We start from the raw sequence: 55,766 nt of genomic DNA, 5'->3' as shown, positions 1-55,766 counted from the left end.
CGATTAGTTCGAGATTATGAGTTATTGCCCGAAACATCGGAGACGTTTATTTACCTTGCCATGATCCGGATCATGGTGAGGCGATTGGCATAAAATTTCACCACTCAAAACTTTTCAAACACCCTCTAAAAAGAAATATTCAAATTGCCTCAAACTGCGAATAAGGGTAAGTAGGTCGGTGCTAAAATTGTCGTTATGACAAGGCAGGAGGCAGAGGGCAGAAGGCAGAAGGGAAGAGGTTTTCAAGCTACTTTACTTTCCGTTACATAGTTCGGTTTATTTGCACCTTTCTACTTAGGCTTCCTGCAAATCTTTGAGCTACGGTATACACACAAGTCCCTTAATTGGCAATAGTATTGCAATGTGATTGCATCGCCCTGCAATACTATTGCTTTGCCTCACATTGTGATTGCATCATTCTGCAATGTGATTGCTTTGCTTTGCAATGGCATTGCATTACCTCACAATGGCATTGCATCGCCCTGCAATGTGATTGCACTAACAAGAAGACTTTTAAAACATCTTCTCTTCTAATAATCAAATTACTGAATCGAGATGACTACTCAAACTTTGGGTTTAGAACCAAATTTATACGAATATTTGCTTTCTGTTTCTGTGCGCGAAGCGGAAATTTTGACGCAATTACGCCAAGAAACCGCTCAATATCCGATGGGAAGGATGCAGATTGCACCAGAACAAGGGCAGTTTATGGCTTTGCTAGTGCAGTTAATCGGTGCGAAAAAAACTTTAGAAATTGGGGTATTTACTGGCTACAGTGCTTTAGTAGTGGCGTTAGCGCTGCCAAAAATAGGCAAAGTCGTAGCTTGTGATATTAGTGAAGAGTTTACCGCGATCGCTCGGCGTTATTGGCAACAAGCAGGAGTAGCCGAGAAAATCGATTTACATATCGCCCCAGCAATGCAGACTTTAGACCGACTGTTAGCAGATGGTGAGGCAGAAACTTTTGATTTTGCGTTTATCGATGCTGATAAAAGCAGCTATGATGACTATTATGAGCGATCGCTACAACTAGTGCGATCGGGTGGATTGATTGCTATTGATAATGTTTTATGGTCGGGTAGAGTTGCAGATACTCAAATACAAGACAACCGCACCAAAAAAATCCGTGCGTTTAATCAAAAGCTGCATCAAGATTCACGAGTGACTCTCAGTTTAATCCCAATTGCAGATGGATTAACCTTGGCACGCAAGAATTGAAGAAGAATTCAGAATCAATTGGTGATTGCACTTTTGCTACGCTATCCATAATATATGCAATGTCTTGCTAACAAGGGTTTTCATGTCAGAAATTTTTGCCACCACTGGAACCATCGCTGCGATCGCTACTGCTGTTGTCCCCCAACAAGGTAGTGTAAGTATTGTGCGAGTGTCTGGTTCTCAAGCAATGGCGATCGCACAAACATTATTTCACGCACCAGGAAGGCAAGTTTGGGAAAGTCATCGAATTCTCTACGGTTACATTCGCCATCCCCAGACGCAACAACTGGTGGATGAAGCTATACTGCTGATTATGAAAGCACCTCGTTCCTACACTCGTGAAGATGTAGTGGAATTTCATTGTCATGGTGGAATTATTACTGTGCAGAAAGTTTTGCAATTATGTCTCGAAAATGGTGCAAGATTAGCACAGCCGGGAGAATTCACACTGCGGGCGTTTTTGAATGGCAGGCTAGATTTAACCCAAGCCGAAAGTATTGCTGATTTGGTTGGAGCTAAATCTCCCCAAGCTGCTCAAACTGCTTTAGCTGGTTTACAAGGAAAACTAGCTCATCCTATCCGCCAGTTACGTGCCAACTGTTTGGATATTTTGGCTGAAATTGAAGCGAGAATCGATTTTGAAGAAGACTTACCCCCGCTGGATGATAAAAGCATCATATCAGCAATTGAAAACATTACCGCAGAAATAACCCACTTATTAGCAACTAGAGACAAAGGTGAACTGTTGCGTACAGGGTTGAAAGTAGCTATAGTCGGTCGTCCGAATGTTGGCAAATCGAGCTTGTTAAATGCTTGGAGCCGGAGCGATCGCGCCATTGTCACCGACTTACCAGGTACAACCCGCGATGTTGTGGAATCGCAATTAGTTGTGGGTGGAATTCCCGTGCAAGTGCTAGACACCGCAGGTATTCGAGAAACCGCAGACCAAGTTGAAAAAATCGGCGTAGAGCGATCGCGTCGTGCTGCTAATGCAGCTGATTTAGTCTTGCTCACCATTGATGCTGCCGTAGGTTGGACTGAAGGCGACGAAGAAATTTATGAACAGGTACAACACCGTCCCTTGATTTTAGTAATTAACAAAATTGATTTAGTAGATGAAGCTGAAAGCAAAATTCTGCAATCTAAAATCCCAAATCTCCAATCTAAAATTCTCACAGCCGCATCTCAAAATCAAGGCATTGATGATTTAGAAACAGCAATTTTAGAAAAAATTCACCTCGGAAAAATCCAAGCTGCTGATATGGATTTAGCGATTAATCAAAGACAAGCAGCAGCTTTAACTCAAGCTAAAATATCCTTAGAACAAGTACAAGCTACAATATCCCAACAATTACCTCTTGACTTTTGGACAATTGATTTACGCGGTGTAATTCAAGCACTAGGAGAAATTACCGGAGAAGAAGTTACCGAATCAGTTTTGGATAGAATTTTTAGCCGATTCTGTATTGGTAAATAAACTTGGTACAATGTTCTATAAAGTTCCTGTTCAGGTTCTTGGTTGTCTCCGTCCAGGAATAATTACCGTCATCGGTTTTCCTGGTGTAGGCATGGTAGATGGCGGCAATTTTATGCACATACCAACAGAATTAATTCCAGTAGACTTAAGAATGCCAAATAGTGAGTTTATCGTAGTTTGTGATCAGCGTAGAGATTTTATCCAAGTCTTGTCAAAAGATTCTGATACTATTTAATTTACAATACAACTTACACAATAACTCTTTAAAACTCTTATTACTTTGCGTACTTTGTAGTTAGTTTTTATTACTTGCGTGTAAGCGCATTTCATAGAAAATTAGTATAAATATCTAATCAATTAAACAAAATGTCTTTTCTAAATCATCTTCAAAACACCAACACCATGATTATCGGAGCTAGTCAAGGCATTGGTTTAGGTTTTGTCAAAAACCTACTTCAAGATACCAGAATTAGCAAAATCTATGCAACATATCGTCAACAGCAAACTGCTGGAGAATTACTAGCTTTAACAGATGAATATTCTGATAAATTAACCTGCATAGAGATGGATATTACTAATGAGTTGCAAATTATTGAATCTGTGCAGAATATCAGCACACAAATCAACAAACTGCACCTAGTAATTAACTGTGTAGGATTTCTACATGAAGGTGATTTACAACCAGAAAAAAGCTTAAAACAAATTAACTCAGAGAATTTATTGTATTACTTTCAAGTTAATAGTATTGGTGCGGTGCTACTAGCTAAACATTTATTACCTTTATTTCGCCATAAAGAACCCAGCGTATTTGCCACCATATCAGCTAAAGTCGGCAGTATTGGTGATAACCAACTAGGGGGATGGTATGGTTATCGTGCTTCTAAAGCTGCGCTGAATATGTTTATGCGAACAGCCGCAATTGAGTATGCTAGAAGTTGTCCGCAAACTTTGGTAGTAACTTTACACCCTGGGACAACAGACACACGTCTTTCTCGTCCATTCCAGCGCAATGTGCCACCAGAGAAATTATTCTCAGTAGAACGTACTGTTACCCAATTATTAACTGTAATTGAACAACTTCAAGCAGGTGACAACGGACAATTTTTTTCCTGGGATGGAACGAGATTACCTTGGTAGCTGAACACACGTTCACAAATCTGGAAACTGTTCATCCCCAAATATACCAGAGTCGCGCAAAACACACGAAAAAGTAAATTTTCCAGTCAAATTATCAAAATATGTGCGACATTCTCCATTTTCATTCCTGATATTTTTATCAGGTAATCCTTCACCTAAGTCAACAAGAATTCTAGCACGACCTCTGCCAATACGACTTTTAGTACGGCTCTCATCGGCTGCATTTTTAGTAGTTTGAGTATCGACACCACCACAGATATTCGCCTGCACTTCTAGAGTTAGTTCAGTAAATAATTGCTCATAAGATGACATGATTGTTATCCTTACTTACACAAATATATGATTTAAATATAAGCATTACATCTCAGGAATTCATAAATCTCAAGATAGAACCTGGGTTCTATTTTTAAGACTTATGTGCTAGTGCGTTCACCCTTGGCGTTGGCGCAGCCATCGCTTCTGCGCCATTGCACTATATTTATACATCTTTTTACTAATTTATACTTGCTTATAAATATCAATAGATTCAGAATTAATTACTGCTAGGAAAAAGACAAAATTCCACATTATAAAATTACGTAATTCTACAATATTTTAAGAAAAAAAACAGCAGCAAAACTATATTTTAAAGACATTAATTTTGATTTTAATTTATATGTAATATTTCCTAAATTATTCAATATATCTTTTTCGTAAGACAGTTAGTTCAGCCTTTAGTTCAATAGAATTGACCCGGCTCATAGCTTAAAATTTTCAACAACATGTAGAAAATATTTGCAATTTGAACATTTACAAATGTAACTGTTGGATAAATGATAAATTACTCCATATGTTGCTGAGATACTAGACGTATTTGTACAAGTATTTTGTCTTAAATACAGACTTAACATACTCGTATTGTCTGTTTTAAAGATGTTCATCGACGAAATTGTAGCTATTTGACATTTTTGGTAACAATTTTTCTAGACAATTTATTGTAAGAAGCTGAAAGGGCATAATTAAAAGCAAAACATTATCTTTTCGATTAATGTCAATCTAGAACGGGTAATGTAATCCATATAATCACCAAAACGAACACGTGTATATAAATTTTGTAAGACTTTAATTAGTTATTTAAGTCCAATTTTGTGTTTTGCAATTGATAAAATCCTCAAGTTGAAAGTTTGGTGTTTTCGGTTAAAAGTTCGTGAGTAACTCTTCAGTATTTCCCAAAAAAGTTCACCCATAATACCAATTCAAACAAACTATATATTGGGTTTGCTCATGTTTGATCAATTAATTCGTAGTCGGCAATACTTTAAAATAGCGCTGTTCACATTGTTCTTTCTCAATCATCTAATACTTGATAGAGTAGAAGCGCAATCTCCTCAAATTAAAGAGTTAATAACTTCGAGCAAAATTGCTAATGAAACTCCAGAAGAAATATCTACTAACATTTTTGGGAATGATAACCCTGATAGTTTAAAAAAAATATTTCTTACCCAAAACTTAAATCCAGCGCCAGTAAGAATTTTACCTAATTCCAAAGATACAAATGTTCCAGAATCACTTAATCCCCTCCTGAAACCAGAGGCTGATTCTGACGAACTTGATACAATCAAACCAACTACTTCAAATGAGCAGGAAAAAAATCCCAGTGTAAATAGAAAAAAATTACAACTATTTATCTTAAATTCTCTAACTAACAGTGCTAGTAAATATCCTTGGATAATTGACCCCAGATATAATGGCAATTTTGATTCATCCTCATCATTCAATCCTTTTAAAAACACCAATTATATTGATTTTGCCATTAAATTCTCAGCCGAAGATCCAATAGTTGAGCGATTTAGCTTTGCTCAATTTCCCAAAGAAGACCAATTTTACTGGTTACTACCTGGCAATAGAATTGTAGTAGAAACAAAAGGATGGCAAACTGGTGTTTTATATCAAGGAGAATCCGCAGAGTTTGAACGTAGACAGATTGTGCGATTAACTCAAAGACTTTGGGGAATGCAAGCCGTTTCTGCTCTCCCTCAAGGTTTTCAAGAACTAGTAGGAGGAACTGGCTTAAACCAATTTTCTATTCAATCAATTGCAGGAGAGTTAATAAATCCAGAGGGTCTTCCTGCACCTCCTGTACAGATTAATAATCAGGCCGCTAATAGTTCAAACACAACATTTCTAACGTCACTTATTCCTAATATTTCTAGGCTGAATACAGAAACTCCTCCCTTAATTTTACAATCCTTTCCTACTAACAATTTACAACCGCTGTTAGGGAATGTGAGTCTACGTAGAGGGAGTTTAGTTCCCAGAGATAATTTAGAACAAGCCGGATTTAATTGGGGAAATCCTTTAACTGGTGAAACAACACAATTTCAAGCTCCAACTACATCCATACCAGGAATCAAAGTTGGAAATCGAGAGCAATTTGGTAATAGCGATTTGTTTAATGTTTTGCTAAATCCTGCTATTAGTGAAGCCCAACGTAATTCATCTTACCTGAATTCACTATTTTGGGTTACTTTAGGTCAAAGACAAACCACCCTCAGAACTACAGATAAAATAGAAAGTCAAAACTGGCAGAAATTTTATTTCAGTCGTCCTCATAATCGGACTTTATTACAGTACGATTCTTTAGTGAGCAAAGCAACCTACACTAATGTTTATAGCAATCCCGGTGTTTCTCTATCTTTTTCTCTTGATAAAATAGATGTAGATGAAATACAAAGTGCTAATGCTTCTCTGGGAATGCTTGTAGGAGGAATTTTTGAGTTAATACGTCCTCCAGAATTAGAACAAAGTTTGCAAGAAGCTCAAGAGCGATTCTCTCGACAAGAAAATTTTGCACCTCTCAACTCAAAAGCTACACCAGAGCAGAGAAGAAACATTAATCAAACACTCAACAGAACATTGTTTTTAGGAAATCGTACAAGTAGTTTAGAGCAAGTTTCTGGAACTTTTACCTTTCCGAGTACGATTACACCCAATAGCTCCAGTGTTTTACAAATCCGCACTGGTAATCATCGGAGAGCGGTCGAATTCATCGATGGACAGCGTACTTGGCGAGAAGGCGAGACTTTTATTTCCAGAGCAAATACTTCTAATAACAGCTTTGGCCGTTTGACATCTGTTAATGTACCAATTCCTTCACAACAAACATCCATTCTTCCTAATAATCGTTCATCAGCTTTACAAGTGAGTCTAATTAGTCCTGATGGTCAGCAATATGTGCAGAACTCAAATTCTTCTGATACTACATCAGTCCCAGTTAATATAAATTCATTTGATTTAGCCTTTGACAATATCGAATTAAGTCAAAATGGTCGCCTCACGAATTATTTGCAAACTTTTAATGGATATTTATCTTTACCTACTGTAGAAGCTTTATGGACAGGTTCTTCTGGTAATTGGAATTACAGTGTAAATTCTGGTATTTGGTTTAATTTAAATGCAGATGCTGCATTTAATATCACTAATAATTTTGGTGCTTTAGAACCAACAATAGGTGTTTATACTAATGGGTTATTGAATTATATCAATACCCATGTAGAGGTTAATAAGGCAGGGCAAACTCAAGCTATTAACACTCATATTCCAGCTTTACGATTTCACTGGAATAGTGGAGCTAATTACCAAAATCCTGCTTATGTAAATTTGAGTTACTCCTTTTTTCGTCAAGATAAAAATAGGAATAACTATTCCCTTTCTACGGGAATCTTATTTTTTGATGAAACCAGTAGTGTGAGACAAGCAGGATTTTTCCAAGGTGGTTTGCAACTGAGTAATGGATTAGAATTTAAAACTAGTTTAGAAATAAGTGATGATTTTTTTTATACACTAGAAGGTACTCAACAGGTAAACTCTAATTGGTATTTTGGAGGTTATCTGCAAAATTTTAGAAATATTAACCGCGGTATTAGGAATCGAGTTAATGATTTTTCTTATGGATTATTGATTAAGCGTGAAATTCCTGGCGATGGTATATTTTGGGAGTCTCGCTTGGGTATGAGTGGTAACACTTTTGAAGCTCGTTTTGAAGGTGGTTTTCAGTTCTAAACTATAGATACCCAACTTCTTGAAGAAGTCAGGTATTTGGTTGATCACGAATGATTTAGGATAGCTGTAGTTAACTAGATTAATGTGAGTTTGATAGATTCAGAATAACCTCTCCCCGACGCGAGGAGAGGTTTAAAATCGTTATTTTTTCACTAAGTTGTATATTTTGAGCAGCCTTACCTATAAGGTAAGGGGTTGGGGTTAGATTCCGTCAAACTCACGTTAGATTAAATGAGTTTTGAACTAAAACTCATACATTTCTTCTGCCTGTTAATATCTATAATCTTCAAACTAGATTGTATGAGTCTTGGAGCAAGATTAACTAATCTAAACCATCATTGCCAACAGCAGCCCTGACAAGTGCTGAAAATTCATCTAGTGTAAGATTGCCAAACCTGAGTCTTTCAACTATGGCCCCTCTGATAGAACCTTCTGGTGTTGTATAAGGCAGTGCAAATAGTCCACCAGTATGGAGTGTAATACTTGGTGTTGAAATATGAGTAATTGGATCTATATAAGAAGCTCCTGTAACTGTATAACTCCCATTGAATCCTCTAAAAAAAGTGCCTATAGGAGGATTTATTTGAGCAGCAGCGGTGGATAAATAAGCACCAGGAGTAATATATACTATTGCACCCGCAAAAGAACCTGGATCTCCTGATGAAAAGTCAGCGATAGGGCTGTCTATTTGGGCTTGTGCTAATGCTGGGGTGGATGCGAAAGTTAGGTAGCCAAGTAAACCTGTCAGAGATAAACCTGCTTTCCAAAAAATGCCAGCAGAACGAGAATTTAAAGTCATGTTCAGAAATCCTTGGTTTGCAGAAATTAAGAGGATGTTTGCTGGATGTTGTTTATGCAGGTTACAAAGACTAGATTAGTTCTCTAGTTAAGTAATACCAATTCGTAATTTGTAATTAAGAAAGTCAGAGATAATTTAGGTTTCCGGGTTTGATTTTATTGCTTGATTTTAGAGAATTGGTATAACTATTAAGATAGAATATTTTCTGTAGTTATGGTATTCTCTGCAAGGAAAAATATGATGATTTAAAAGACATAAGCCCAGGGCATTCAAAGACATAAAAGCGAATAGAAAATCTTAATTCATAAGGCATTTCACGATTATATATAAAGCTAAAAATATAACAAAATTACATATTTTTCAATTACCTTAGAACTTAATAGAGTCAATTAAAAAGACATAAAATTAAAGTAAAAAAGACTTAAGATTATGGCTATATGTATTGCCAGTGTGAATAAAATGAAGAGATGATTAGTGGTTTTGTTAGCTATATTTAAGATTGTATTAATTGGTGTCACAGATAGGCGATCGCTTTTTTGGTCATGTCTCAAGTTTGCTCTGTGTTTCCTAAAAATGGGTGCGGTGGCGAGGAGGCCTCTGCCATCGGCGATCGCAGTATAATATAGTATTATTGTACTATGAAGAACTCTTTACTAACAAAACCTGCCATAGAGCGTATTTATAATCAAACTATGTCAGCTAAAGATATCTTTCACAATGCCGTGCGTTCAGCTTTAGAGAAGGACGGCTGGTTAATTACTGATGACCCATTATCAGTTAAAGTTGATGAAATTGATTTCTATATAGACTTAGGCGCAGAGAGACTTTTAGCTGCTCAAAAAGCTGGTCAAAAAATTGCAGTTGAAATCAAGTCTTTCTTAGGTACATCTGAGATTAGTGATTTTTATGTAGCACTGGGCCAAACACTTACCTACCGTTCAGCATTAAATAAAAAGCAACCTGAACGAATTTTATATTTAGCCATTTCAGAAGATATTTATCAAGAGTTATTCATTCGGCCATTTATTCAGGACATAATTTCAGAATATAGATTGAAACTCTTGATCTTTGAACCAATTACAGCAGAGGTTCTATTATGGAAAGAATAAACTACCGTGAGTTAATTCAAAAAATCCTCAAAAGTCATGCAATCTACCATTCAGATGATGATACAGAAGTACAACTAATTTTTGATACAGAGCGAGACCATTATCAAGTGCTTCATTTAGGGTGGGAAAATTTGCGACGAGTTTATGGTTGCATTATCCATATTGATATTAAAGATGGCAAGATTTGGATTCAACGAGATGGAACTGAAGTAGGAGTGGCAAATGAATTAGTTGCAGATGGAGTGCCAAAACAGGATATTGTTTTAGGTTTTCACGCTCCTTACAAGCGCAAGTTTACTGAATTTGCTACAGGCTAGATAAGCGCCGGTATCAAAAAACTCTGTTGTTAAATGAGTAGTTACTAAACTCGACTTTATCCAAAATTAAGAACTCGGCTTTCCTTATCCAGCAAAAATTCTGGTTTTTTGGCAAATACTTTTTCCATGTCACTGATTCACAATCAAGTCGAAAAACTAAAACTGAACTCTCGCAATGGTTTCGGTGTTAGGTTTTGGGTTTTGTAAAAATGGATAAAGTCGAGCTAAGGTGTGGCGCAAAGAATCTTGAGCATACATAGCTAAAACCTTCTCATCTCGCGTACCAGTAATTTTGATATTTTTCCCAGTAAACTACTATAACTAAAGCTCAAAAAGATGGAAAATGTGGAACTAGATGTAAATAAGTATGTTGAGCAAACATCTTTATTACTAGATTTGCAGATCAAAGATGAGTATTTTGATGGAGTGGTAGCAAATTTTGAGAAAATTAAAGCGATCGCTCAACTCGTCAATTCTTTTCCTTTACCTGAAGAAGTTGAACCTGCGCCAGTATTTGAACCATGAATGATGCCATATCAATAGCAACTGCTGTACGCAGAGGCAAAGTTAGTGCAGTAGAAGTGACTCAAGCTGTGTTAGCCAAAATTGCAACGCGGGATCATGAACTCAACTGTTTTACAACTGTCACGACAGAAACAGCTTTAGCAGACGCAGCACGAATTGATAGAGAAATAGCTCAAGGTAATCATCCTGGCTTATTGGCTGGCGTACCTTTTGCTGTCAAAAATCTGTTTGATATTGCTGGTGTCACAACTCTAGCTGGCTCAAAAATTAATGCCGAAAATCCTCCAGCTACCCAAGATGCAACAGCAGTAGCAAAGTTAAAACAAGCGGGTGCGGTGTTGGTTGGCGCTTTAAATATGGATGAGTACGCCTATGGATTTGTCACAGAAAACTATCATTATGGTGCTACCCATAACCCCCATGATTTACAGCGGGTAGCAGGTGGTTCTTCTGGTGGTTCAGCGGCGGCGGTAGCAGCTGGGTTGGTTCCATTGACGCTGGGTTCTGATACTAACGGTTCCATTCGTGTACCTGCGGCTTTATGTGGTGTGTTTGGTTTCAAACCAACTTATGGGCGATTATCTCGTGCGGGTGTAGCTTTATTTTCGAGTAGCTTTGACCACATTGGCAGTTTTGCTCGTTCCGTACGGGATATTGCAACGGTTTTTGATGTGCTACAAGGAGAAGATCATCTCGATCCCATTTGTACACAATGTCCGCCACAATTGTGTTTACCACAACTCAATCAAGATATCTCTAATATTAGAATTGCACTAGCCGATGATTATTTTATCCAAGGTGCAACACCAGAAGCATTAGCAGCAGTCCAAACAGTAGCAGATGCTTTAGGTGTTACTGAATATATAACAATACCAGAAGCAAAACGCGCTCGTGCAGCCGCTTTTGTGATTACAGCCAGCGAAGGCGCAAATCTGCATTTAGATAAATTGCGATCGCGTCCTCAAGATTTTGATCCCGCAACACGCGATCGCTTTTTAGCTGGGGCGTTAATTCCAAGTTCCTGGTACTTGCAAGCACAACGATTTCGTAGATGGTACCGCGATCAAATTCGAGCAATATTTCAAAATGTAGATGTAATTCTCGCCCCAACCACGCCAATTTCTGCACCATTAATTGGTCAGCAAACAATGATTTTAGATGGTGAGGAAATCCTAGTGCGTCCTCATTTAGGATTATTTACTCAACCCTTATCTTTCATCGGCTTACCTGTTTTATCAGTACCAATTCAGCGTCCTAATGCTTTACCTCTAGGTGTGCAATTGATAGCAGCACCTTACAATGAAGCTTTAATCTTGCGGGTAGCAGCAGTATTAGAGTCTCAAGGTGTAATTGCAGCACCAGTAATTGGTGACTAAGTTATCAAAATTTTATTTTCTGGTAAGTCTTGAGCTTGAGAAGTCTGGCGATTTTCTACTAATAAATACTCGTTAATAATACAAGCACTCAGCCACACTAAACCCACCGCATAACCAGCAATCACATCAGTAGGCCAGTGTACCCCCAAATAAAGCCGACTAAAACCAATTGCCAAAATTAGAATAACAGTCAAGGTTAAAATCTGCGATCGCCATTGCGGAAATTCTTCGGATAGAGTGTAGCCCATACAACCGTAAATCACGATTGACACCATTGCATGACCACTGGGAAAACTGTAATGATTCACATTAATAATGTGATCCCACAATGCAGGACGCGCTCTAACAAATAGTTCTTTTAGCAAGTAATTTAAGCTCATTGCACCAACCGCAGCGATACTAAAGGTAGTAGCTTGTGCCTGACGATGACGATACAGCAGCATCGCTTCCCACGCTAAACAATTCAACAGCAACAGTGGTGGCTCACCCAAGGAAGTTATACCCACCATGAGCCGATCTAGTAAAGGCGTGTGCAGCTTTTGAATCGCTAATAAAAGACTTGTGTCTAAACCATATCTGTGTAATAGTGCAGTACCAAAGGCCAGAGAAGAAGAAGCAGCTGCTACTGGAATCAGTTGACTACGCCATTGATTTATGGGAATTTCTACAGTCTCATAAATGCTCTTGCTCACATTGAACGCAGTGGTAGGTGGTAATTGTTTCCGCGCTCTTTTGTAATCTAGGACTATATTTTGCAGCAGCCAGGCGATCGCATTTGGGCTAAAATCTGGCTGGAAAAGCACTAAAACATTACCTGTTACATGATTAGCACTAGCTTGAACGATAATTTCTTCTTTGGACAATCTCAATTCTAGGTATTTTTTGAATGCTTGGGAATAATGCAGTCCACTTACCTTATATCTAGCTCTACCTTTGATAGAAGTATGTATGGCTCGAATTAAAGGATTTTCCCCAGAAAGATTGCCAAAATCAGTGTTCATTTTTCTGCTTCACAAATTTTTGTAATAGTCCGAAAAAGTTAGCGGCACTAAAGTCCCTTTTTCAAATAGTATCAAGGCTACTAAAGCTTCTAGTGTTCAGTCTTTAGGAAGATTACTCTCAATAGTTATCAAAAAATAAATTTTATGGGCAAAAGTTGACAAGTGCGCTGATAATTGCGTCAAAGCATAAGGAGAAGGAAATATGAATTTCTATCGTGGGCGTAAAGTTTTAGTTATTTTGTTACTCTCAGTGTTAATGCTGACAACGGCTTGTACACCCCAAGCACCAGGACGTTTTGATCAAGTACAACAAGAAAGCAGCAGACAAAGAAATAGTCAAGCCGTTGCTAAGAATGCGACTCAGGGAAGTGAATTTAACAAATTTTTCCCAAAATCGGGTGATGGCTACGATCGCGTCTATACCCAAGAGAAAAAAGGTTTTACGGAAGCTAAGTTGAAAAAAAGCGGCAAAGAAGTAGCGATGCTCTCTATTTCTGATACAACCAGCATATCGGGAACATCCGACAAATTTTCCGAGAGTACCAAAAAAATTGCTGGATATCCAGCAGTAGAACAAGGAAAAACCCAAACTGCGGTTTTGGTGGGTAAATATCAAGTCAAAGTTTTGTCAAAGGCTACATCATTTACAGCCAGCGATCGCGCCGATTGGATTCAGAAATTTAATCTTGATGCTCTGGCAAAACTCAAATAATTTGCCCTCAAGACGTTAAAATAACCAACTCTCAATCAGGAGATTTTTGTGAGCAAAGCAATTTTTGAATTGGTGGATGAACTACCAACCGGTGGCTTAACGATATCTGTGTTGAAGGCTCTCGATTTTGTCGCTCCTGGTGAATGGCAAAATACTGTTGGCTTTGTCAACACCATTAAAACTGTGACTGGCGAAACTGACGAGGAGTTAATTCAACAAATTGGCGAACGAGCGATTTATCTTTATAACGATCGCTCTCAAGGGTATCAACGCGCGATGTGGCTATATCAAACTGTTGATGGCACAGATAAAGCTCTCGGTGCAGCAGCTTTAGCTAACAAAGTTGGTGAAAAAATTCCGCTTTTGGGTTTTCTCAACTCTGTTACTCCCAAGCCAGACAAGGCGCAAACCATTGATTTGTGCCTCAAGCTAGTGGCTGAATTGGCGGCTTTTTGTCAAATTAATGGCATTCCCGGTGACAGCATCGGGGATTTTGTCGCTTCTTTGGGTGAGTATAGTGGTGAGTCACTCATCCGCATGGTTGCATTAGTTTGCATTGATGGCTTGATACCTTTAGGCCCAGATTTCATCAGTAAAGCACTATCTACCGTTAGCCAAACCAATCCCCAAGAATTAGAACAAAACTCAACTTTTAAAGGCATTCAAGATGCAATTCCTGGTAACAATGCTGCCAGTAAACTGAATTTTATTGGTGAAAGTGTTGATTCAGTTAAAGGTTGGATGAATGGGTTAGTTAGTGCTAATAATTTAACGCCTCAAAATGTCGTCGGTCAATTGCAAAGTTTTGTGGAAATCAGCGATGATAAGTTAGATTATTTGGCAGCTTTCTTGGATGTTGCCACTAATTATTACGAACATACAGGCACACAAACTTTAGCACGTCGTTTAATTGAACGCGCGGTTGCGGAGATTTAATTACAAAAAGCAATAGTCATTAGTCATGGGTATTTACAAATGACTAATGACTATTTATTAATGACAAATTATAAATTTAAATTTTCTGCGATCGCATCCAAGTAAGGCTGAAAAATTACTAAATTTTCTAGTTTTTCAAACTTACCTGTAACAGCGCCTGGGTCAAAAGCTGTACTAATTATATAAAGTGCATTCCCATCAAAGGCTGCATAATTAATGTATTGCTCTTTTAATCCACCTTCTTGTTTAATACCTGTAAAACCGTAGCGTACTCCTGGTAATTTACCAATTGATATCTCTTCTAACGGATGAGTAGAGAAAACAATTTTATTGCCATACTCTTTCTGGCGGTCTTTACTCAAAGAAGCATAGTAGTCTGCAACCAAACCTTTCAGTGCTATGAGTACTTTGGTTTGGTTAGCAGAATTTTTATAATCTAGCTTAGAACCGAATGGAATCCCAACATCTGCAAGATGCTTTTGAAAATTTGGATGGTTAATGACTTGATCAACACCAATTTCAACTGTACCTAAAACTTTGCCGTTGGAGGATACACATAAAAAAGGTGCATTTCCTTGACAAGGAGCCACTTGCCATCCGTTAGGCACTATAAGATTTTTACCTGAAACTCTTTGCCAAATATTTCCCGCTATTGGGGTAAAAGTGGCTCTAGGGGTAATTTGTGGGGAAGTCGTTGATACTACTGAGTTCTTTTGTTCTACTTTATTTGCAGAAAAGTATGGAAGGACAAATTTTACTCCCAGTGGCATTAACAACAGTAATATCGTAGCTAAGAAAAGATGATAAACACGCAGCATTTTTTCGGAAAATCCAAAGCCAGAAATTGTAGAATCAGGCTATAGACTACAATTTTATGAGTATACAGGAAAATAAATCTAGATAGTTGTAATGCCTAGGCAATTTCAGTTAATTTTATCTATATATAAATACACGTAGCAGCGCTGCTTTGATATTGTAAGCGCTACTACAAGTAATTTTTTGATTAATATCCGTCTAATTATTTGGTGGTTAGCCAGATAAATTTGAGGTTTTATTTGAAGCGACGAGCGCCATTGCTACGATTTTGCTTGTGTCTAGCAACTGCTTTACGCTTTTGTTTTTCTAATGGCGTCTCGAAATGACGCTTCTTTCTCATGTCTTGGAAAATTCCAGCTTTAGAAACTTCCCGTTTAAATCTTCGCAAAGCTGAATCAATACCCTCATTCTCCCCCAAGACTACTTGCGTCATTCTCATTTCTCCCTATATGGATAAATAGCCGAACCTAGAGAAAAAATAAAATACTCCAGCAGAATCGAGCCTTTGGCTTTATCTGCTGGAGACTCTAGATGCTAAAGTTTCATTTCAAAAGTTTAGTACCGACGACCACCGCCGCCGCCACCGCCGCCGCGGTTATTGTTACCCCAGCCACCGCCGCCGCCACCACGAGGAGAACTTCTCTCTTCACGAGGTTTAGCTTTGTTCACTTTCAAGTCACGTCCCATCCATTCGGCACCATCAAGTGCTTCAATAGCGGCAGTTTCTTGTGATTCTGTTTCCATCTCTACAAAGGCAAAACCACGAGGACGGCCTGTTTCTCGGTCAGTGGGTAACTGAACGCGATTTACTTTTCCGTATTCGCTAAATGCCATTTTCAAGTCTTCCTCAGTGACTTGGTAAGACAAGTTTCCAACGTAAATTGACATATAATGTCTCCGAATTCAGGGAGTGTAGAGAGTTAAATTCGGAGAGACGCTTTTTCAAAATCAAAACGAGTTACTCAACCGAAAATAATCCTTATATGCCAAAGTATAGCACAACCTTCAAAGAATCAAAATTATCGATTAGTTAAAAAACTTTGTAGTTTGTAACTACTACTAGAAGATTATTTGAGTATTTGTACCTAAAAGGGGTTTTAAAAGTTGTTAATAGAGATTGATTAAGTTAACTATTACATATAATTATAAATTATATCGATAACACAAACAAGATAATTTTAACTATAGTTTTAAACTTCTTTGATATTGTCTAACTCTGATAATATTTTTTGGGCTTCTTGGCACAAAACTTGGTGATATTTACTACTACTGGCCAGCAAGCTTCCCCATTGATTGATATCGTTAGTATTATATTGCAAAAGACTACCATCAAAGTGTGTAAATTTACCGCCTGCTTCGGTTAAAATTAATTCTGGCGCTGCTATATCCCAATCTTTAGGGGCAGATTTTCCAGAAATAGAAATATAGATGTCTGCTTGTTGTTCGAGAATAGTAGCAATTTTGCAACCTACACTACCCACCGATTTTTGATTTTGACAAGGCAAGTGTTGTAGTAAATGGTTTAACCTTTCATTGCGGTGAGAACGACTCACAACTAAAGTTAAATCTTCAATTTTTTTGTCTGCTAAAAGTTTGACGGGAACTGATGCTTTTGGGGTTTCCATAAATGTTCCCCCATCTTTGGTAGCGTAGTATATTTTTTCGGCTTCAGGCACAGCCACCACTGCTAAAATGGGGCGATGATTTTTAACTAAAGCAATGTGAATCGCATAGTCACCAGTTTTATCGATAAAATCTCGCGTTCCATCTAAAGGATCAATTACCCATACTAACTGGGAATTTTCCTGATGGAATTGTGATTTATAAGTTTCTTCACTAATGTAAGCAAAATTTTCATTACCTAAAGCGGCTTGTAATCTCTGCAAAATATATTGACTGACGGTAACATCTGCAATAGTCACAGGTTCATTCTGTTTGTATTGCACCTGTAAATCAGGGTCTTTCACAGTGCCGTGGTAATAAGAGTGTAGTATATCTGCTGCCTTCCAGCCTACATCACGAGCGATCGCTAATATTTCTTCTAAATCTTTCATGATTTCGCATTCATCCAGTGACGTGTGCCAAAAAATTGACAGGAACTAGCGGCAATATTAGCTGCTTGTGCTAGGGCATCACTAAAATTATCCCACAATATATAGTGGCAGAACGCGCCGTGGAAAATATCTCCAGCCCCTAGTGTATCGACTGCTGCAATCTCTGGTGTATCTACAGTACCCCTTTGATTACTACTTAAATATGAAATTGGTTGTTCACCGTGGGTAATAGCAATGTAGGGAATGCCAAAATTACTCAGGTAATCAAAAACCTCCACCTCTGTGGTGCAGTTGGGGGGATAAAAATTTGCTGAACAAACGGCATAATCTACAAAAGGTAAGATTTCTTCAAAGCCAGCTTTCCAACTACCGCCATCGATGACTACTGGGATATTCTTGGCTTTTGCCATTTGGGCGATCGCTTGACCAACTTCCATCTGATGTCCATCAATTAATATAATATCGATATCGGCTGATAAAATATTTGCGGGGATAGATGTAATACTGGCTTGGGTTTTTGCCGCATTAATCGAAACTATCGCCCGCTCACCGGTTGCTTGGGTGACAATGATTGAAGATACAGGCGGTGATGTATCCTTGTTGGGGTTAAGATCAGCGATCGCTACTTGATAATTTTCTAAATCACTATAAATTAGTTGCGTCATTGGGTGACAACCAACCACACCCAAGACTGTAGCTTGATTACCTAAATGAGCGAAAGTTACAGATGCATTGGTGGCGGGGCCGCCTGCTGCTACAGTATAGTCAGCAGCAACTAGCTTCTGATTATTTTTAGGGGCAGAATCAGCAAGATAAATCAAATCTAAGGTGACTAAACCCACAAATAATCCCCGATGCAATTTTGGATTTTGGATTTGAGATTTTGGATTTGTCACCAGATAGTACCAATAACACTTAATCAGGACTTAAGAGAAGGGAAAAATCGAACCACAGAGTACGCAGAGAACGCGGAGGAATAAGAGTTTTAGAGAGCTATTGCATAAGTCCTATTAATTACGAATTATTCTCATGCAAACCGATCCTCAACCAGGAATACTTTACGTTGTTGGCACACCCATTGGCAACTTAGAGGATATCACTTTTCGGGCGGTGCGAATTTTACAGACAGTAGATTTGATTGCGGCGGAAGATACCCGCCATACAGGTAAACTGTTACAACATTTTCAAGTTAAAACACCCCAGGTAAGTTACCACGAGCATAATCGTAATAGTCGCATTCCAGAAATATTAGAGCATTTAAATAACGGCAAAGCGATCGCTTTAGTTAGTGATGCGGGTATGCCAGGAATTTCTGATCCTGGGTATGAACTGATTAAAGCGTGTATTGATGCAGGAATCACAGTAGTACCGATTCCTGGCGCGAGTGCGGCAATTACAGCTTTAAGTGCGGCTGGTTTACCCACGGATAGGTTTGTGTTTGAAGGCTTCTTACCACCAAAAGCCCAACAACGGCAGGAATATTTAGAAACTTTGCAAACAGAGTCTCGTACTTTAATTTTCTATGAATCGCCGCACCGTTTACCTGAAACTTTGCAAGACTTAGCACAAGCTTTTGGGAGCGATCGCCAAATCGTGCTGGCGCGGGAATTAACGAAACTGTACGAAGAATTTTGGCGAGGCACAATAGCTGATGCGATCGCCCTTTACAATCAACGAGAACCCCAAGGTGAATATACTTTAGTGGTTGCGGGAACGCCAGTTACTCAACCCTTGTTAACAGAGACAGAACTGAAAGCTGAATTGCAACAGTTAATTAATCAAGGGATATCGCGATCGCAAGCCAGTCGTCAACTAGCCAAATTTACCTCCCTTTCCCGTCGCCAAATCTATCAACTAGCGTTGTCTATAGTTCTGAGTTCTGAGTAACTTAAGTAGAAAGGTGCAAATAAACCGAACTATGTAACGGAAAGTAAAGTAGCTTGAAAACCTCTTCCCTTCTGCCCTCTGCCTCCTGCCTTGTCATAACGACAATTTTTAACACCGACCTACCTAGTTTCACTCCATAACTGACTTTGAGTATTGGATTTTTTACGTATATTTACTAAAACGTGATATATTTTTTACCATATATACTTTTTCATGAAAAGGTCAAATATAATTAGTCAACACTAATTTCAAATTCAGATAATATAAATAAAAAAATATGGCTAGGCTATTCATTAAACTTGTAGGCTTAATTTTATTATTTCTGGGTTTATATTTTTTCGGTCAAAACATTATATTTGTTAGCGGATATTATTCGTTTTTTTATCGTAGTTTACCTGCTACTGGTTCGGTATTAGCAATTATGGCAGGTATCTTTGCATTGATTTTCTTCCCAAGAGAAACTGGGAATTTTGGATGGATTTTACTGGGTATTGGTATAGTGCTAGTTTTCTTAAGTGGTGGAGTTATTTTAAAACCAACTAGTTTGTGGAGTTTCTGTGTTGCGTTCACCACATTAGCCGTTGGTTATAAATTATTGAATCAGGGCAGAATTAACTTTTAAGATAATAATTTTTAGTAATTATTCCACTTATTTAAAGCAGTAGTAAATATTACCTTTATTCTGAAACATAGTGTAGTCAAGAAATGTTGACAGACTGATTATTTAAAGATTTGTGACTAAGTATAGATTTCATTAAACCTTTCCGTGAAAAAGCTAAACTCTCGCCCATTTAGAATTGCGGGCGAGGGGGTTTGGCTAAGTTAGAGGCTACTATTACAATGGAAATTATTTATAACGAGGAAACAGAATGACCCAAGTGGTTCTAGGCGAAAATGAAGGAATAGATTCAGCACTACGTCGGTTTAAACGCCAAGTATCCAAAGCTGGTATCCTAGCCGATGTAAAGTATCATCGGCATTTTGAAACACCTATAGAAAAGCGCAAACGTAAGGCTGTAGCAGCTAGACGCAAGCGCCGTTTTAATTAAACCTATGTGGTTTGGTACTGGCGTTGCTTAAAGAAATAACTTTAAATCAGCAACAGCACTTTGCCATAATACTCACATGAAATTTAGCAAAATTTACCCAACCCTCACAGGGGTTTGGGTATATTGCTGTATTAACAATAGATGTGTTTTTCTGAGCGATAGAGCAAGCTATGATTTCTCAATAAATACACTAACAAAAAAGTAAATACAGGAACAAGTTTTGACTCTTGACTATCAATCATTCACTTCAACAGTGCGGCTATTACAACGATTCATGGCTTTTTCTACTCCTTGTTTCAGACTCATTTCTACACATTCAACTACGAACTGAAGTACAGCAGACATCAGTTTATTTTCACTAGCAGAAAACTTCCCTAACACATGAGAAACAGTTTCTGAGTTATCACCATTCGCTGCATCTTTTGGTTTACCAATGCCAATACGCAAACGTGGAAAATTTTGAGTACTAAGATGAGCGATCGTACTCTTCATACCATTATGCCCTCCAGCAGAACCAGATAGGCGCAAGCGAGTTTTTCCTAGAGGCAAATCCATATCGTCATAGATTACCAACACAGATTCAGGCGGTAATTTATACCAACTTGTTACAGATTGTATTGCCTGTCCGGAACGATTCATGTAAGTCAACGGCTTCAGCAAACGAATTTTACTTCCGCCAAATGCCATACCTTCCCCATACTCCCCTTGAAACTTGCGATTTTCCGCTAAGGAAATTTGCCAAGCACGAGCCAGAGCATCAACAGCGGTAAAGCCAATATTATGGCGTGTTTGTTCGTACTTCGGCTCTGGATTCCCCAACCCAACAATCAGTTGGGGAATTACCAAAGCTGGTTGTGTTATGGCTTCTGTCATTTCGCCTAAAATCAATCAAGTCGCAGCACTATTTTAAGGAGATAGAAGCTAGACTCAGCACGGGTTAAACACCCAGCTACCGCTAACAGCACTTAGAACTTTGTTAACTAGTTTGGGAAGAACCCGCAGCATCTTGTTGTGGTTGAGATGGTTCGATTTTTTTAGGTTCCAGTTCAGCAGTAGTTTTCACAACTTGTTCTATTTGTTCGGCTTCTCGTTTAAATTCATTTTGAAATTCATTAGAAGCTTCTTGAAAACCGCGAATCGCTTTCCCTACACTCCGGCCAATCTCTGGTAGCTTCTTAGGCCCGAAGATTAAAAGTGCCACCATCATAATTAGAGCCATTTCTGGCAGACCAATACCAAATATGTTCATGCGATCGCTCCTATAAGTATACAGGCAGATAAAGTTAGGAGAGTGGGAAACTCAGATGAAAATTTTCCCCATCATTACTATGGTTACTTGTTTCAGACTACCTTTCAAGTCAAAAACTTACAAAAAAACCCGGACGAGCCGGGTGTAAGTTTGCTGAATACACAAGCTTAATTGCTATGTTTCAATTAGCCGCCTAAGCTGCGCCAATCAACCAACACATCCTGAATTGTGATTGATCTATTGTAAAGTTGCAGAATAATTAGCAAAAACACGAAAAATAGCCCCATAAACACGGCCATTACAGGGGTAGTTCCCCAGCCTGGAGCCACTTTACCATACTCAGAATTCAAAGGTCTCAGGATATCTCCCAACCTAGTCCGTTGTGCCATAGTTCACCTAAGATTAGTTGCCAAAGCTTTTTTTAATCTTCTGTAATATTCTATAAGAATAGCACTCATAATCTACCTATAATTTATGGAACCCGCAATAGTTCTTAGCATTTCTGTCGGCGCGATCTTAGTAGCCATTACAGGGTATGGAATTTATACTTCCTTTGGCCCGCCTAGCAAGGAATTATCAGATCCTTTTGAAGACCACGAAGATTAGATTTAGTCAATGGTCAATAGTCCTTAGTCCTTAGTAAGTAGTCGGACACAATAAAATTCATGGGTGGAGATAGGTGACAGGTTAAAGGCTTCCGCCGTGAGCGTCAGCCGAACGGTTACAGGTTACAGTCAAAGATTTGTGTAATTAATTCTGTCTGATTACTTAAAACACTGGGACTGAGGACTACTGACTTACTCCCGTTGAAGATTCAGCGTTGGGATGACTTCGACAGTGGTAATTTTCCAAGGCTGTATTGTAAGTGATTGTTGCTTAACTGAAAATTCAGTGATATCTAGGGAACGTTCTAATAAATCGACTTTCTCTCCCAGGAGCAAGTCTAAGTCGCTGTGTAAGCGTAACTCGGCTGTTTCTCCCTGTGACTCATAACATCGAAGGATAAACTTTTGCATATTATCTTCTGTTGGCTTCAAGGCCATTAAGATTAAATTTTGAGAAGTTAAATTTAAGAAACTCATTTTATCTTTAGTGCTGAGTGCTGAGTGCTGAGTTTTGAGTGCTGAGTGCTGAGGAGAAAAGACTTGTAGGGAAATGTTTAATTCATAGCCACGTTGTACTGTCTGGGCTGATTCCCAACTACCTGCGTGGGGATACAAAGCATAGGTGAATTCGTGAAAGCCTCTGTCTGTTTCTGGGTCAGGCCAGTTGGGACTGCGTAGCAGCGATAGGCGTAGTTGATTGGATTGGCTGTCGTAACCATATTTACAATCGTTGAGGAGACTGACACCGTAAATACCGAGTTCTGTTTCTTCAGTCAAATCAGCCCAATGCAAAGCTGGTACTTCCCATTTAGCTTGTTCTGCGGGGGTTTGTGGCTTTGTTGGGCGACGAATAGCACCACAGGGAATTTCGTAGGTAGCAAAGTCCGCTTCTACATTCAGAGGAAATGCTGCTTTGACAAACACCTGATTTTCTTGCCAATTAACTTTAGAGGTGATTTTTAGCAGAGGTGAATTTGCTTGTAGAATATAATCTTGGCAAAATTCCGATTCGCCTAACTGACGCACCACACGCAAGCGATGTTGCACTGACCCTTGTTCTAGTATCTGAATAGATTTGAGGCTGGTTGAAGGTAAAGGATGTTGGGCATAGTTGGGGTCAATATTCCAAGCATCCCAATATTGACCGCTATCTTGAAAGGCTTGTAATTGATTTCCTGCACCACTCAAAACTTCTCGTTGATGAGTTTTATCAAAAACGCTAGATAAATCACCCGTATCAGGATCAATAACTACCCGCAGGAATTGATTTTCGAGGACAAAATCAGGAGTACTGGATGACGGGATACTGGGATGATGGGGCGCTGGGACAAGCCAGAATAGACGATAGCCGACAGATGGGATATCAGTTGCTAAAAATAGTAGTGTTGATTGTTCAGTTAATTGAGATATGAGTTGGTTTCCAGCAACATCGTATATTTGCCATGCTTGGTTAGCTGTGGGTAGGGTGAGAGCAACTACCTCAGAACGCTGCCAGTTGAGAGAATTAAAAACAAAAACTGGTAGACTATTTGGTTCGGGTGGTTCTGGTAGAGTAAAGTGAGATGCGATCGCACACAATGAATCTTGTAATATCTTCGTTCCCACTTCTTCGACTTGCTGCCACTCAGGCAACGCATCAGTATAAACTTGGGTAATTGAAGAACCAGGCAAAATATCGTGAAATTGGTTAAATAACACTCGCTTCCAAGCTGCTTCGATGTCTGCTTTCTGATATGTTACGCCACAGATAATGGTTGCTAAAGTCGCAAAGAGTTCAGCTTGATATAGTAAATCTTCACAACGTCGATTCCACCACTTTTGATCAGCGTGGGTAGTATAACAGCCGCGATGGAATTCTAGATAGAGTTCATCGTCCCAGATGGGGAAGTCTGCTGGGCTAATTTGTTGGAGATACTTTTCAGCAGTCGTAAATTCCAATTCCGGGAAAACGGGAGAATGTTGCCAACGTTGGGCAATTTCCAACATATCACGGGTAGGGCCGCCGCCGTGGTCGCCAACACCAGGAAGCCAGAGAGACTCATTTAAACCTGTTTGAGCTTGCCATTCCAGAGTATAAGAGGCCATTTTAATTGGGTCAATGCCTTCCCCCACTGGTGCAGACATCAAACTAAATACTTGACTACCGTCAGGCGATCGCCACCAAAAAGCCCCATAATCAAACTTAGTAGTATCATTCCAGCGCAACTTTTGAGTCACAAAATACTCAACACCTGCATTAACAAAGAACTGCGGTAAAGTTGCACAAAAACCAAAGGTATCAGGAACCCAAACTATAGGTGAAATTTTGCCGAACTTTTCCTGAAAATAGCGCTGACCATATAATAACTGACGGACTATCGATTCACCGCTAATCAAATTTAGTTCTGGTTCTACCCACGTAGCCCCAATAATTTCCCAAATTCCAGCCGCTACCGCCTCTTGAATAGCTGCAAATAAATCTGGGCGATGTTCTTCCACCCAAGTATAAAGGGCGGGAGTTGAATGACAAAAAATTAATTCGGGAAAATCTTTTTGGAGTTTCAGAACTGACTCAAAAGTATTTTGGGCTGCATTCCAAGTTTCACTCACAGGCCATAGCCATGCTAAATCTAAGTGGGCGTGACCGAGTAAATTGATTTTGAATTTTGAACCGCTGATGAACGCGCATAGACGCAGATGATTAACAAGGTTTTGACGTAAAAACTGCAAATATTTTTCCCACTCCTCCCCCTCTTTCTCTGCGTCCTCTGCGCCTCTGCGGTTCGTTATCTTCTCTATCTCCGCCGCCAAACCATCCAACTTTTCCGGCGCAAACCTTTCCAAATAAAGCTGCACCACCGCCAACTCATCAGCCACAAAACCGGGATCAGGATGATTATAATCTGTAGACTCATAGACTAAAAGCGATCGCATCAAAGCCCCATCACAATGCCCCGGACTTGTCAAGCGCAAAGCTACAATAAACTCTTCTCCCGTTGATACCCCTGACTTCAGCAGTACTCTTGGTGAACAATCAAACAAATCTCCCGCTTGTACTAATTCGCCATTTACATAAATTTCAGCCGAATCTGCCCACCAAACCAAAGACAACCGCAAAGATAAACCAGCTAAAGGGTAACCCTGTAAATCTTGGGGAACTACTAACTTCTGCACTAGCCACAAAACTTTTTTTCCCTTTGTCCAAGCAATATGTCCTTGAGCATTTAGCTGTACAGGTTGCCAATCAGACCAATTAGATGCGACAACATCAGTAATACTTCGGTCATATTCCCGGTATTGCCAAGTAAACTGAAGATTAACTTGACAACAAGAACGCAGTTGTTCAATAGTTTCCGAGATTAATTTTGTCTGAGATTGAGATACAGGGAGGGTCATATTTTCGCTAAGATGATGGCACTTACGATGATAAACAGTTTGTCATTACTGATTTTTTGGCGGGAGTCTCACAACTAAACAAAACTCGAAATCATAAATCACTACCATGTCATCTGGTTCTTCTGGGCGTTATCAAAGCAGACTCTTTAACTTTGTCCACCAGCACTCTCGGCGGTTGACAGAACAATGGGAACACACCTTTCGGCACTTACAAGTTGCCACAAAATGGGGTGTGGAAGCGCTTTTGTACCCGATGTATTTGCTTTTTCAGTCAGCCGAGTCAACGGTGAAAACACTGTATACTAAAGAACCACATCATAGGCTAAAGTTACAACCAAATTATAGCGATCGCCCACTCGAAACTACCCCAACTGTTGATACGCCTATTCAGCGTGTCTTAGAAGCACTTCAAAAGCTTCCATCTGAAGAAATAACCACTCCAGCAAAATCAGCACCTTTGAATTTTTTGGGCAGTTGGTGGCAGAAATTGTTTCAACATAGTCCCACAAATAACTCCACTTTGACTCCATCCTTAACGATTTCAGACAACTTCTCCAGCCGTCTCACCTCACCTCAACTAAAAGAAGTCCAAGGAATTGCCTCAAATTTGGCCAATCGTAACTTGGTATTAGTTACAGCCAATAATGAAATTCTTGATATTTTGACATCTCAACAACAGACAAAACTAGTAGACAGAATTATTAGTGAAGTTGCTGGTTACTGGCATTATCAACAATTAAGATTATCTGAAAACAAGACAGATTTATTACCAGAAATTCATCGTGTATTAGCCAAACTAACTGGTGAGGATATAAGCAACATTCCAGCATTGCCATCAGAAAGGCCAACAGAATCACTAAATACTGGCAGAATATTAGAATTTTTGGATGCAGTTATTTCCAAATTGGAAGAAAAAACTTTAGTGCCAGTGCAACAACATAGTCAAGAAATTATTCAAATTACACACACAAAATTAAATGTCTTTCTTTATGGTAAAGACCAGTTAACTGCTCAAGGAGATATTACCGTTACATCTAATAGCTTGGAAACGGAAACGCTGAATTTTCAAGCTTTAATTGAGGCAGCAATAAATTATTTTTTTGGTGTTGGTAAAGGTAAAAAGCTTCAATCAAGTAATACTAACAGTCGCACAATAAGTCAGAAAAATTACCAAGCTTTACCTAAAAATAGACAGTCACAACATCAAGAGGCAGACCCTTGGTTGACTTGGCGTGATTTGTTTGGCAATTCTGAGCCAGTTACTCACAAAAAAGTTAAACCAAAACCAAAAATAAATTCTGCTTTATCTCCCAGTACATCAGTCAGGCTATCTCCAAAAACGAAATTGACTGTACCACAACCAAAAGCTGGCTCTGGTTTAGTACAACGGAAAAAACCAAACCGCAACCTTACGCCAAGTCAAAAAGTATCTGGAAAAGTTATTCCAACCAGTAGTTCAAACAGCGAAAATCAAACAAGAGAAATTACTCAACATCAAAGCCATAATCATCAAGTCGAAGCCAAGCCAGACTGGATAGAAATTAAAGCTACTTCTATGGAGTATGAGAAGCATTTCTTAGAAATAATTCTAGAATTGCTCGATCGCACTATGCTTTGGTTGGAAGAAATCTTAGTAAAAGCTCTTCATTTATTGCGAAGTCTGTGGCAAGGTAAATAATAGCATTTGACTATTAACTATTGGTGGGTTTCTGCGTGAAAGTTCTTGTTTACTGTAAATACTTCAATTTCAAAAATCCACTAGATAAACCAAAGATTGAAACATTTTTGGTCAATTTACCACAAATACCCCAGGTAGGTGAAACAATTGTTGTCGAGAGAATTTCGGCTCAAAAACAGTTTGTAATTATTTTTGAGTATATTGTGACAGCCGTACAGTTGAATGCCTCCAAAGAATCTACTGATGTAGCAGATGCTCAGGTAAACGCCTGTTTAAATCACTGCTGGGAAGGTACATCAAATTTTAAAATCGTCAATTTTTTAGAAAAATAGTTGTTTACCACAACATATGATTGAGGAAATAACGTAACAGCTTTGTCCCTGTGGGTTCTTGATAGTCAGTTGGCAACAAAGCTATCATTGCCTTCTGTAAAGAGTCTAAAGCAGTTTCTACTTCTTGTCGTGTGGTTTTCGTATTTTGAGAAAAATGTAACGGTTCACCAAAGCGAACAGTTAACTCTTTTCGGAGATAAAGGTCATGAGTGCCAATGAGAGCAACTGGTATTATTGGCACACCAGCACGTAAGGCATATATTATCGTTCCTCGCTTGAGAGGAAGATGCAGTTTACCCTCAGTATTTCCCAGTCGTCCTTCGGGAAAGAGAATCATCCCATCCCCGTGAGCCAAAATCCCTAGTACAATCCGGTCTATTTGTCGCAGTGTCTGTATATCGCTACCGGACGGGACATTTTGTGCAATGGCGGCGGCTAGTTCTGCTAAGTCTTGTCTTTCTGCTTTAGCTGCTGTCATCACAGCGACTTCTTCTTTCCACAATCGCGCCAAAGGAATGACACCTCCGGCAAAACTTAAAATGAAGCGCTTCCACCATTTGTTATAAAGGGTACGAGCATCGCCGAGAATGTAGTAGTAGGGTTGGGTAGGGAGTTCTGCCAACAACAGCAAGGGGTCAATGTGATGAAGATGGTTAACTGCGAGAATTGCTGGTGTCTGTGGTAAGCCTTCGAGGTTTTCTACCCGGACGCGGAACAAAAGATGAATGAGCGATCGCAAGACAAACCTTCGTACACTACCATTAATTTGGTGTTCTGTCTGTCCTGCGTTAATTGCTTCTAAGCGATTTAGAGCTTGTTCGATAGTATGAAGCACGGCGCGATCGCTTGCCGCCGCTACACCTTCTTCTACCCGCTTAATAGTGGTAGCATTCAAAGACGGCAAACTATCTGACTGATGGTTAGAGGAATTGTTAATCACACCCTCGTTGAATTCATGCACTCATCATAAATTATCCCGCAATTATGCAACGCCAAATTTCTTAATTCTATTAGCAACGTTAAAAACAAAGCCCTTTCACTGGCACGTGAAAGGGTCAAAGAGAAGGAATTCGGATAAGTCAAGTTCAATTTTCAATTATTTTCAAAATTATGCAAAGGCTGGAACAGACGTAATTTTTTGCGCTTATTCTTCTTATGAGTAATTAGATAATTATCAGCGTAACGAAAAGCCGCTTCACAATCGTAAGCCGCTATAGCCACAGCTTGCAAAAAAACCTGTATGGGAATTTCAAATTGGGAAATTCTTTCTGTTAGCAATATTAATTCCCTATCTGTTGCTGGTAAAGCAGTCTCTTCTGCCCATTCTGACTCATTAAAAACTTCTTCAATTAGCGCCTTGGACATTTTGTACCTCCCCAAAAGCATATGAAGCAAAGCCTGCGATGAAATTTAACTGTTCTTCACGAGTTTGTAAGTTAACAGGAAGTTCAGCACTAGGAAACCCTAGTTCTTTTAAAATATCCAAACAGTAAGCACTGGTTTGACTGTATGAAGCTTGCTCCCATTTGTGAGCTACCTCTTTTGCCATTTCCAGATTGACTCTAATAAATCTCATCGCAGGGCTAGTCATAATTGCACCCTAATAAACTGGATGTTTGCAGTTTTGATCAGAACCCCAATTCAGCGTAACCGTGATTTTGCTGAATTTATGAAGATGGGCAATTTGAGGATCAGCGCATTTGCGTAATCAACAGATGAGAGAATACGGAGATGGTGAAGGGTAAACAGAGACGCGGGGATGCAGAGACACGGATATACGGAGATTATCTACTTAACCTAATTTGCTTGGGATAAAATATTGGGTACTGGAAGAAAATGACAAATGACTATTGACTAATTTGAACTTCTTCAGCGACGCGTTTTAGGCGACGCAGTTGAGCTTGCATGTCTTCTTTTGTCCAAGATGCCGCAAAATTGTTGAATCCCCAATTAATCAAGGGATTGGGAACATTAAATTCAAAACGATTTAATAAGCACGTTCCCTTTTCCACAGGTTGGCATTCCCAGCGATCGCGTCCTTGAAAAAATCCCTGAAATTCCCAGACAACTAAACCGGGTCGTCTTTCTACTACAACGCTGTTCAGAGTCGGTTTAACGAGTGGAATTTGAATTATAAAGCGACTTTGACTGCCTAAATCAGTACTCCAAATTTCACCCGCAGGTTCGCAACGTAGCACAGGATTTAGCCAGCGAGACATCAGAGCTAAATCGGTAATACAACGCTCTACAATCGCCGCTGTGGCGTTAATTTGAATTGATTGCTCAAAAACTTGTGTCATGCCCTTAGATTAACCCAAAATTTGCTGTTGTCTGCAAGCTACATTTATGTGACAGACAATCGTATTTTTACCCAAGAAAAATCCATAGTCAAAATTCAAAAAATTTTTTCATTTGTAACAAATTAGCCTACATATCAGTTGCATATATATATTTACTGGTAAATTGATACGCAAAACAGACGTGAACTCACTAGAGTGTAATTTTGTCTCATCAAATTTACTCTACTGAGTTGACAAGTGTTTTTGGCGAATATGTAGTTTTAATTTCAGAAAACCATGAACACAACTTGGCCAGGAATAAACCAGTTGATAGACATTGGTTTGTCGATGAGGGGGCAGCAATTTTTATCACAATCGCCCAGCCTGCCACTGGAGCAACCAGAAGTCAATCAAGGAATTGCAGAACTACAAGGAATTGGGCAACAAGTTATTCTGTATACACCCCGATTGCTAGGAGCAGCAGCAATTTTGTTGGTTGGTATACTAATTGCTGCCAGCGTTGCCGCAGTTACAAGAGGAGTTTTGAATCGCACGAATATAGATAACCGAATTGCCTCAGGGGTGACGGGACGCAAAGATGTTCCCCAAGTAGAGAAGTTAATCTCTAGTTTGGTCTTTTGGAGCATTATCTTACTGACGGTAGTTGCTGTCTTGCAAGCATTAGGGCTAGAGGTAGCCTCTCGACCACTAAATAGTTTCCTTGACCAAATCATTGGCTTTTTGCCAAAAGTGGTAGGTGCGGGAGTAATTTTAGGAGCGGCTTGGGTATTAGCCAGTATTGTCAAAATTGTGACTTTGCGCGGATTGCAAGCACTCAAGCTAGATGAGCGTTTAAATCAAGAATCACCCGAAGATAGTATTAGTCTTGATCGCATCTCGTTGAGTGACACGATCTCCAATGCCCTATATTGGTTTATCTTTTTACTGTTTCTCATCCCAGTTCTCGATACTCTCGGACTCAGGCAGGCTCTATTACCAGTGCAAGCACTGATTACCGAGATTCTGTCGATTTTACCCAATATTTTGGCGGCAATTTTAATTGCGGTCTTGGGCTGGTTTCTCGCTAATATTGTCCGACGGATTGTTACTAACCTGTTAGCAACAACTGGCGTAGACCATTTAGGCAGTCGGTTTGGACTTTCGTCTTCAATGGGCGTACAGTCTTTATCAACAATTAGCGGCACAATTGTCTATGTTTTAATTTTGATCCCGGTTGCGATCGCGGCTCTCAATGCTTTAAAAATTGAAGCAATATCTGTGCCGGCAATTACCATGCTGCAACAGATTCTTAATACTTTGCCTGCTATCTTTACAGCCGTGGCAATTTTAATGATTGCCTTTTTTGTCGGGCGCTTTGTTGGAGATTTAGTCACTAGCATTCTCACTAGTTTGGGCTTTAACAATATTTTTACAGCATTGGGTTTACCATTACCTGCTAGGCAAACAATCTACACAGAAACTGAACCATTAGCACCAATCCGCACACCCTCAGAAATTGCTGGGATTGTTACTTTAGTCGTGATCATGCTATTTGCCACAGTGGCAGCTGTCAATATCTTAAATATTCCGGCGCTGACAACACTGGTCACTGGCATTTTAATTATCATGGGGCGAATTTTAGCAGGATTAATTGTATTTGCTGTGGGCTTGTTTTTGGCAAATCTCGCTTTTAGTTTGATTAGTAGTTCCGGCGATCGCCAGGGCCGGATTTTAGCTCAAGTAGCCAGAATTGCGATTATTACCTTAATTTCGGCAATGGCCCTACAACAAATTGGGGTTGCCAGCGATATTGTGAATTTAGCATTTGGATTATTACTCGGTGGGATCGCAGTAGCTATTGCTTTAGCTTTTGGTCTCGGTGGCCGCGATATTGCCCGCGAGCAAGTAAAAGAGTGGCTAGATTCGTTTAAAGGTAAGAGCTAAATAAACCATTAGTGCTTAACTATAGGCACATTTTAATTGAAAATAGAACACTCGTTCCCAGGCTACTGTCTGGGAATGTTGATTTTAATTTTTACCTTTTTTAAGGATAAATTTCTGATTTTCTCAATAAATTGATTTTTTTGGTTGTTACAACAGTCAGGCTACTCCAGACAAAACTTTTACCTGCATGATCAAATACAGATCCCGCATTAACATAACATCGCAGAAGAGTATAATTAGAACTGAAAATAATTAAGTAATAAAAATGATTAGGCCGCGGAGATCGGCAGTAAACAAAGTTACCTTCAGCCACATGCACTCCGAAGGTACTAATAACTATTTTCACTATGATAGTTGCTACAGTATATGCTAAGATACAGCGCAAATTCTGTTTAATATATCTGCTCTTGTGCGTAAAAGCGCAATTATACAAGTTAGCAAATTTGAAGAAGGATTCAGAAGTCAAGATTGAATATAAGTAGGTCGGTGTTAAAAATTGTCGTTATGACAAGGCAGGAGGCAGAAAGCAGAAGGGAAGAGATTTTCAAGCTACTTTACTTTCTGTTACATAGTTCGGTCTATTTGCACCTTTCTACTTATAAAATCAATCAGTAGGAGATTCAGACCTAAGTCGGGCTAACTCCCCCGCAGTACCAGACTCACCGACTTATCTCATCAGACGTAGTTAATTCCGAATGAATTCTAACTCCTGAATTATATTTTGATAAATTCAGAGTAATTTTGTGTAATGTCAAGCTAAGGACGTTTTATTAAAAATAATGAAACCAGCTTGAGAGCAGGATTTTGAACCATAAATTTTTGAGAATTCAGAATTAGTACATTATTTAGTTAGAAAGCCAAGAATATCAGAGTGAAGTTACAGTTGAGACATTTTTAATACATGGTATTACAGAATTGGAGACGCAAGCGAGGAGTTGTACTTACTACTAGGGGTTTGCAAAAACTTCAAGACGCAAAGCGGAAATCAGAAGCACAAGAAAATTTTGGCAATAGTTACACACTTGAAGATATAAGCACACTTTCAGGTTTACATCCAAGTACAATCTCAAAAGTACTAAATCGAGAAGGAGGCGTTGATAAAAAAACCCTAGAAAAGCTATTTTCAGTTTTTAACTTAAAAATAGAAGAAAGTGACTATTTAAGCTCAAATACTCGTCTGGATTGGGGAGATGCTAACTTTATATCGTTTTTTTATGGACGTAAAGAGGAGCTTACCATATTAGACCAATGGATTCTCGATGAGCGCTGCCAATTGGTAGCATTATTAGGAATGGGTGGCATTGGAAAAACGGCTCTGTCTGTAAAGCTGGCTCAACAGATTCAGGAAGACTTTGAATATGTTGTTTGGCGATCGCTCCGAGAAGCTCCACCGGTGAAAGCTATACTAACTCAGATACTCCAATTTTTATCTGACGAGCAAGAAACAGAAGGCAACTTACCAGAAAGTTTCAGCGATAGAGTTTCCCGTCTAATTGATTATCTACGAAATCATCGCTGTCTGTTGATACTTGATAATGCAGAGTCAATTCTACGTTATGGGAGTCGAGCGGGAAAATATCGAGAAGGATATGAGGGATATGGTGAGCTTTTCAGACGTTTAGGAGAAGCCACTCACCAAAGTTGCTTAGTACTAACTAGTCGGGAAAAACCTCAAGAGGTGGCACTATTAGAAGGAGAAACACTACCAGTTCACTCCTTACAATTAAGTGGTTTGAAGGTAGTGGAAGGGAAGGAAATTTTAAAAGTTAAGGGGTTATCAGCCGCAGAAGATGAATGGAAAGCAATGATTGAGTCCTATGGAGGTAATCCATTGGCTTTAAAGATAGTTGCTACAACCATTGAAGATGTGTTTGGCGGAAATGTAACTGAGTTTTTGCAACAAAATACAGTTATTTTTGGAGATATTCGTGATATTTTAGACCAGCAGTTTGAGCGCTTGTCAGATTTAGAACAAGAAATAATGTATTGGTTAGCAATTAATTGTGAACCAGTGGCGCTATCAGACTTACGAGATGATATTTTGTCCCCAGTGCCATCACAAAAATTACTAGAGGCTCTAGAATCTTTGGTTAGGCGATCGCTAGTTGAAAAAAGTACAGCTACTTTCACCTTACAACCTGTAGTCATGGAATATGTGACTCAGATATTAATAGAGCGAGTCTGTGAAGAGATTGCAACTGAGAATATTCAGCTTTTGAGATGTCACGCTCTGATTAAAGCAAGTACCAAAGACTACATCAGAGAAACTCAAATTCGCCTTATCCTCAAACCAGTTATTGATGGGTTGCTCACAATATTGAGAAGCAAAAAAGGTATTGAAAAGCAATTAACTAAAATTTTATTCAAGCTAAGACAAGAATCACCGCAAGAACCAGGATACACAGGTGGAAATATTCTCAATTTGCTTTGTCAACTGCAAACAGATTTAACAGGCTATGATTTTTCCGAATTGACGGTTTGGCAAGCAGACTTACGGAATGTAAAATTGCACAATGTCAATTTTCAAAATGCTGATTTAGCTAAGTCTGTTTTTACTGAAACCTTCGCTGGTATTGGCTCAGTCGCCTTTAGCCCTGATGGCAAATTTTTAGCTACAGGGGATACCAATGGTGAGATTCGCTTATACCAAGTTTCAAATTGGAGACAAGTTTTAATTTGTAAGGGACATACAAACTGGGTTCCATCGCTTGCCTTTAGTCCTGATAGTAGTATTCTTGCCAGTAGTAGTAGTGACCACACCGTGAAGTTGTGGGATGTGAATACAGGTCAATGCCTTCAAACTTTACAAGGACACGAACATGAAGTATGGACAGTAGCCTTTAGCCCAGATGGTAAAACACTAACAAGTGGTAGTAATGATCATCTGATCAAGCTATGGAGTGTTAGCACTGGTGAATGCCTAAAAACCTTTCAGGGACATACAAGTTGGATAGTCTGTAATATTTTTACTCTAGATGGCAAGACGCTGGTCAGCAGTAGTGATGATGACACAATCCGATTATGGGATGTCAGCACTGGTAAATGTCTGAAAATTTTACATGGGCATCTTGATGGAATACGCTCAATCAGTATCAGCCCTGATGGTCAAACAATGGTGAGTAGCAGTGATGACCAGACGATAAAGTTATGGGATTTCAATACTGGTGAATGTGTCAAAACTTTACAAGGGCATCATGCTGCGGTCTGGTCACTTGCCATTAATCCTCAAGGCAATCTCATCGCTAGTGGTAGTCTGGATCAAACAGTAAAATTATGGGATTTCAATACTGGTCAATGCCTGAAAACCCTTCAGGGACATTCGAGTTGGGTATTTTCCGTCGCTTTTAGTCTGCGAGGAGATATTCTTGCTAGTGGCGGTGACGATCAAACAGTAAAGCTATGGAACGTTACTACTGGTCAATGTCTCAAAACTTTCAGTGGATATACTAGTCAGGTCTGGTCAGTTGCTTACAGTCCGGATGGTCAGTTTTTGGTAAGTGGGAGCCATGACCGCATAGTAAGGTTATGGGATGTCAATACAGGTAAAGTATTGCAAACTTTTCCAGGACATTGTGCTGCGGTTAGATCGGTAACCTGTAGCCCAAACGGGCAAACATTGGCAAGCGGCAGTGATGATCAAACAATCAGATTGTGGGATGTTAATACGGGTCAAGCTTTGCAAACTTTTCAGGAACATCGTGCCGCCGTCCAGTCAATTGCTTTCAGTTCTGATGGTCAGATGTTGGCGAGTGGCAGTGACGATCAAACAATTAGGTTGTGGGATGTTAATACGGGTCAAGCCTTACAAATTCTTCAGGGACATCATGCTGCTGTTCAGTCAGTTGCCTTTAGTCCTCAAGGGAAGACACTGGCAAGTGGTGCTTGGGATCAAACAGTCAAGTTATGGGATGTAAACACTGGTGAGTGCAAACAAACATTAGAGGGACATACGAATTGGGTTTGGTCAATCGCTTTTAGCCCTAATGGCGAACTGCTGGCAAGTGCCAGTTATGACGGAACAATCCGGTTGTGGAATGTTAAAAGTGGCATCTGTATACAAACTTTTGAGGTTTGTGCAAATAGTATTGTTAAAGCAGTCGTTTTTAGTCGAGACGGTCAGATTCTAGCTAGTAGCAGCTCCGATTACACCATTAAGTTATGGGATGTGGATACAGGTGAATGTCAAAGAACATTACGTGGGCATTCAGCTTGGGTCTGGTCAATTGCTTTTAGCCCAGATAATCTAACTTTAGCCAGCAGTGGTGCTGATGAAACGATTCGACTTTGGGATATCAGCTTGGACGAATGCTTAAAAACGTTGAAAGCTAAGAAATTTTACGAGGGAATGAATATTCGGGGGATTACAGGCTTAACTTCCGCAACTATCGCTACTCTCAAAGGTTTAGGGGCAATTGCTTAAGAAAAATAACCTCGGTTAGCAGTTATTCCAAACCAGTGAAAATTTTACCAATCTGGCGAAGTCCACTACACAGTTGTTTAAAATATCCTGTCAGTAGACAAAAGATGTTTCTGCTTCATCAGTGTCAATCCCTAATTGTCTAACTTTTATAGTCTTTGAGTTTAAATAGCTTTAAGTGTTTTTAAACACTTACGTATCACAGACTAGACAATTGAGGGATACCCACTAGTGAACTCAAGGTCTGTTCATAAAATTGTGTAGATAGACAAAAACTAAAAATCAGCCATAGGAATGTCGCTGGGCAATCCATGTGCAAATTCCTCAAACATAATTCTTTCTAACTCAAACTCTGTGTCATCCAAAGTATCTAAGCTACTTTCGCTGAAGTTACTAGCAGAGTCATGAGAATTCAAAGATTGTTGCTTGATAACAGAATCATGAGAACTCAAAGATTGCTGCTCGATAGCTGTAGTTGTTGATGTTGCTGTTTTCATTGTCTTTTCTCTGGCTAATTGCACTGAATTATATGTTGTTAAAACTTTTCTACACAGCTTCAGCTTGGTTGTTTGGTGAGTACGTCAGTAGTTGATAACCCAATACAGTTCAGTTAAGCCTAAAAATAGTACTGTTGTAGATTGGGTTTCGCTACGCCTAACCCAACCTACTTTTTTCTTAACTGAACCGTATTGGTTGATAACCAAGCCTCAGTTATAGTTTTCTGTAAGCTCTAGTGGTTTTAAGACATTTTCAATCTCTTCATCTGATATATAAGCTTCTTGGGGTGGGCTGAAACGCAATAATGCGGCTTGGTAACAGGCTCTAGCCAAGCGATCGCGCTCTTGGGAAGTCAGCCCTGCAATCATCGCAACTGTTTCCTTTACGTGTTCTACCTCGGTAGCGCTAATAGCGCTGTGTACACGTAGGCAACGAGTAGCATTGATACCAGATGGTAGCAATGACTCCACTTTTTGGATGTAACCTTCTCCTATACATATCCCTAGACGTTCCGCCGTATAGGAATAGCCCACACAATCAATTGGATCTGAGTCCTGTGCGCTTTGGGCGAAGTAATCCATCAAAGCCTTGGCGGCTGGAGGATAAAACGCTTGTACAACAGCTTCAGCTCTATACCCCATCGATTGAATATCCCGTAGAGCGAGTTGGTCATGACCTGCTTCTTCTACAGCTTTTTGTGCAGCCCACTGTGCCAAACTCTGACGATTGGCTGAAGCGAAACGCTCTCTGGCTTCCTCCATCAGTTGCGGAGTGGAGTGACATAAATGATAAAAACCTGCAAGCCGCCATACCCAACGTGTAGGGGTTAAAGCTGGTGGTCTGCGCTCCGACTTGACTGCGTACCAAGCTGATACTATCGCATGATCTAAAAGCTTTCGGGTTTTAGCTAAGGTGTTTGCATCAATCATTTTTTGAGTTAAGGAATCACCGCTTCCCGTAGGTTCGGGTTTATGTACCCCAGTATTCTTTGCAGTCTGCATCATTACTTTATCAGGCTCAGTACATGCCGATTCAGTATTAGTTAAAAATTCATTAGGCATAGCTTGTTTTATAATCCCACATCTTCCAGAATGTTGACTACTACTTCTGCTACCAAAAGAGATAGCGGATGGCTTACTATGAGATGACTCTCATGCTTCGACTAAGCGACTCTGCTTTGAAGATTTTGTTCTCACTTACCGATACGAGTGGATTACCAAAGTAAATTTTTTGAAAAAAAGATAAGTAAAAAGCTTAACTTTAAGCTTAAAATCTTGATTTTCACTGGTCAATGTGTTTCAGAATTGGCAATATTTAGTAGACTCCATACAAATGAAAAAATGATGGATAATACGGCTGCGCTTGAATTTTCTAGTTTTGCAACCCCCAAGAAAAAATCGATAGTCAAGCAAATTACCCTAGACTTGACTCCAGATGAAGCTCAAAACCTAGAAAAATATTGTGAGCAAACAGGCCAAGCAGTAACGAATGTGATCGAAGAACTCATTCGAGGATTACCTGTAACCTAAATTTTTACAGGCAAAAAGTTAAGCTTGAGGAAATCTTAAACGCAATAGAGAAGAAGTAACTTATTGGGTTCAAACAGAGACTGAGTTTGTATACTAATCAGACATCTTATTAGTCAATCCTCGAATAAGTTCTCTGATTACATCTGTTGCTGGTCTCCCTGTCTGGTCACAATAGTTTTCCAGGTTCTTGGCTTCGTTTAATGCGAGATTTATGGTTATTCGCTTGACCGCCCATTTTTTGTTCATGCGATGAATATGGTTGTATTGGATAGGATTACAGCTATTTTCATTTATTTAGGCTATTCTTTTAGTTTTTTCTCTGTGCCTCTGGGCGATTAAAAAGATGTAGTTAATTTAATTGAAAATAGCTATGAAAAAATAAGTCTTTGCTTTAATGAGATGCTCTCAAAAGTAGTAAAGACGTTGATTTGCTATGCGCCGGATCATGATGAAGTTATTGTCGTAAATATTGTTTCCTCGTAACTTTTGAACTATTCTCTAAAATTCCCAAGTTTTTTGTTTTCTCTGGTATTTAGGTCAGGTTATAAATTTCTCATTGAGAATATTAGCACCCAAGTCAACCATCAGCCAAATATGAGGTCATAATACAATGTACGTAAAATCAGCAAATTGATGCAGATAATTGTTGTGATGATCCTGATTTTGATGGACAAAATCATTCATAAAGTAGATATATAAGTGTAAAATAAGGACTGAAATGCTTAAATCGAGCATATAATGAGTTTTACAAGCTCATGCCATCTTTAGCGACTGTTTTTGTTTCTATATGAGGTCATCTACTACAAATCTTAGTTAAATTAGTTTTATAAATAAACAAACAATGTATTAAATAATTTAATGTTTTGTCCCTGGTATTTATACCAGGGATATTTTTAGTCATTGATAAATGCAAACAGAACAAGCATCGTGTAAAGATTAAGCTTCTAGATAAGCAAAGAATAGGAAATTTGGCATATTGAACTTTGAAAAAGTTCCAGAAAGATGCCAAGACAACAAGAAACAAAAGCTTGGGAATGTTTGATTGTATGTGAGTAGTATTTAATTTTTGCTTTTTAAAACTCCTATTTCTTGTTGTATGGGCAGAACATCTAAAATATCAGTCTGGGAACAATATTTCAGGTCTTCATGACATTCAAGGCGTAACAAGCGTTTGCCGTGACTAGCATGATGGAATAATCCTAATAAATTATCTTGCCACTGGGAGTAAAGAGCGATCGCACTAATCAATTCATCGTTACCAGCTAATTCATCTGGTGACATCTGGGATTTTTTAGCAATACTATGAGCGATCGCTCCAGCACAAACTGTATCCTCCAAGGAAAAACTACCTTCCCAACCAGAGCCAACAACCCAGACTGTCTCTGGTTGTTTTTCTAGAACATAATCCACGATCGCGGCTCGGTTAATCAAAGCTGCTGCTAGTACGCTTGGAGAGTTTTGTATCCGTTGTAACGCACGAGTGCCATTGGTGGTACTAATAAATAAGCGACGACCTTGTACTAGCTCTGGTGTGCAGTCTAGAGGAGAGTTGCCAAGTTCAAAGTCAGCTACTTTAGCGCCGCCCCGTTCTCCGGCTCGTAAACGTTTTTCTGCTGGCCATTGTTCGCTAACTTCTATGAGTTTGTCTAAATCGCTAAAAACTTGCACCGCTTCGCCTCCAGCCGCTAGAACTGTGGCAATTGTGCTAGTAGCACGTAAGACATCAACTGCGATCGCGCAGTCTGGAACTTCATCCGTAGGAGTCAATTCCGGAGTGTGGTATACAAATAACTTCACGCGCTGGATACACCTGCTCTAAATATTACTGTCGAAATACATTCTAATTTGTGTTAATGGCCATAATGACAATTCCAGCAATAGGATTTTCTAGAGGTAGTACCAAGATTTAAGCCAATGAGGACAAACGTCCTGGGTTTTTGTTGTCAGTGAAAGCAACTTTGTCGAGGAGTTAGGGCATTGTTGATTATTCAAAGCCAGACACAAAGCGGCTATTTTTCGAGAACGCCTAAAGGTAAACATGTAGGGTAACAGCACTTGTTTAAGATGGCGGATGGCTGCGCTGGTGTTGCTTTCATAGGTAATTTGGACACATTGGGCGATAGCGCTTTGCAAATCAAACTCTGGAAAATAGCAACTATGAGTTTGCAGTTGGTAATCAGTTCCCGGCAATTGGTAAATTAATAACTGCTGCTTTTTGAATAACCAAACTTCGGGAACACGATAGGGCAGATAATCTTGGACATCAGAATAACTAGTTACGTCAATTTCAATCACAAGATCCGGAGGTGGATCTTGTCTCCAGTCAATCCGCTTTTTACCCGAAACTGCTTGCCAATTGTCGATGTAAAAACAATAATCAGGCTCAATACCGCTTTCTTCCGGTAGGCTCATGGTGACAGGGGTAAACGCATCGTATTCCCGTCCATCGTGATCCAAAAGAGTCTTCACAATATCCGCAAGCAAATTGGCATCTCGTCCATGCACAGGTAAAGGCGACATCAGTAGTACTTCTCCATCGTGGTATTTGATGCGGGGAATTGAACCATCTCCCCGTTGTCCACATAGGCGCTGGTATTCCTCCCAACTAGCAGGTAAGCGTACTACGGAACCAGGAGGTAATTGAATTTTTTCTGGGGATATCAGAGCAAACATAGCTTAAGCTCCTTTGGGCTGTTGTACAGGAGGTTTTTTAAGAGGCGCGATCGCCTTGGATAGTGTGGCGGTGACATATAATAACTCTATCTTGATCAACTAAGAGGGGAATTTTGCATCAAATCCGCTAATCCAACCTCTAGTATCTAAATTATCGATATGGCACCTTTACCCGACTACCGCCCAAAACAACTATCTGTAGGGCCTTTGGAAGCAGAAATTTTAAATATTATCTGGGAACTTGGTTCAGCCACAGTCAAAGATGTACACGATCGCATTTTGGCTGACCCAAACCGCGAATTAGCTTATACTTCTGTCACTACAGTTCTACGGCGGCTCACAGAAAAAGGTTGGCTGGCCTGCGATAAACAAGGGCGAGCTTTTTATTGGCGACCATTGCTAAGTCAGCAACAAGCTCAAGTAATTAAAGCTCACGATCAGTTACAACGATTTCTAGCGGTGGGTAATCCTGATGTAGTCGCGGCTTTTGCTGATAGTCTTGATGAAACTGCAAGTCAGCAAATAGAAGCGATCGCCAAACGCATTCAAGCTGCACGCCAAGCCAGGGAGGAACAATAATGCATCTAATCATGATTATGACTGCTTTAACAGTTTCTTGGATATTGAGATGCTCTTGGACAGATCCTCAAAGTAATTGGAACAACCGCTGGCGGCGATCGCTATTTTTATTTCTCTTTCCACCTTTGCTAATTTTTATGACAGCGATCGCCCTACTATTTATGGGGCCGCAAGGCAAAATGGGTGGAGCCTACACAGGCTGGTTCAGTTACGACCTAGCATTTTGTGGTCTAGGTTATTTTGCCTTTTTGTGCATTAAACTAGCTTTACAAGGTTGGCAGTCTGTAGAATCTGCCCGCCATTCTCCCTTAGTCAATCTTGATGGTAGACCAGTTAGACTGCTCAATACACCAGCGTTGTTTGCTGGTCAAATTGGTTTTTGGCAACCCGAATTAGTAGTCAGCCAAGGGCTGCTGCAAACTCTCTCACCGGCTCATGTTGAAAGTGTCTTGGCGCACGAGCAAGGACATCATTATTACCGAGATACATTTTGGTTTTTTTGGCTGGGTTGGGTGCGTTCTTGCACCGCTTGGTTGCCCAATACAAATGCTTTGTGGCAAGAATTGCTGGTGTTGCGCGAACTCCGTGCCGACAGTTACGCCGTGTCCCAGGTAGATCCATTGCTGTTAGCGGAATCACTAGTATTGGTTGTCAGCCAAACTTTTGTCTTAGCAGAATCCGAGATTTGCTGTGCCGCTTTGGGTACTAGCGTAGGCGATCGCCTCGAACAAAGAATAGATGCTTTACTAACACCACCAGAACCCACGCCAACCATGAAATGGCCATCTTGGCATGGATTTCTTTTGGCGTTCATACCATTATTAACTGTTTTATTCCACACCTAAGAATTGTGTTTCAAAGCAAATCCTTGTAGAGACGTGACATGTCACGCCTCTACATTTTCGGAGATATCTCACACCAATTCTCTAAAATTAGGCAACACATTCAAACCCCACAACCCAGACCAAATAAGAGTTTCTTAATTACGAATTACGTAAGCGTTAGCGACGCAGGAGCGTCATTACGAATTACGAATTACGAATTGCCATAAGCTTTCTCCTCCTCTGTGTCTAGTGAAAGACCAACTATTTCAAACTTGAGGTGGATGTAAGTGATACTCTAGTTTTATAGGGTCTTAAGTAGTGTTGCGTAAAATTAGGAGCATATACTCATGAATATATTAATGCAGGCAGCAGATTCAGTCGCAACAGGCGGAGGTCATTTTCCTTTGGCCTTTACGTTGGTGTATGTAGTTGGCTTTATTGCTGCTGTTACCATTGGTTCTATTGCTTGGTACAACTCTAAACGCCCTGTTGGTTGGGAAAGTAAAGACCGTCCAGACTTTGTACCCAAGGTTGAAAAAGAAGAAACTCCGGGTCTGAGTGAACCGAAGTCTTAAGTAATCCTGTTAGCGTAGCGGGGCGCAAGCCCGTGCTGAGTTGAACAAGCAACTCAAAACTTGTATGCAGACGCGCTCAGTCGCGTCTCTACTCATAACTCACAATTGTTAGTTTTGGACTTCAACCCAACGACGATAAAGCTTTTGAATTTTTTTGAGTAACGCATTATGAACTGGTTGAACAGAATCATCTAGCTCTGCTAACTCCTGAAGTTTTGTCAAGAGTCTTGCTTCTTCAATTGCTACTTCACCATCGCTATAAATTAAGCCACTAATGGCTTCAATAAGATTTTCACAATCTTCCAAACTAGGGCGATCGCCTAGATATTCTTTCACCCAGGCATAGCACTCTTTTGGTTGCACAGGTACCAATTCATAAAGCCAAGGCTTAATCTCTGGATCGGTAGCCAAACCTTTGGCTTGGGCAATTTCGCGGAGATATTGCCGTTCTTCTGGCTGAATTATGCCATCAATCCAAGCGGCTCCAATCAGGATTTTAACTAAGTTCTTTACATTAGAATCAGTAACCATTGCTGCCTCCTATGGTAGATTGGGGCTTCCATCAAATCGTACAATCCCCGGTAGTAATCACTCGGAATCATTAGTTTTTCTTAAGCGCACCATAAAAAAACCATCCATATCCCAACGGTGAGGCCAGACTTTGAGCCAGCCTTGAGGTGTGGAATAAACAGAGTAGGGCGAACCAACTTTCAGAGGCGCAATTTGCCACTCAGGATTCTCTGCTAAAAATCCCAAAATTACCTCTTCATTTTCTGCTGGATGCAGTGTACAGGTAGCATAAACTAATAAACCACCATTTTTGACAAAATTTGATGTATGTGATAGTAGTTGCTTTTGCAGCAGTGAGAGTTCCTGTACAGAATCGGGTGTCTGTCGCCAACGTGCATCAGCGTGGCGATGTAAGGTTCCCAAACCAGAACATGGTGCATCTAGCAAAACGCGATCAGCAGTATGATCAAACTGCGGCAAGTTGCGACTGTCGCCAGTACAAATTTCAATTGATTTTAAATTTAGCCGTCGAGCATTCTCTTGGAGTTTACGTAGTCGCGAAGGAGTGCGATCGCAAGCCCAAACTTTGCCTTGATCCTGGATCAATTCCGCGATATGAGTTGTTTTTCCCCCCGGTGCTGCACAAGTATCAATCACCACCTCACCTGGTTGGGGGTCGAGTACATGACTCACCAGTTGGGCTGTAGCATCTTGGACAACCCACCAGCCTTCAGTAAACCCTGGTAAATGTTGAATCGGCCCACTACTACTAATTAATCTTAAAGCTTGAGGTAAATTGGAAATCTCTCTAGCTAAAACTCCCGCAGACTGTAGCGTTGTCTCTACTTGCTCTCGATTAGTGCGTAGTGGATTGATCCGGAGATCGATTGTCGGTGTTTGGTTCATCCATTCACAGAGTTTTTCTGTCTCCGCCATCCCAATTTGGTCTAACCAAACCTGAATAATCCAGTCAGGAAAACTATATAAAATCCCCAAGCGTTCTACTAAATTTTCTGGTAATTTCAGGATTTCTGAGGAGTTCTCTGCAAGACGGATATACTGGCGTAACAAACCATTGACAAAACCCGTGAGTCCAGGGAAACCATTTTCTTTAGCAAGTTCAACAGTAGTATTCACCGCCGCCGAAGGGGGAATTCGCTCTTGGTAGCGCAGTTGGTACAAACCTAGATGTAAGATTGTACGCAGGTCTTTTGGTTGTTGGTGAGATTTTTTAGTGCCAAGCTGGTTAATTAAGGCATCGAGGGTGCGCTGTCTTCTGACGCTACCATAAACTAATTCTGTAGCTAGACGGCGATCGCTATCTGGCAATTTAAATTTTTGCAACACTCTGTCTAGAGCAACATCAGCATAAGCCCCTTGATGAACATCTCGCAGGGCGATAAAAGCTATTTGACGGGGGTTAGTCATGAAATTTAAAGTAAAAGTTTGGCGCTACCCTTTTGGAAATTTTAAAAGAATTTATACTAGATGGAAAAAGAATACGATAAATATAACAGTAGAGCGATCCACAAATAATCTATGAGTGCTGAGTATAAACTCAAAAGTTAGTTTCATAACGACAGAACTTAATTTCATAACAACAGAACTTAATGTCGTAATGACAAAAGTTAGTTTCATAACGACACTAACTTTGCAGACAGTTGTAACAGAAGATGGCGATCGCACCATGATACTGAACTCGACTTTTGGCGAATGGTATTCGTTTTGCCAATGAGCATAAAGTAGCGTAGACTGCTCATCACTATTTACTTACCATGCCAGAGCTCAATCAAAATCAACACCTGGGTAAGGGCTGGTCTTTTCCGTTACGGGTAAATGTCCAAGGAGGTGTGCAATTTAGTACAGCAGAACGCAACATTGAAGAGTCGATGATGCTGATTCTACGTACCGATTTGGGTGAACGTGTATATCGCCCTAACTTTGGTTCGCGGTTGTCAGAGTTGACTTTTGCACCGATGAATACTCAAACTTTATTACTTTTGCGTCTACACGTCCAAGAAGCTTTGGAAATGTGGGAACCACGAATCGTTTTAGATGCGGTGCGTGCTGACCCCGATCCGCTGCGAGGTCGGGTAGATATTGTGATTGATTATCATCCTAAAGATACGCACGATTCGCGGAGTTTAGTATTTCCGTTTTATTTGAATGGTCAATAAATGGTCATTGGTCATTGGTCATTTGTTAAGAGATAGGAAGTTGCGGGAGTATTTAATACTCAGCACTCAGCACTTTTAACTCAGCACTTTTAACTCAGCACTTTTAAGATTGTGGAATTTGATTTTTTACCAAAGTTACCAAAGTCTAATCTGGACGATCGCACTTTTAAAGATTTAGTTGATGAGTGTATTCTCAGGATTCCGCGCTATTGTCCAGAATGGACGAATTACAACCCCAGTGACCCAGGAATCACGCTGATTGAGCTATTTGCTTGGTTAACTGACCAAATGCTGCTGCGGTTTAACGAAGTACCAAAGCGCAATTACATTACATTTTTAGAATTATTAGGTGTCAGGTTACAAGCACCTGCGCCTGCTGTGGCGGATATTACTTTTTATTTGAGTGCTGCTTTACCAAATATTTACACAATTCCGGCTGGGGTGGAGGTGGCGACGATTCGCACAGAAACAGAAGAGGCGATCGCATTCACCACAGATCGGCCTTTAATAATTGATAAACCCCAAATTCGTCACTTTCTCACCTGTCAAACCGCCGATAAAACACCAGAAATTTTGCGCGATCGCTTTACTAATTTATGGACGATGCGCTCTGATGGTGAGTGGTACGGTAGGGAATTGCCATTTTTTGAAGAACAACCCCAACCAGGAAACAGCTTTTATTTAGTTATTGATGGTGAATCTCAGTGTGAAGGTAATGTTCTCGCACTGCAATTTAAAGGAGAAGCCGCCACAGCTACAGGGATTAATCCCGATATTCCGCCCCGGCGCTGGGAAGCGTGGAATGGTGTGGAATGGGAAACAGTACTATTACAAGAATCTGACGACAGCACCAAGGGTTTTAGTTTTAGCGAATTGCTTACCCAAGGCGTGAATCCCTTGCAAGGTGCAGATATAGTGCTGCATTTACCGCAATCTTGGCCTGTAACAACCTTTACCGCCTATCAAGGACGCTGGTTGCGTTGTGTTTACACTGCACCCCAACCTAATCAACCAGGATATAGCAGTTCACCGCGCATGATTGGTTTGGCAGCTAGATCCATTGGTGGGACTGTTGGTGCTAGTCAAAGTGAACTGATTCGCAACGAAATTGTCGGGGAAAGCAACGGTATACCCGGACAGACTTTTCAATTACAAGGAGTTCCTGTATTGAACCGTCGGGAAGATGAATATTTGCTAGTTTCACCGCCGGGGGGAATTCCCCAAAGGTGGTATGAAGTCAGCGATTTTGCCAATTCTCTCCCCCAAGATTTGCACTACACCATAGATTCGCGTACAGGGACAGTACAGTTCGGCCCGGTGATTCGAGAACCAGCACAACTCCAGCAACAAACTGAGTTAAGGAGAGGCGTAGGAAATCTTCCTAATATTCAAGAACTAGAACGACAATATGGCGCTGTACCACCGCGCGGTTCGGTAATTCGGATGGTTGCGTACCGCACGGGTGGAGGAAGAAAAGGTAATGTGCAACGAGGGACAATTACAGTAGCGAAAAATGCGGTTCCTTACGTTGCGAAGTTGATTAATCATACACCAGCGCGTAACGGTTCGGATGCGGAATCATTGGAAGATGCAGTAATTCGAGTTCCGGCGATGCTGCGAACCCGCGATCGCGCTGTGACTCCCGAAGATTTTGAAGTGCTGACATTACAAGCGGGTGATGGTGCGGTGGCGCGAGTGCGATGCTTACCACCTACAACTACACAAGAAGCCGGAACAATCAAATTGTTGGTTGTCCCGGCGGCGAATACAGATGCAATTAATCGTAGTGAAGGTATCGAACCGGAATTATTCAGCCTTAGCCCACAATTACGCGACCAAATTATCACTTATTTAGATGAACGGAGGTTATTAGGAATACAAGTTAAATTACAAGCGCCTGAATATGTGGGTGTGGCGGTGCAAACAGAAGTCGCACTGGAATCAGAATACAACCATCCCGCCGCTCAACAAGAAATTCTAGGGAAATTGCGAGTTGCTTTGTATCGTTTTCTCAACCCGATTACTGGAGGACAAGATGGGAAAGGCTGGTCTTTTGGGAGGCCTGTGTATCCTTCGGATATTGTGAATTTGTTTCAGCAATTTTCGGCGGTGCGGTATTTGGGAGTGGTGCAGTTATTTGAATTGCGGTATGTGGGTTCGAGTTGGGTGCGATCGCTTCCCCAAAATCCAGTTATTGATCCTGGGGCTTTGGGGTTGATTTGTTCTTGGCAAAATACGCGTTTAAGGTCTGGACATGTTGTTAATCTCATCCAATAAATTCTCTTACCTCTGTGAACTCTGCGCCTCTGCGGTTAGAAAAATTACGAACCACAGAGACACAGAGAGCGCGGAGAGATAAATCTTAAATGAGTAATACTATTTATGAGTAGTCAAATTCTGCACTTGCAATTAACTCCAATGCAATTACCTAACGCGATCCAAACATCGGCGATGGGTAAGGGTGCAGATGATTTTTCTCAGACAGCATTCAGTACTCAAAATGTGGTTCGGGCGGGTTGTGATTTGGTGGTTCATCCACCGGAACCAAGTGAGATAGTTTTGCAACTGGAAAACTTGGGTAGTCGGATGTTGCGGTTGAATGTGCGGGTGGAGGGTAATTTTCCGGCTGAGTGGTGTCGCATTGGGATGGAAGGTTACGAACTTGCGCCGCGATCGCGGATGGATGCGGTTTTATATTTCCAAGTTCCCGCAAGTTTTTTTGAAAATCCAGCGTTAGGAAATGGTCAGTCTTTGGTGTTGGATTATCACAGTCGGATTCACGTTCATTATACGGAGGAGGGTACTGGTAGACAATTAGTTGAAACGGCTGGTTTGAATTTATATATCCGTCCTCGGAGTCTCTACCAGCAATTTTTACCAGCACTTTATCGAGAAGTTGACTTTATTGGTCGTTTCTTGAAAATTTTTGAACAGGCTTTTGAACCCTCAGTCCAAACGCTGGATGTTTTGTGGGCTTATCTAGATCCGATGACTGCGCCGCAGACATTGTTACCTTTTCTCGCCCACTGGGTAGCTTGGCCGATTGATCGCCGTTGGACTTTAGAACGACAACGCTATTTAATTCGTTCGGCTGTTGAACTTTATCGCTGGCGCGGAACTCGTAGAGGTTTACGTTTATATATACATCTTTATACAGATTTACCTTTAGATGAACACATTACAAGAGAAGCTGATAAACATATTTGTATTGAAGAAATTAGAGGTGAAGGTTTTATTTTAGGCAATACACGTCTGGGCGAAGATGCGATGATTGGTGGCGGTCGTCCGTATCATTTTATAGTTCGCCTACGTCCCCAGCGTTCAGATCAGGTAGATGAACAATTAGTCCGTCACATCATTGAACAAGAAAAACCCGCTTTTTGTACCTACGAACTTTACGTGGAATAGTCAATAGCCAATAGTTAAAAGTGCTGAGTGTTGAGTGTTAAGTAAAATATTCTCCCTCCTACCTCCTGTCTCTTGTTTACTTCCCCTCCCTAATTATGGAAATTCAACCCCTAGAACGACTACAAATTCAAGATGGTTTATTGATTAACGCTGAACGGTGGAAGCGATCGCATGATTATCACCGTCAGCGCCAAAATATTTATTATCAATCCCTCAATGAACCGGGAATAGTTCACGGTTTGGGTGTAAGTTTGATTCCTGCACCCAAGGATGTACCATCGCAATATAACGATGGGCGATGGTTACAAATTCAGCCAGGAATTGCAATTGATGTGATTGGTAATCCGATTGTGGTTCCCCAACCAATAGATTTTCACATATCAGCCGATATTACAGAAGAAAAACCCCGACTGATTTATTTAGTTGTACGTTATGTAGATCCAGAAAGTTTACAACGTAAACAAGTGAGTGAGTTTGAACCAGAAACTTTTCGGATTGATGAAAAAACTACTCCACCGGATACTTTTGAGGTGGAATTATGCCGGATTTTGCTGCAACCAGGATTAGTTACGCTACAAAATCCCCAAGATGTATTTTATCCGAGTTTGAATAGTTTAGATTTTCGCTTTCGGAAGGTGGCGCGATCGCGTCCTAGTGCGGTTGTGCGTGTGGCGCATCTTGACACCCAAGAAACTAAAGAAGGTAATAGTTTCGCCAATCTCTCTTATCTATTAAACTCCGCAGAAAATCTCACTTACACTGTGCGGGGAGATGAGCAAATTGACAGATTACTTTTTCCACTTCCAGATCCGACTTCAGCCGTTAATTATGACTTGCTATTTCTTCCAGGTAGTAGATCATTAACTCTCAATCCCCAAGAATTAGCTAACCTCAAAAGTTATTTAGATACTGGTGGAGTTTTGTTAGTTGAATCACCTACCGATGCGGTTGATAGATTAGAAAGCGTTTTGGAAATTACTGAAAATTTAGGCACATCTTTAGAAGATTTACGCCTACTTGATCGCAATCACCCGATGCGGATAAAACCATTTTTATTTGCTGCTATGCCAGTTTTTAATCAAAAGCCTATGCAAATTTTAGTTGCAGGTGGCATAGTTTTAGTGATTGGTGATTTATCACTTTGTTGGGGATTAGACGAAAAATTAACTTTACCACGGGAAACAATTCGCACTGCTCAAGAATTAGGTGTTAATATTCTCAATTTTGCCTGGAATAGAAAGCAAATGACTCAATTAAGACAACAGACTATTACATCTGTTTCAACTAAACCTGATGCGTTAAAAAGCATTTTCAACAAATTAGAATAATTCTTTTTACTTTTGCCTTTTTACTTTTAACTTTTTTATATGGCAGTTAATCTTGTTAATACTAAAATTTCTACACAAGTATTACACTTTCAGCCAGGTGGTTCACCAGCTTCTTTTGAAGTGACTGTAGTTAATGAAAGCAATAAATTTGCTTCTTTTCAAATAGAAATTATTGCTGCTGGTGGTAGTGAAAATTTAGGTTCTAATTGGTACACAATTACACCGTCTGTTAGTGCTAAAAATCCGCCAGGAGATAGTACAAAGTTTAATGTAACAATTATCAATGCGCCTGTCGCTGGTTTTATCGGTAAAATGAACCTGATAGTTCGCATTTTTTCGCTGGAATTGCGGGATGAAGATAGACAATTACTGCGGTTGATAGTTGAAGCAGGAGTTGGTGCTGTAGCTATGCAGGTTGAGCTACCTACACGCGAATTTTCAACTCAACCACAGGGATTAATTAAAATTCCAGTGCGGGTTTTTAATCCTAGTCAACTTCCTGCAAGTGTTTCCTTAAGACCGATTGGAATCAAAACCCAATGGTTAATCAATGGTGATGAAATATTGTTACCAGTTGCTCCTGGTGCTAAAGCAGAAACATCATTTTTATGCCAATTACCAATTCCTGAAGAAGTACGTAGTCAAGCATATCCTTTTACTATCGAAGCGACTTATACTAATGGACTCCTGTCTCGCAGTCGTGAAGGAATAATTAATGTAAATCCTGCTGGATTTATCGATTTTGAATGCACTCCCGAAAAGCAACAGATACCTGCATCTCGTCCCTGGTTACCCCAATTACAAGTTAATTCTACGACTTATCAACTTGAGTGTCAAAATCACAGCAATTTGAGTCAACAGATAAATATTGAAGTGAAAGAAGGTGAGGAAGGGCAGCCAAAATGTTTTTGGGAAGTTCAACCAGAATTTTTAGCATTAAATCCTGGAGAAAATAAGAATTTACAACTATTAGTCAGTAAGCGGCGGCGGTGGTTTGGCTTCAAGCAAAAACTTGGATTTAAAGTTAAGGCTGTTGTGCCAAATCATAAGATTAATATTAATAATGAAAACCAATATTTACAATTGATCATTCACCCTATTTTACATCCTTGGCTACAGATGGGATTAGGGATTTTATTGTTATATCTACTCTGGTTTTTATCATGGCTCAATCCTAATAATCCATTTTTTGGGCATCGTCGTTCTGTGACGTTTGTGCAGTTTAATGGTGTAGGCGATCGCGCTGTTAGCAGTTCTCAAGACCAAAGTATCATTAGATGGAATCTTGCTGGTTTTAGCAACCCTTTGATTAATCAAGATGATGGCAGAATGTCTAAAGGTGCAGGTAAATCTGTACGGGTTGTGCGCTATAAACCTGTGGATAATGATGTGGTTGCAGCAGGTTTAGAAAACGGTGAAATCCAAATTTGGGATGTACTTGGTGGTGATGCAAAAGCAAAAGCCAATTTTTCTTTTGATAAAGCAGACCGAGTTTTGGGTTTAGAATTTAGTCAAGATTCACGCTTTTTATTTAGTGGTCATGGTAGTGGTTTAGTCTTGCAATGGGATGTCAATAGCGCTCTGTTAGGTGATCATCAAAGTTTAACAAAAAATGATAGTTGCAAAGATGTTAAATTCCTTGTTGATTGCAAAGATGTGAAGTTTCCTATTTATAGTTTAACTTTAGCTGGCAATGATAAACAAAATTTAGTAATCGGTGGTAGATACAATAACTTAGCGATTTGGAATTTCCCCCAAAATAAACTGTGGAAAGTGCCATATAATCCTCCTGGTAGTCAAAATGATTATGTTGTGAGTGTCGATAGTGCGGAATATAAACCATATATATTAGCAACAGCAGATAATATGGGACAAATTACTTTATGGAATCTGAAACAATGTTTAAGTGATAATAATGGTCAGTGTCAAGTTATAGATAAATGGTCTGATGGTCATGGTGGTAAAGCAGTGCGATCGGTTGCTTTGAGTAGAGATGGTTGTTATTTAGTTAGTGGTGGTGATGATCATCGAGTAATGCTGTGGCCATTAACTAAAGAAGGTGGACGTGCTTTGCCAAATGGTAGGGAAATACGTAAAGAAAGACAGAAATTTAATAGTGTGGATATTAAGGTAGTTAAAAAGCGAATTTTAATAGTTAGTGGTAATGATGATCATAAAGTTAGGTTGGATATGAGAAATGTGGATAATAATGCAGGTTGTAAAGAATAAGAATTAATTAATAGCCGACATACGCAGATAAAATATTTTTTTACTTTTGCCTTTTTACTTTTTAACTGGGGGTAAGCATGACTGCCACAAATTCGAGAATCACAAATTCCAGACTCGGTTTGAGTATGGCAGAAATATTAACGCTGCCGCCACAAAAGCGCAAAATTGTGCAATGGCTAATCAAGCGTTCTGATAGCGCTACTCTGGCTCAAGTATCAATTCATTTAGATTTAAATCAACAAGCAACTTTAGCATTATTAGATGAATTAGTTGAAGAAGGTTTCATTCAGGAAGTATTAACTTCTGGTGAGGTGAAATACCGCATTAATCTAGCAGCTAAACGTGGTATTCAGCAGCAAAATATTCAACAAACTCTCGCCCCTGGTAATCCCCTCGCAATTATTTTCAATCCTTCTGGTGATTATGCAGTTCAAGCTGGTTCAAGGTTTGAAATTAATGTCACTGTGACGAATAAAGGGGTGGAAAGTGCCTTAATTGATATTTTTATTGATGAATTATCGCCGCAATTAATTCAATGGTGTAATGCGCCTAAACAAAGGTTAGCACTGAGTCCGAATTCTGTGGGTGAGGTGTTATTTGAGTTTCAAGTACCTGTAACAGCAATTCCTAGCACTTACAATTACTCAATTGTTGTTGATGCGCCATTACACTATCCAGAAGATACTCCAATTCGACATGGGGCGCGGATTCAGGTTTTACCTGCAATTGAAACCGTTGTTAGAGTTAGTGACCCTACATTTACATTACTACCTCTGACGAGTTCGCGATCGCCTGCCAAAATCCCCCCAGGCGGAATCTTGCAAGTTCATGTTAATGTTCACAACCGTTCTGACAGAGTAGACAGATTTCGCCTCAGTTGTCTCGATTTACCAGAAGGTTGGCTGAGTATCTGCTATCCCGAAGGTTTGGAAACCGCAGGACTTGTTATCCCCAACATGGGTTTAAATCTTAACCCTGGCGAGAAGGGAGAAATTTTACTACAATTTCAACCACCGTTAGGCGTAAATGCCGGTCTTTACTATCCCAGTATCCGCTTGTACTCTGCTAACAATCCCGATTTGATGTTGCTGGATGTCATATATTGGGAAATTTTGCCTTCTTACCTGCTGAATGCAGAAATGCTAATAGTGGTAAATCGGGTAAGACGCAAGGGTGGAACTTTTGAAGTTAAGTTCACTAATGCAGGTAACACTGTACGGGAAATAACTTGTCAAGCGGTTCCTGTCGATGAAGATAAAGTTTGTACTTACACGACTTCTCCAAGTGCATTGCGAGTGTTACCGGGGGAAAAAGTTTCGACACAAGTAACGGTAACACCAGTGAAATGGTGGTATCGTCCGATATTTGGCGCAGGAAGATTGCTGAACTTTCGCGTTGAATTAGTCGATGTACAACAAATACCTTTACCGAATCCGGCTTTACCAGGAAGTTTAATTTGGGAACCGCGCCCTTGGTGGCAATTTTTACTTGTATTGCTAACAGCCTTGGGAACTGTAGCTGTTTTAGGATTTTTGATTTGGTTATGGTTATTCCGTCCTCCCGCAGTCCCCAAAATTCTGCAATTTCTCTCATCTGATACTTCCTATCAAGAAGCTAATGGTGATTTTATTCGCTTGAGTTGGCAAATTCGCCACCCGAAAAAATTGCAAACATTATCTCTTACGGGTTTATTTGCTGATGGTACAGATGCAATCAAACCTGTAGTTTACACCTTCAACGGTAAAATTCCGACAGAACTACAACCATTTTGTCAGATGAATACAGTGTTGACTTGTTCTAACATTCCTACCGAGGCGCGTAAACCAGGAGATTACACTTTTCAACTGCAAACATTCGCAAGTAATTCCGATTTGCCAGCCGACACAATTAAAACTAACACTATTAGAATTATCCCAATTCCCCCGCCACAAATCCTCGAATTTGCCCCCGCACAACCTGTATATCAAGAAGTGAAAGTTAGTTCTACAAAAATCAGACCAGATGTAGTTCACCTCAATTGGAAAATCAATGATTTAGATAGAATAAAACAATTGCGAGTAGTTGGGCGATCGCCTGAAAATTTAGTTAACAGTCCACAACAAATTTATGATCTCAGCCAAAATATTCCCGACACACTCAAGGCTTTCTGCACACAGCAAGAAAATCAACTAAATTGTCGCAATGTTCCAGCCAATAATCGCGGTGCTGGAGACTATATATTTGAACTGCAAGTGTTTACCAAAACCGACATTGATAAACCAAGCCTCTCCCAAAAAACAGACTTAGTTAAGGTTTTACCTTTACCAAGCAAAATAGTCGAATTTAAAATTGATGGTAATAACCCATTACCAAAATATCCCATATTAATTAATCAAGGTAAACCTAGCAAAATGCTCAACTTATCTTGGAAAGTAGAAGGTAGCAATAATATTAAAGTTGAACTCCTTCCCGCACCAGGAGATATCCCACGTAACGGTACAATACCTTACCCAGTTAACCAACAACCCGGTAGCGAAACTATTACTTTACAAGTCACTAATGCTGCTGGTGAAAAAGTAACTCGTTCTGTCACCATTGAAACTTTTCTACCGCCGATTTCCACAACAAATCAACCACAATTACCACAACTGGAAGGTGCAAAACCCGAAATTCCTATTATTTCCTCACCACCATCAGGACAACCAACACAACCCCCCGGTACTTCTCCCACCTCATCGCCAAGTAACAATACATTACCTAACCCCAATTCACCTACACCTTCCCAACCAGACAAACTCTCACCTTTAGAACTACCGCCAGGATTTGATTAAAAATTAACCGCAGACGTAACATCGTATATGAAAATTTAAGAATGAAGTGCAATCAAGTCCCTGTTACTCTCAGGAGATGATAAATTGGAACCAACGGCAGAGCAAAAAACAGTAATGTACAGAATTTGTCAGCAATTAACAAAGATGTACACGCCGATATATTTAGCCCTGTTGTGTCACTTTAGGCAGAGGAAAAATAGAATTCAGGGTGAGTTAGGAATATAAAAATTGGGGAAGTGAGCCTATAAACAATGGCTTGAAGTTTAGCAAATCCCAATGAAAGTTGAGGGATA

General features: G+C 39.9%; 51 protein-coding genes and 2 pseudogenes. 30 read left to right on the top strand and 23 right to left on the bottom strand.

Going from position 1 to position 55,766, the window contains the following annotated elements:
• From IQ259_RS14260 to IQ259_RS14240, 5 genes and pseudogenes are all read left to right on the top strand, one after another.
• A pseudogene (locus IQ259_RS14260) lies at positions 1-93 on the top strand (IS5/IS1182 family transposase); the annotation flags it as partial.
• 462 nt (positions 94-555) lie between these two features.
• Positions 556-1,218, top strand: a complete 663-nt coding sequence (locus tag IQ259_RS14255) for a class I SAM-dependent methyltransferase (RefSeq protein ID WP_193885772.1) — start codon at positions 556-558, stop codon at positions 1,216-1,218.
• Between the two features lie 82 nt (positions 1,219-1,300).
• Positions 1,301-2,695: a tRNA uridine-5-carboxymethylaminomethyl(34) synthesis GTPase MnmE gene (mnmE, locus tag IQ259_RS14250; RefSeq protein ID WP_193885770.1), complete on the top strand. Its 1,395-nt coding sequence runs from the start codon at positions 1,301-1,303 to the stop codon at positions 2,693-2,695.
• A gap of 10 nt (positions 2,696-2,705) precedes the next feature.
• A complete protein-coding gene (locus IQ259_RS14245) occupies positions 2,706-2,930 on the top strand; it encodes a hypothetical protein (RefSeq protein WP_193885768.1) in 225 nt (74 codons plus the stop codon).
• 131 nt (positions 2,931-3,061) lie between these two features.
• Positions 3,062-3,832 (top strand): SDR family NAD(P)-dependent oxidoreductase, encoded by a 771-nt coding sequence (locus IQ259_RS14240; RefSeq protein WP_193885766.1) that lies wholly within the window; start codon positions 3,062-3,064, stop codon positions 3,830-3,832.
• A gap of 12 nt (positions 3,833-3,844) precedes the next feature.
• Here IQ259_RS14240 and IQ259_RS14235 read toward each other — a convergent pair whose 3' ends face one another.
• Positions 3,845-4,144, bottom strand: a complete 300-nt coding sequence (locus IQ259_RS14235) for a hypothetical protein (RefSeq protein ID WP_193885764.1) — start codon at positions 4,142-4,144, stop codon at positions 3,845-3,847.
• Between the two features lie 951 nt (positions 4,145-5,095).
• Here IQ259_RS14235 and IQ259_RS14230 point away from each other — a divergent pair.
• Positions 5,096-7,873, top strand: a complete 2,778-nt coding sequence (locus IQ259_RS14230; protein ID WP_193885763.1) for a hypothetical protein — start codon at positions 5,096-5,098, stop codon at positions 7,871-7,873.
• Between the two features lie 322 nt (positions 7,874-8,195).
• Here the strand turns inward: IQ259_RS14230 and IQ259_RS14225 are convergent, their stop codons facing one another.
• On the bottom strand, positions 8,196-8,672 hold the full coding sequence (locus IQ259_RS14225) for a hypothetical protein (RefSeq protein WP_193885761.1): 477 nt from the start codon (positions 8,670-8,672) through the stop codon (positions 8,196-8,198).
• Between the two features lie 692 nt (positions 8,673-9,364).
• Between IQ259_RS14225 and IQ259_RS14220 the strand changes: the two genes are divergently transcribed.
• From IQ259_RS14220 to IQ259_RS14205, 4 genes are all read left to right on the top strand, one after another.
• A complete protein-coding gene (locus IQ259_RS14220; protein ID WP_193885780.1) occupies positions 9,365-9,781 on the top strand; it encodes a XisH family protein in 417 nt (138 codons plus the stop codon).
• Complete coding sequence (locus IQ259_RS14215; protein WP_193885759.1) at positions 9,769-10,098, top strand: XisI protein; 330 nt, start codon at positions 9,769-9,771, stop codon at positions 10,096-10,098. The genes IQ259_RS14220 and IQ259_RS14215 overlap by 13 nt, the downstream gene beginning before the upstream one ends.
• Positions 10,099-10,434: 336 nt before the next feature.
• Positions 10,435-10,623 carry a DUF4089 domain-containing protein gene (locus tag IQ259_RS14210; protein ID WP_193885757.1) on the top strand — a complete coding sequence of 63 codons (189 nt, stop codon included), beginning with the start codon at positions 10,435-10,437 and terminating at the stop codon, positions 10,621-10,623.
• On the top strand, positions 10,620-11,999 hold the full coding sequence (locus IQ259_RS14205; protein ID WP_193885755.1) for an AtzE family amidohydrolase: 1,380 nt from the start codon (positions 10,620-10,622) through the stop codon (positions 11,997-11,999). Before IQ259_RS14210 ends, IQ259_RS14205 begins: the two co-directional genes overlap by 4 nt.
• Here IQ259_RS14205 and IQ259_RS14200 read toward each other — a convergent pair.
• Positions 11,996-13,000 (bottom strand): phosphatase PAP2 family protein, encoded by a 1,005-nt coding sequence (locus tag IQ259_RS14200; protein ID WP_193885753.1) that lies wholly within the window; start codon positions 12,998-13,000, stop codon positions 11,996-11,998. The two genes, IQ259_RS14205 and IQ259_RS14200, sit on opposite strands and share 4 nt — an antisense overlap.
• A 202-nt stretch (positions 13,001-13,202) precedes the next feature.
• Between IQ259_RS14200 and IQ259_RS14195 the strand changes: the two genes are divergently transcribed.
• Positions 13,203-13,712 (top strand): hypothetical protein, encoded by a 510-nt coding sequence (locus IQ259_RS14195; protein ID WP_193885751.1) that lies wholly within the window; start codon positions 13,203-13,205, stop codon positions 13,710-13,712.
• 48 nt (positions 13,713-13,760) lie between these two features.
• Positions 13,761-14,648, top strand: coding sequence for a hypothetical protein (locus tag IQ259_RS14190; protein ID WP_193885749.1), 888 nt, complete (start codon positions 13,761-13,763; stop codon positions 14,646-14,648).
• 68 nt (positions 14,649-14,716) lie between these two features.
• Here IQ259_RS14190 and IQ259_RS14185 read toward each other — a convergent pair whose 3' ends face one another.
• The 5 genes from IQ259_RS14185 to IQ259_RS14165 all read right to left on the bottom strand — a co-directional run bounded on the left by IQ259_RS14185 (position 14,717) and on the right by IQ259_RS14165 (position 18,414).
• Positions 14,717-15,466: a hypothetical protein gene (locus tag IQ259_RS14185; protein WP_193885747.1), complete on the bottom strand. Its 750-nt coding sequence runs from the start codon at positions 15,464-15,466 to the stop codon at positions 14,717-14,719.
• A 233-nt stretch (positions 15,467-15,699) separates the two neighbouring features.
• Positions 15,700-15,897: a 30S ribosomal protein S21 gene (rpsU, locus tag IQ259_RS14180; RefSeq protein WP_062292816.1), complete on the bottom strand. Its 198-nt coding sequence runs from the start codon at positions 15,895-15,897 to the stop codon at positions 15,700-15,702.
• A gap of 122 nt (positions 15,898-16,019) precedes the next feature.
• Positions 16,020-16,352 (bottom strand): RNA-binding protein, encoded by a 333-nt coding sequence (locus IQ259_RS14175; RefSeq protein WP_193885745.1) that lies wholly within the window; start codon positions 16,350-16,352, stop codon positions 16,020-16,022.
• Positions 16,353-16,654: 302 nt separating this feature from the next.
• Positions 16,655-17,518 (bottom strand): 3'(2'),5'-bisphosphate nucleotidase CysQ, encoded by an 864-nt coding sequence (locus IQ259_RS14170; RefSeq protein WP_193885743.1) that lies wholly within the window; start codon positions 17,516-17,518, stop codon positions 16,655-16,657.
• On the bottom strand, positions 17,515-18,414 hold the full coding sequence (locus tag IQ259_RS14165; RefSeq protein ID WP_339383896.1) for a sugar kinase: 900 nt from the start codon (positions 18,412-18,414) through the stop codon (positions 17,515-17,517). The genes IQ259_RS14170 and IQ259_RS14165 overlap by 4 nt, the downstream gene beginning before the upstream one ends.
• Positions 18,415-18,547: 133 nt before the next feature.
• On the opposite strand from IQ259_RS14165, the gene rsmI reads away from it, so the two are divergent.
• From rsmI to rpsU (IQ259_RS14150), 3 genes are all read left to right on the top strand, one after another.
• Positions 18,548-19,405, top strand: coding sequence for a 16S rRNA (cytidine(1402)-2'-O)-methyltransferase (rsmI, locus tag IQ259_RS14160; RefSeq protein ID WP_193885742.1), 858 nt, complete (start codon positions 18,548-18,550; stop codon positions 19,403-19,405).
• 277 nt (positions 19,406-19,682) lie between these two features.
• Entirely contained in the window at positions 19,683-20,027 is a 345-nt protein-coding gene (locus tag IQ259_RS14155; protein ID WP_193885740.1) for a hypothetical protein, read from the top strand.
• A 247-nt stretch (positions 20,028-20,274) separates the two neighbouring features.
• Positions 20,275-20,454 (top strand): 30S ribosomal protein S21, encoded by a 180-nt coding sequence (gene rpsU / locus IQ259_RS14150; protein ID WP_190891159.1) that lies wholly within the window; start codon positions 20,275-20,277, stop codon positions 20,452-20,454.
• A gap of 234 nt (positions 20,455-20,688) precedes the next feature.
• On the opposite strand, the gene pth is transcribed toward rpsU (IQ259_RS14150), so the two are convergent.
• The 3 genes from pth to psbH form a co-directional block, all read right to left on the bottom strand.
• On the bottom strand, positions 20,689-21,327 hold the full coding sequence (gene pth, locus IQ259_RS14145; protein ID WP_193885738.1) for an aminoacyl-tRNA hydrolase: 639 nt from the start codon (positions 21,325-21,327) through the stop codon (positions 20,689-20,691).
• A 103-nt stretch (positions 21,328-21,430) separates the two neighbouring features.
• A complete protein-coding gene (locus IQ259_RS14140) occupies positions 21,431-21,703 on the bottom strand; it encodes a TatA/E family twin arginine-targeting protein translocase (protein WP_193885736.1) in 273 nt (90 codons plus the stop codon).
• Between the two features lie 185 nt (positions 21,704-21,888).
• On the bottom strand, positions 21,889-22,092 hold the full coding sequence (psbH, locus tag IQ259_RS14135) for a photosystem II reaction center phosphoprotein PsbH (protein ID WP_190706689.1): 204 nt from the start codon (positions 22,090-22,092) through the stop codon (positions 21,889-21,891).
• Positions 22,093-22,177: 85 nt separating this feature from the next.
• On the opposite strand from psbH, the gene psbN reads away from it, so the two are divergent.
• Positions 22,178-22,309 carry a photosystem II reaction center protein PsbN gene (psbN, locus tag IQ259_RS14130; RefSeq protein WP_193885734.1) on the top strand — a complete coding sequence of 44 codons (132 nt, stop codon included), beginning with the start codon at positions 22,178-22,180 and terminating at the stop codon, positions 22,307-22,309.
• 191 nt (positions 22,310-22,500) lie between these two features.
• On the opposite strand, the gene IQ259_RS14125 is transcribed toward psbN, so the two are convergent.
• Positions 22,501-25,683, bottom strand: coding sequence for an alpha-mannosidase (locus tag IQ259_RS14125; RefSeq protein ID WP_193885732.1), 3,183 nt, complete (start codon positions 25,681-25,683; stop codon positions 22,501-22,503).
• 106 nt (positions 25,684-25,789) lie between these two features.
• Between IQ259_RS14125 and IQ259_RS14120 the strand changes: the two genes are divergently transcribed.
• Both IQ259_RS14120 and IQ259_RS14115 read left to right on the top strand, forming a co-directional pair.
• Complete coding sequence (locus IQ259_RS14120) at positions 25,790-27,361, top strand: hypothetical protein (protein ID WP_193885730.1); 1,572 nt, start codon at positions 25,790-25,792, stop codon at positions 27,359-27,361.
• A 35-nt stretch (positions 27,362-27,396) separates the two neighbouring features.
• A complete protein-coding gene (locus IQ259_RS14115; RefSeq protein ID WP_193885728.1) occupies positions 27,397-27,693 on the top strand; it encodes a hypothetical protein in 297 nt (98 codons plus the stop codon).
• 4 nt (positions 27,694-27,697) lie between these two features.
• Here IQ259_RS14115 and IQ259_RS14110 read toward each other — a convergent pair whose 3' ends face one another.
• The 4 genes from IQ259_RS14110 to IQ259_RS14095 form a co-directional block, all read right to left on the bottom strand.
• Positions 27,698-28,633: a lysophospholipid acyltransferase family protein gene (locus tag IQ259_RS14110; protein WP_370568027.1), complete on the bottom strand. Its 936-nt coding sequence runs from the start codon at positions 28,631-28,633 to the stop codon at positions 27,698-27,700.
• A gap of 152 nt (positions 28,634-28,785) precedes the next feature.
• Positions 28,786-29,058: a hypothetical protein gene (locus tag IQ259_RS14105; RefSeq protein ID WP_193885726.1), complete on the bottom strand. Its 273-nt coding sequence runs from the start codon at positions 29,056-29,058 to the stop codon at positions 28,786-28,788.
• Complete coding sequence (locus IQ259_RS14100) at positions 29,039-29,284, bottom strand: hypothetical protein (RefSeq protein ID WP_193885724.1); 246 nt, start codon at positions 29,282-29,284, stop codon at positions 29,039-29,041. Before IQ259_RS14100 ends, IQ259_RS14105 begins: the two co-directional genes overlap by 20 nt.
• Positions 29,285-29,540: 256 nt before the next feature.
• Positions 29,541-29,993: an SRPBCC family protein gene (locus tag IQ259_RS14095; protein ID WP_193885722.1), complete on the bottom strand. Its 453-nt coding sequence runs from the start codon at positions 29,991-29,993 to the stop codon at positions 29,541-29,543.
• A 276-nt stretch (positions 29,994-30,269) separates the two neighbouring features.
• Here IQ259_RS14095 and IQ259_RS14090 point away from each other — a divergent pair, with 276 nt between their 5' ends.
• Positions 30,270-31,916 carry a mechanosensitive ion channel gene (locus tag IQ259_RS14090; RefSeq protein WP_193885720.1) on the top strand — a complete coding sequence of 549 codons (1,647 nt, stop codon included), beginning with the start codon at positions 30,270-30,272 and terminating at the stop codon, positions 31,914-31,916.
• Between the two features lie 901 nt (positions 31,917-32,817).
• The gene (locus tag IQ259_RS14085) at positions 32,818-36,336 is read left to right on the top strand and encodes an NB-ARC domain-containing protein (protein ID WP_193885718.1); all 3,519 of its coding nucleotides are present in this window, start codon (positions 32,818-32,820) and stop codon (positions 36,334-36,336) included.
• A gap of 272 nt (positions 36,337-36,608) precedes the next feature.
• Here IQ259_RS14085 and IQ259_RS14080 read toward each other — a convergent pair whose 3' ends face one another.
• Positions 36,609-36,830: a hypothetical protein gene (locus tag IQ259_RS14080; protein ID WP_193885716.1), complete on the bottom strand. Its 222-nt coding sequence runs from the start codon at positions 36,828-36,830 to the stop codon at positions 36,609-36,611.
• A 210-nt stretch (positions 36,831-37,040) separates the two neighbouring features.
• The gene (locus IQ259_RS14075) at positions 37,041-37,892 is read right to left on the bottom strand and encodes a hypothetical protein (protein ID WP_193885715.1); all 852 of its coding nucleotides are present in this window, start codon (positions 37,890-37,892) and stop codon (positions 37,041-37,043) included.
• A gap of 147 nt (positions 37,893-38,039) precedes the next feature.
• Here IQ259_RS14075 and IQ259_RS27765 point away from each other — a divergent pair, with 147 nt between their 5' ends.
• A complete protein-coding gene (locus tag IQ259_RS27765; RefSeq protein ID WP_339383894.1) occupies positions 38,040-38,360 on the top strand; it encodes a hypothetical protein in 321 nt (106 codons plus the stop codon).
• Between the two features lie 93 nt (positions 38,361-38,453).
• Here IQ259_RS27765 and IQ259_RS27180 read toward each other — a convergent pair whose 3' ends face one another.
• The 3 genes and pseudogenes from IQ259_RS27180 to IQ259_RS14060 all read right to left on the bottom strand — a co-directional run.
• Positions 38,454-38,606 carry a CopG family transcriptional regulator gene (locus IQ259_RS27180; RefSeq protein WP_228014535.1) on the bottom strand — a complete coding sequence of 51 codons (153 nt, stop codon included), beginning with the start codon at positions 38,604-38,606 and terminating at the stop codon, positions 38,454-38,456.
• A gap of 813 nt (positions 38,607-39,419) precedes the next feature.
• A complete protein-coding gene (locus IQ259_RS14065) occupies positions 39,420-40,157 on the bottom strand; it encodes a 2-phosphosulfolactate phosphatase family protein (protein WP_193885713.1) in 738 nt (245 codons plus the stop codon).
• A 252-nt stretch (positions 40,158-40,409) separates the two neighbouring features.
• Positions 40,410-41,033 (bottom strand): annotated as a pseudogene (locus tag IQ259_RS14060) (Uma2 family endonuclease); the annotation flags it as partial.
• A gap of 159 nt (positions 41,034-41,192) precedes the next feature.
• Here IQ259_RS14060 and IQ259_RS14055 point away from each other — a divergent pair.
• From IQ259_RS14055 to psb35, 3 genes are all read left to right on the top strand, one after another.
• Positions 41,193-41,612, top strand: coding sequence for a BlaI/MecI/CopY family transcriptional regulator (locus IQ259_RS14055; RefSeq protein WP_193885709.1), 420 nt, complete (start codon positions 41,193-41,195; stop codon positions 41,610-41,612).
• Entirely contained in the window at positions 41,612-42,457 is an 846-nt protein-coding gene (locus IQ259_RS14050; protein WP_193885707.1) for a M56 family metallopeptidase, read from the top strand. The genes IQ259_RS14055 and IQ259_RS14050 overlap by 1 nt, the downstream gene beginning before the upstream one ends.
• Before the next feature lie 326 nt (positions 42,458-42,783).
• Positions 42,784-43,011, top strand: a complete 228-nt coding sequence (gene psb35, locus IQ259_RS14045) for a photosystem II assembly protein Psb35 (protein ID WP_193885705.1) — start codon at positions 42,784-42,786, stop codon at positions 43,009-43,011.
• 108 nt (positions 43,012-43,119) lie between these two features.
• On the opposite strand, the gene IQ259_RS14040 is transcribed toward psb35, so the two are convergent.
• The gene (locus IQ259_RS14040; protein ID WP_193885703.1) at positions 43,120-43,542 is read right to left on the bottom strand and encodes a TerB family tellurite resistance protein; all 423 of its coding nucleotides are present in this window, start codon (positions 43,540-43,542) and stop codon (positions 43,120-43,122) included.
• Between the two features lie 57 nt (positions 43,543-43,599).
• Positions 43,600-44,949, bottom strand: a complete 1,350-nt coding sequence (locus IQ259_RS14035; RefSeq protein WP_193885701.1) for a 16S rRNA (cytosine(967)-C(5))-methyltransferase — start codon at positions 44,947-44,949, stop codon at positions 43,600-43,602.
• Between the two features lie 347 nt (positions 44,950-45,296).
• On the opposite strand from IQ259_RS14035, the gene IQ259_RS14030 reads away from it, so the two are divergent.
• The 6 genes from IQ259_RS14030 to IQ259_RS14005 all read left to right on the top strand — a co-directional run bounded on the left by IQ259_RS14030 (position 45,297) and on the right by IQ259_RS14005 (position 55,473).
• A complete protein-coding gene (locus tag IQ259_RS14030) occupies positions 45,297-45,698 on the top strand; it encodes a GPW/gp25 family protein (protein WP_193885699.1) in 402 nt (133 codons plus the stop codon).
• A gap of 111 nt (positions 45,699-45,809) precedes the next feature.
• Positions 45,810-47,975, top strand: coding sequence for a putative baseplate assembly protein (locus IQ259_RS14025; protein ID WP_193885697.1), 2,166 nt, complete (start codon positions 45,810-45,812; stop codon positions 47,973-47,975).
• A 105-nt stretch (positions 47,976-48,080) separates the two neighbouring features.
• Positions 48,081-49,106, top strand: coding sequence for a phage tail protein (locus IQ259_RS14020; protein ID WP_193885695.1), 1,026 nt, complete (start codon positions 48,081-48,083; stop codon positions 49,104-49,106).
• A 95-nt stretch (positions 49,107-49,201) separates the two neighbouring features.
• The gene (locus IQ259_RS14015) at positions 49,202-50,434 is read left to right on the top strand and encodes a DUF4159 domain-containing protein (protein WP_193885694.1); all 1,233 of its coding nucleotides are present in this window, start codon (positions 49,202-49,204) and stop codon (positions 50,432-50,434) included.
• Between the two features lie 39 nt (positions 50,435-50,473).
• Positions 50,474-52,663, top strand: a complete 2,190-nt coding sequence (locus IQ259_RS14010) for a hypothetical protein (RefSeq protein ID WP_193885692.1) — start codon at positions 50,474-50,476, stop codon at positions 52,661-52,663.
• A gap of 77 nt (positions 52,664-52,740) precedes the next feature.
• Positions 52,741-55,473, top strand: a complete 2,733-nt coding sequence (locus IQ259_RS14005; RefSeq protein ID WP_193885690.1) for a hypothetical protein — start codon at positions 52,741-52,743, stop codon at positions 55,471-55,473.
• Positions 55,474-55,766: the final 293 nt, after the last annotated feature.

Origin of the sequence: Fortiea sp. LEGE XX443 (genome assembly GCF_015206815.1) — a bacterium.
In the GTDB taxonomy this organism is placed as follows: domain Bacteria; phylum Cyanobacteriota; class Cyanobacteriia; order Cyanobacteriales; family Nostocaceae; genus Nostoc_B.
This window is presented reverse-complemented; position numbering and strand designations above follow the sequence as displayed.

Coding starts and splice junctions, on each gene's coding strand:
- IQ259_RS14255 (WP_193885772.1), top strand. CDS start 556: ATGACTACTCAAACTTTGGGTTTAGAACCAAATTTATACGAATATTTG.
- mnmE (WP_193885770.1), top strand. CDS start 1,301: ATGTCAGAAATTTTTGCCACCACTGGAACCATCGCTGCGATCGCTACT.
- IQ259_RS14245 (WP_193885768.1), top strand. CDS start 2,706: ATGTTCTATAAAGTTCCTGTTCAGGTTCTTGGTTGTCTCCGTCCAGGA.
- IQ259_RS14240 (WP_193885766.1), top strand. CDS start 3,062: ATGTCTTTTCTAAATCATCTTCAAAACACCAACACCATGATTATCGGA.
- IQ259_RS14235 (WP_193885764.1), bottom strand. CDS start 4,144: ATGTCATCTTATGAGCAATTATTTACTGAACTAACTCTAGAAGTGCAG.
- IQ259_RS14230 (WP_193885763.1), top strand. CDS start 5,096: ATGTTTGATCAATTAATTCGTAGTCGGCAATACTTTAAAATAGCGCTG.
- IQ259_RS14225 (WP_193885761.1), bottom strand. CDS start 8,672: ATGACTTTAAATTCTCGTTCTGCTGGCATTTTTTGGAAAGCAGGTTTA.
- IQ259_RS14220 (WP_193885780.1), top strand. CDS start 9,365: ATGTCAGCTAAAGATATCTTTCACAATGCCGTGCGTTCAGCTTTAGAG.
- IQ259_RS14215 (WP_193885759.1), top strand. CDS start 9,769: ATGGAAAGAATAAACTACCGTGAGTTAATTCAAAAAATCCTCAAAAGT.
- IQ259_RS14210 (WP_193885757.1), top strand. CDS start 10,435: ATGGAAAATGTGGAACTAGATGTAAATAAGTATGTTGAGCAAACATCT.
- IQ259_RS14205 (WP_193885755.1), top strand. CDS start 10,620: ATGAATGATGCCATATCAATAGCAACTGCTGTACGCAGAGGCAAAGTT.
- IQ259_RS14200 (WP_193885753.1), bottom strand. CDS start 13,000: ATGAACACTGATTTTGGCAATCTTTCTGGGGAAAATCCTTTAATTCGA.
- IQ259_RS14195 (WP_193885751.1), top strand. CDS start 13,203: ATGAATTTCTATCGTGGGCGTAAAGTTTTAGTTATTTTGTTACTCTCA.
- IQ259_RS14185 (WP_193885747.1), bottom strand. CDS start 15,466: ATGCTGCGTGTTTATCATCTTTTCTTAGCTACGATATTACTGTTGTTA.
- rpsU (WP_062292816.1), bottom strand. CDS start 15,897: ATGACGCAAGTAGTCTTGGGGGAGAATGAGGGTATTGATTCAGCTTTG.
- IQ259_RS14175 (WP_193885745.1), bottom strand. CDS start 16,352: ATGTCAATTTACGTTGGAAACTTGTCTTACCAAGTCACTGAGGAAGAC.
- IQ259_RS14170 (WP_193885743.1), bottom strand. CDS start 17,518: ATGAAAGATTTAGAAGAAATATTAGCGATCGCTCGTGATGTAGGCTGG.
- rsmI (WP_193885742.1), top strand. CDS start 18,548: ATGCAAACCGATCCTCAACCAGGAATACTTTACGTTGTTGGCACACCC.
- IQ259_RS14155 (WP_193885740.1), top strand. CDS start 19,683: ATGGCTAGGCTATTCATTAAACTTGTAGGCTTAATTTTATTATTTCTG.
- rpsU (WP_190891159.1), top strand. CDS start 20,275: ATGACCCAAGTGGTTCTAGGCGAAAATGAAGGAATAGATTCAGCACTA.
- pth (WP_193885738.1), bottom strand. CDS start 21,327: ATGACAGAAGCCATAACACAACCAGCTTTGGTAATTCCCCAACTGATT.
- IQ259_RS14140 (WP_193885736.1), bottom strand. CDS start 21,703: ATGAACATATTTGGTATTGGTCTGCCAGAAATGGCTCTAATTATGATG.
- psbH (WP_190706689.1), bottom strand. CDS start 22,092: ATGGCACAACGGACTAGGTTGGGAGATATCCTGAGACCTTTGAATTCT.
- psbN (WP_193885734.1), top strand. CDS start 22,178: ATGGAACCCGCAATAGTTCTTAGCATTTCTGTCGGCGCGATCTTAGTA.
- IQ259_RS14125 (WP_193885732.1), bottom strand. CDS start 25,683: ATGACCCTCCCTGTATCTCAATCTCAGACAAAATTAATCTCGGAAACT.
- IQ259_RS14120 (WP_193885730.1), top strand. CDS start 25,790: ATGTCATCTGGTTCTTCTGGGCGTTATCAAAGCAGACTCTTTAACTTT.
- IQ259_RS14105 (WP_193885726.1), bottom strand. CDS start 29,058: ATGTCCAAGGCGCTAATTGAAGAAGTTTTTAATGAGTCAGAATGGGCA.
- IQ259_RS14100 (WP_193885724.1), bottom strand. CDS start 29,284: ATGACTAGCCCTGCGATGAGATTTATTAGAGTCAATCTGGAAATGGCA.
- IQ259_RS14095 (WP_193885722.1), bottom strand. CDS start 29,993: ATGACACAAGTTTTTGAGCAATCAATTCAAATTAACGCCACAGCGGCG.
- IQ259_RS14090 (WP_193885720.1), top strand. CDS start 30,270: ATGAACACAACTTGGCCAGGAATAAACCAGTTGATAGACATTGGTTTG.
- IQ259_RS14085 (WP_193885718.1), top strand. CDS start 32,818: ATGGTATTACAGAATTGGAGACGCAAGCGAGGAGTTGTACTTACTACT.
- IQ259_RS14080 (WP_193885716.1), bottom strand. CDS start 36,830: ATGAAAACAGCAACATCAACAACTACAGCTATCGAGCAGCAATCTTTG.
- IQ259_RS14075 (WP_193885715.1), bottom strand. CDS start 37,892: ATGCCTAATGAATTTTTAACTAATACTGAATCGGCATGTACTGAGCCT.
- IQ259_RS27180 (WP_228014535.1), bottom strand. CDS start 38,606: ATGAACAAAAAATGGGCGGTCAAGCGAATAACCATAAATCTCGCATTA.
- IQ259_RS14055 (WP_193885709.1), top strand. CDS start 41,193: ATGGCACCTTTACCCGACTACCGCCCAAAACAACTATCTGTAGGGCCT.
- IQ259_RS14050 (WP_193885707.1), top strand. CDS start 41,612: ATGCATCTAATCATGATTATGACTGCTTTAACAGTTTCTTGGATATTG.
- psb35 (WP_193885705.1), top strand. CDS start 42,784: ATGAATATATTAATGCAGGCAGCAGATTCAGTCGCAACAGGCGGAGGT.
- IQ259_RS14040 (WP_193885703.1), bottom strand. CDS start 43,542: ATGGTTACTGATTCTAATGTAAAGAACTTAGTTAAAATCCTGATTGGA.
- IQ259_RS14035 (WP_193885701.1), bottom strand. CDS start 44,949: ATGACTAACCCCCGTCAAATAGCTTTTATCGCCCTGCGAGATGTTCAT.
- IQ259_RS14030 (WP_193885699.1), top strand. CDS start 45,297: ATGCCAGAGCTCAATCAAAATCAACACCTGGGTAAGGGCTGGTCTTTT.
- IQ259_RS14020 (WP_193885695.1), top strand. CDS start 48,081: ATGAGTAGTCAAATTCTGCACTTGCAATTAACTCCAATGCAATTACCT.
- IQ259_RS14015 (WP_193885694.1), top strand. CDS start 49,202: ATGGAAATTCAACCCCTAGAACGACTACAAATTCAAGATGGTTTATTG.
- IQ259_RS14010 (WP_193885692.1), top strand. CDS start 50,474: ATGGCAGTTAATCTTGTTAATACTAAAATTTCTACACAAGTATTACAC.
- IQ259_RS14005 (WP_193885690.1), top strand. CDS start 52,741: ATGACTGCCACAAATTCGAGAATCACAAATTCCAGACTCGGTTTGAGT.